Raw genomic sequence first — 57,671 nt, forward strand, 5'->3', positions numbered from 1 at the left:
CGACTATCTTGTCTGTCCGGCCTGAGCGGTCGCGTCGCTTTCTTCCGGCCGGCTGCCGTAACGCTGCGCCATGACGGCGCATACCATCAGCTGAATCTGATGGAACAGCATCAGCGGCAGCAACACCATGCCGACGGTCTGGCTGGCGAACAGCACCTTGGCCATCGGCACGCCGCTGGCGAGACTCTTCTTCGAACCGCAAAAGACGATGGTGATTTCATCTTCCTTGTTGAAGCCCATGCGACGGCTGCCGAATGTCGTCAGCGCCATGATGATTGCCAGCAGCAAGGCGCTGATCGCGATCAGGCTGATCAGCATGGTCGCCGGCACCTGGCGCCACAGGCCTTGATTGACGGCTTCGCTGAAGGCCACATACACCACCAGCAGCACCGAACTCTGATCCACCCAGCGCAACCAGGACTTGTTCCTGTCCATCCAGGCGCCGATCCACGGGCGCGCAATCTGACCCGCGACAAAAGGCAGCAGCAATTGATAAACGATCTTCAGGATGGAGTCGAGCGAGGAGTGCTGGGCGTTATGCGCCACCACAATCACGCTCACCATCAGCGGCGTCAGGAAGATGCCCAGCAAATTGGAGGCGGAGGCGCTGCAAATCGCCGCCGGCACATTGCCGCGTGCGACCGAGGTAAACGCGATGGACGACTGCACCGTCGACGGCAGCACGCACAGGAACAGGATGCCCAGGTAGAGATCGGGCGTAATCAGCAGCAGCAATGCCGGCTTCAGGATCAGGCCCAGCAACGGGAACACCGCGAACGTGCACAGCAAGACCGTTACATGCAAACGCCAGTGCACCATGCCGGCCACCACTGCCTGGCGCGACAACTTGGCGCCGTGCATGAAGAACAGCAAACCGATCATGAAGGTGGTCAGCCAGTCGAAACCGACTGCAACGTTACCTGTAGCGGGGAAAAAGCTGGCGGTGATGACGACAGCCAACAGCATGAGCGTCAGGTTGTCGGGCAAAAAGCGAGGGCGGGCCATAGAGATATCTGCTGAGTTGTTCTGATTACCGTCCGTGGCGGACGAAACCCGCTATTTTACGCCACTCGGCAGCGTTGTCTGCCGGGGCATCGGCATCGGGCAGGCAAAAGCGGTGGAATTGGCACAGAGACGCCGTCAAACGGGTATGTTGCTTTGACGGCTGCGATGTCCGAGTTACGACAAGTAAGCCGAATCCGGTTTGAAATTGCTTACCAGATCCAGAACATCAGCAGCCAGGCGTAATTGACCAGCGCCAGTGCGCCGACAATCGGCACCAGGGCCAGCACGCGCTGCGGAAGCGATGTGGAATGCTCGCCGATGACTTTCCAGGCAAGCCAGACGCTCCAGAGCGTCATGACGCTCAACAGCGATGCGCGCACATCATTGGCCCAATCCACCGGCCAGTGTTCGGCGCGCAGCAGACTGATGGTTGTCGCCGACAAACCGACGAACACGCCGCAACCCGCCAGCGGGATGGCCGATTGCACCAGGTGATTGAAACGGGAGCGATCCCATTTGCCCAGGATGCGGTTACTCAGGGCAAACAAGGTCGTCAGTGCGGTACCCAGCACTAATGCGGTGACCATGATGTAGGAAACCACCATCGCGCCGTCGAGCCAGCTGAACACGTCGCTTTGCTGCGGATAATTGGTCAACAGCCACCACGGCGCATTTGTGTCGAACGGCCACATGATGTCGCGGTCGATCAGCCAGGTGGCGATGAATTGCTTGGCTTCCACGAACCAGGGGCTGGCGCTCCAGTGGAAAGCGCCGATGGCGATACCGAACAGGCCGTACAGCACCAGCGCGCTTTCCCACAGGTTGTTGTTCTTGCGACCGACCTTGACGATCTCGACGGTCGGCGCACGCCATGTCAGTGCAATCGCCTCGCGGTGACCGCTGCAACGACCGCACATATGGCAATCGGCCGCGCCCTTCATATTGCGTAGCGGCACCAGCGGCGCGCAATTGACGGGAATGGTCTTCTTGCCGTGCGTATCGTAAGAAGCGCGCCAGGCGTCTTCGTTGACTTTGTAGTGGAACGGCGCCAGCTTGGCCAGCAGGCCGAATACGCCGTTGACCGGGCACAGATACTTGCACCAGACGCGCTTTTCGCGGCCGTAGAGATAGCCGACGATCATCGCGCCCAGCGTCGAGCCGCCGAGCACCAGCAGCACTGCCTTGGGATATTGATAGACGCTGACCATCTGGCCGTACACCGTGGTCAGCGCAAAAGCCACGAACGGCCAGCCGCCCCAACGCATCCAGTGCGGGATCGCCTTGCCGCGGCCGAACTTGCTGGCGAACTCGGTGAGTGCGCCTTCCGGACACAGCACGCCGCACCAGACGCGCCCCATGAGCACCATGCTGACCAGCACGAACGGCCACCAGATGCCCCAGAAACAGAACTGCGAAATCAGCGTCAGGTTGGACCAGATGTGCGCGGTTTCGTCGGGCAGCGGGAGAAAAATGGGAACGAGAATGAGGATGGCATACACCAGTACGACGACCCACTGGATACCGCGGATCAATGCGCCGTTGCGGCGCATCCAGTCACCCGTAAGCGCCAGGCGGGTATTGGGAAGCGTACAGGTGCTCATATCGTCTTATGCAGCTTGCTTGTTAACTTGCGGTTTCTTGACTTTGCCAAGCGCGGAGGATACCACAAGCCAATAAATGACATAGATGGCAACGCTCATCAATGCAGGATGCGCGCGGTAGCCCGTCAGCGTCGATACAAGGCTGCCGAAGGTGCTGGAATCATCCAGCAGCCAGCTGGTGTCCCACACCGGCGCGGTCAGCGAAGAAACAAAACTCAGCGACGAGAACCAGTCCGAACTTTCCAGCAGCAAATCGAGCAGTTTCTCGACGCCGGTCAGCAGCAAACCGGCAGCCAGCAACAGCAGGATGATTTCGGTGACCTGGAAGAAACGGCGCCACGAGAAAATCTTGCCGCCCAGTTGCAGCAGATAGAAGGTCAGGAAAGCCAGGGCAAAGCCGATCACGCCGGCAAAGATCAACGCGCCGCGGCTGGCATCCTGCTCGCCCATGCCGATGCCGTACAGGAAAACCGCCGTCTCGCTGCCCTCGCGCGCAATCGCCAGCGCCACCAGCAGGAACACACCCCACCAGTTGCCCGCTTCCGTGCTTTCCTTGAGGGACGATTCCATATCCTTCTTGAGCGTGCGCCCATGCTTGCGCATCCAGAACACCATTTGCACGATCAGTACTGCAGCGATCAGCACCATGCCGATCTGGAAATAGGTTTGCGCGTCGCCCGCCAGCAATTCGCTGAAGCCCAGCAAGGCAGCACCCAGCGCCACGGCGGTGACGACACCTGCCGCCACGCCGGCCCACAGATACGGCAAGCCGCGACGTGCAGCGGCGTCGCCGTTGTTCAGCCAGGCATACAAAATACCGACCACCAGCAAGGCCTCGACGCTTTCGCGCCAGACAATAAACAGGACCTGGCCCATTACTTTCCTTTCAATGACTCTTTATTTGGCGACGATCACGCCTTGCGGCATGTTCAGATGGAAGTCGTCAAAGAATTTGTATTCGCCGGGACGCAAGGGCGCAATCACGACAAAAGACTGTGCGCCGGGCGCGAGGACTTTTTCCTTGCGCAGCTCGACGCTTTCGAATTCGGCGGCGCTCTTGCCGATGTTGTGGATTTCGATCTTGATGCGCTGTCCGGCAGGGACTTCGATGCGCGCAGGAATGAACTTGCCGTCCTGCATTTCAAGCTTGAAAGTCAAAATATCCGCGGCGAAGACGCTCGCGGCAAACAAACTGCATACCAGACCGATCAGACCGGCCACGAATGGTGTTTTACGCGCTTTACGCAAAGACATCCTTTGCTCCTACGTTGCAAGGTCCTGCATCTGACCCGTCAACAAGGACTGGCAAATGCGCGGACCGGGTCAGCATGGCATGCGCAAAACGACGTCTTGCGCATGCCTCGTTCAGATCACGACTGCAGATCAGTAACCGCCCTTTTTGCCGACGCCGGCGAAGGTGAAGTCATACGACAGTTCGAAAGGCTTGAACCATGGCGCAACGCCGGTTTCCTTGTCGACGTGGCGACCGAAGTGTCCCGATGGCGGTGCAATAGTCAGTTTCAGCTTGTACTTGCCCGGACCGTCGAGCTTGACGTTGTCGCCGTAGTGAGGACCGTCGCTGGCCACCATCGGCATCATGTCGCCCTTGATGACCTTGGCCGAACCGGCCTTGGTCAGTTCGAACTTGATGTTCAGGTAAGGCATCCAGTCGCCTTCGGCAAAACCGTTGGGATTCTTGGCGACGGCGCGGATATCGGCTTCCAGGTGAACGTCGGATTCTTCGGCTTTACGCATCATGCCGTCCGGTTCCATCTTGATCGGCTGCAAGTAGACCGCGCTGACTTCCATACCGCCCTGAATCTGCGGTTTACCGATAGGATATTCGGCTGCGCCGGCAGCAGACATCGCTGCAAACATGGCGGCGGCGACTGCGATTTTTTTGATACCGATCATATGATTTCTCTCCGACTCGTTAGATGATAATGATTACCATTAAAGTATAGCATCATCTGAGGTAACGCACCTCATACCATCGTATGAGAAGTGCAAGAAATACGGAGCGAAATCGGTTCAGGCAGCTTGCTGCAAAATGCGCAGGCAATAAAAAACCCGCACCTTGCGGCGCGGGTTAAATCTAATTCAGGGGATGAATTAGAGGGGGGAGTCCGTACGATATACCCGCCCTCACCTCGCCTCCAGACCTCTTACAAACTGTTACGGGTATTAACAAGTCTTGACGTCCCGCTGGGGCGATCTCGCCAAAAGCTTGACCAGTCTGGGTTCTAAGCATCTCAATCAAATTGTCTACAATCTACAGTTTACAATAAACGGCTGGCATGCAAAAATCCCCTCTATTCAATCTCAACTGCATATCGCTTCACTGCGGAAGGCAACAAGCCTCATGGACAAACTCACTCCCCTGCAACTGGTGCAGTCGAATTCGCTGACGATGATCATTCAGGACGAAATGGAAAAACTCATCCTGCGCGGCGAAATCGACGTCGGCGGCCGCCTGAACGAGAGCGAGCTGGCGCAGCGTTTCGGCATCAGCCGTGGGCCGATTCGCGAAGCCTTCCGCGGCCTCGAGGAATCCGGGCTGGTGCGCCAGGAAAAAAACCGCGGCGCCTTCGTGCGCGAAATCTCCATCGAGGAAGCCGACGAAATCTACGACCTGCGCGAAGCCATGGAAGACCTGATCGGCCGCAAGCTGGCGCAGCACATCTCCGAAGAGCAACTGGCCGAGCTCAGACGCCAGGTCGAGCACATGGAAGAAATCGCCGCCAGCAAAGATGCCGCGCTCTACCATCCGCTCAACCTGCAATTCCACGACACGCTGGCGAGCTTCACCGGCAACGGCAAACTGCTCGCGGTATATCGCAAGCTGACCAAGGAGTTGCTGTTGTTCCGTTTGCGCGGCTTGTCGGCCGGCGGCGGCATGGCAGTCTCCAGCCAGGAACACCGCGACATCGTCGACGCCATCGCCGCACGCGATGGCGAAAAAGCCGGCGCGACCTTGCGCCGCCACGCTGAGCTGAGCCGCGCACGCATGCATCGCGCCGTCAACGGCGCCCCCAACTAAGCAAAGAAGCGACTCCCGATAAACCGACACGCGCAATCATCCGAGGATCCAGCATGAACAACACCGTGAACGTGAACCGGCGCAATTACCGCTGGCCCGATGTACCCGTCGTGGTGGTGTGCGTCGACGGTTGCGGGTTCGACTATCTGACCGCGGCAGTCGACGCCGGCGTCGTGCCCTTCATCGGCAGCATGCTCAAGGACGGCAGCCATTTCATCGCCGACAGCGTGGTGCCGACCTTCACCAATCCCAACAACCTGTCCATCGTCACCGGCGCGCCGCCGGCCGTGCACGGCATTTGCGGCAACTACTTCTTCGATCCCGCCAGCGGCGAAGAAGTGATGATGAACGATCCGAAATACCTGCGCGCCGACACCCTGCTCACCGCCTTCGCCGATGCCGGCGCCAAGGTCGCGGTGGTGACGGCAAAGGACAAGCTGCGCAAACTGCTCGGTCACAAACTCAGAGGCATCTGCTATTCGGCGGAAAAATCGGACCAGGTCAGCATGGCCGAGAACGGCATCGATGATGTGCTGGCAATGGTCGGCCTGCCGCTGCCCTCGGTGTACAGCGCCGGCTTGTCCGAGTTCGTGTTCGCTTCCGGCGTCAGGCTGATGCAGCGCTATCGTCCCGACCTGATGTACCTGTCGACCACCGACTATGTGCAACACAAGGCTGCGCCCGGCACGCCGGATGCCAATGCGTTCTATCAGATGATGGACGGCTACCTGCAACAGCTGGACGAGATGGGCGCCGTCATCGCGCTCACCGCCGATCACGGCATGAACGCCAAGCACGCACAGGATGGTTCGCCGAACGTGATCTACCTGCAAGACGTGCTTGATGATTGGCTCGGCGCAGACAAGACGCGCGTCATCCTGCCCATCACCGATCCGTATGTGGTGCATCACGGCGCGCTCGGTTCTTACGCCACGATACACTTGCCGTCCTGTCTCCATGCGCAGGAACTGATGACGCGCCTGGCTTCATTGCCCGGTGTTGAAATCGTGCTGGACCGTGCGGAGGCTGCCGCCCGTTTCGAACTGCCGCCGGACCGCATCGGCGACATCGTCATCATCTCGCAGCGCGATACCGTGCTCGGAACGGCGGCAACGCGCCACGACTTGTCCGGCCTTGACGTGCCGTTGCGTTCACACGGCGGCTTGTCGGAGCAACAGGTGCCGCTGATCCTGAATCGTCGCGTCGAAGGTGTGGCCGGCAACCGCCGCCTGCGCAATTTCGATGCCTTCGATCTGGCGCTCAACCACGTTACCGCCGTCGCCGCGAAACAAGAGAACGCAGCCTGAATGCCGTTGTGTTCACCATGTCACATTGGGCTGATACGATGACGTCTACCCTTTCGTAGGCGCTCGTCCGCACAACATTGTTCACATGAACCTGTGTTTATGAAGTTGTTAATGAGGTTATTTCCATGGCACTGAATCTGCAAGACATCGACCGCCTGTTCCGTCAACACGGCGACACCCAATACACCGGCGAACCGGTCACGCAATCGGAACACGCGCTGCAGACCGCGACACTGGCCGAACAGGAAGACGCGCCGCCCAGCCTGATCGTCGCCAGCTTCTTGCACGACCTCGGCCACATGCTGGAAGACAACGGCGACACGCCGACCATGGCCGGTATCGACGATCTGCATCAGTACCGCATCCTGCCCTTCCTGCGCGATCTGTTCGACGAAGACGTGCTGGCGCCGATCCGTTTGCACGTCGACGCCAAGCGCTATCTCTGCGCTGTTGACCCGGCGTATTTTTCCGCGCTGTCGGCCGACTCGGTGCGCAGCCTGAAACTGCAAGGCGGCATCTTCGATGAAAAGCAGGCGGAGGATTTCATCGCCATGCCTTACGCCGCCGATGCGGTGCGACTGCGACGCTGGGACGATCTGGCGAAGAAAGCCGACTACCTCACGCCGGACTATGCGCATTTTTCGCGCTACGTAGCGCAGTGTGCGCGCGCATGATGCGGCCCCGATAAATTCTTGCCACCCAACCCCATGTCTTTTTTGCCGCCCGCCCCGCTGTTCACCCTGCCCGCCGACACAGCGCAACTGCAAGAATTCCACGCTTTCATCAGTGAGCTGAGCAAGATCAGCGGCGCCATCATTCGCGGCCACTATCTCAGCGGAACGGCTGTCGAATCGAAACCGGATCAATCGCCGGTCACCGCCGCCGACCGCGACACCGAACAGGCGCTGCGTGCCGCGATCATGGCGCGCTATCCGCAGCACGGCATCATCGGCGAAGAATTCGGCCCGTATCAGCAAGACGCCGAACACTGCTGGACCCTCGATCCCATCGACGGCACCAAGGCCTTCGTCACCAACTGCTATATCTTCGGCACGCTGATTTCACTGATGCGCCATGGACGCCCGATCATCGGCGCGCTACACAGCCCGCTGATGGAGCATCTGCTGGTCGGCACCGCCGCCGGCACCACGCTCAACGGCAAGCCGGTCAGCATGCGCAGCTGCAGCGCCGTCGGCGACGCCATGCTGCTGGCCACCGATCACTGGGACATCTTCAAATATCACAATGGCCCCGCCTTCGAAGCCTTGTCGCGGCAAGCGCGCCTGTATCGCGGCTGGGGCGATTGCCACGGCTACTTTCAGCTGGCCACCGGCGGCGCCGACATCATGCTCGATCCGGTGCTGAAGATCTGGGACATCATGTCCTTCATTCCCATCATCGAAGGCGCCGGCGGACGCATCACCGACTGGCAAGGCAACACGCCGATCGGCGCGGCGTCGATTGTGGCGACGGCCGGCGCCATTCACGACGACGTGCTGCGCGCGCTTAACCCCTGAGACCGTCCATAGGACGCGGCAGCCAGATGCGGAAAGTCGATCCGGGATCGTCCGTGTCGAGCAGCGTCAAGGTGCCTTTGTGCATTTCGATCAATCGCTTGGCCAGCGCCAGTCCCAAGCCCGTTCCTGACTGACCGGACACGGCGCGGCCGCGATAGTAGCGTTCGAAGATCAGGGCGCGCTCTTCCGGCGGAATGCCGGGCCCGTTATCGGCGAAGTCAATCGTCCAGCCATCCTCCGCCGTCAATGCCGTAACGCGTATCTCCGCTTCCGGTTGGGTGTACTTCACGGCATTATCGGCGAGCGTGCGCAAGGACAGGCGCAGCAAATCACGATCACCCCAGATGAATTCGGGAACACTCTCCTGGTTCAGTACGAACACGTGCCCGTCTGCCAGGGGCTGGGCGGCGACAATGGCATCTTCCAGCAGCGGCAGAAGCAAAGTCTCTTCGGCCCGCACGCCATACGAAAAAATATCCAGCCGGTTGCTGCTCAGGTAATTATCGAACAGCGAGGAAAGACGATCGGTCGCCTGGCGGATTTTCTCCAGCCGCGCCTGCGTCTTCACCGACGCGTTGCCGTTGAGCGCCTCGCGCGACAGGTTCTGCGTGGTTGCATCGATCACAGCCAGCGGCGTGCGCAGCTCATGCGATACCGTCGCAATGAACTGACGCTGCTCCTCGTAAGCTGCACGCTCATGCGACAGCGCCGTCTCGACGGTCTTCATGGCCTGCAGCAAATCGTCGGTGCGCGCGGCGACTTCGCGTTCCAGCTCCTGCTCGGCGCGCTGCGACATGGCGAGCAACTGTTTCTGCGCCTGATCCTTGGCTGTACGCAAGGCGTAATAACGCCGACTGATCGCGTAGTAGACGATCAGGAAAAACACCATGGAACTGATGAAAACCGAATACTCCGTCAATCCGCTGCGCTCCACATAACCCAGCACTTGCAGAAAGCGCACGAACAATCCGGCAAACAACAGCACGCCCGTAATGAAGAAGGCATAGCGAATCTCGCTGGTGCTCTTGAGCGCCGGCTTGAGCAGCACGCCAAAAGTCAGCGGCGCCACCAGGAAGGTCACCACCACCAGCATGTTGGCCATCGCCGCCGCGTTATGTCCCATCAGAATCGCAATCGCCAGCACAAGCGCATACAGGCGGACGGCGCCGACATAGCGCCGCGACAGCCTGGGATAAAGCTGCGGCATGCCGAGAAAACGGAACAGGAAATCGATGCAGGCCGGCATGCTGAACGCAAACGCCAGCCCCAGCATCGGCTCTGCCCACTCGGGATGATTGGGGAAGATGTACTGATACAGCAAGCCGGTCTCGCCCAGCGTCAGCAGAATACTGCTGAACACATAGATGCCGAACGCACGGTAGACCCCGTCGCGCACCGCCAGCTCAAACCACAGGCTGGCCAGCATCAGCATGCCGTAGACACCGAGGAACAGGCCCAGCATCATCTGCTCGCGCCCCACTGCGGCGACGAATTCGGACGGCAGCCACAGGGTCAGGCGCGCGGCCACCGTGTTGTGAGTCCGTATCTTGAGATAGAAAGTCTGCGCGCCTGTGATCGGCACGCTCAGACGGAACACCGGATTCTTGTACGCCACTTCGCGCTGTGCAAATGGCACCATCATGCCCGCTTCGCGAAGACTGTAGCTGCCGTCGGGGTTGGGCATGTACAGCGTGAGATGCTCCAGCGTCGCCGGTTGCACTTCCAGCAACCAGGTCGCCTGACGGCGCGGTGCGCGGCGCGCATCGAAACGCAGCCAGACATCGGCCTTGAGCAAGCCCTCGTTGAGTTCGCCTTTCAAGGGGACGAAACGCTCGCTGCCGGCGCGCGACGAGACCTCTTCGAAACGCATCGACTTGCTGGCGTCGATCAGAATATCCAAATGCCCGGCCAGCTCTTCGCGGCTATGGTCGAGCACCACCGGCGCCGCTGCCCACGACGGCAGCCACGTCAACAACGATGCCAGCAGAACAAGCAGACGTCCAGATTTCACAGCCGGTACCAGACAAGAAGAGAGAATCGCCACGGGACGGGAATTGCCGCCCGTCCGCAAGACACATGACACATGGCGCGGACCAGGCCGCATCATAGCAAGTCCGGCGGGTTCACGTTCAGAACGTCGCCAACGCATTCACGAACCAGCCCTTGCTACGGTAAGACATGTCGGTCAGGTCGTCTGAGAAGTTGGTGAAGTTGTAACCCACGCCGATCTTCACATGATCGGCAACATGGCGATAGACACCCACCAGATAGCCGGAACGCGCATCCCCGGCCTCTTTCACGCGCAAGCGGCGTGCTTCGAGCAGGGCATCCCACTCCTTCACCAGATGCAGGTCGGCACGCAGCACCCACAGATCGGCGCGGCTGGAGAACCAGTCGCCCTCGGTCTTGGAAGCGCGCAATTGCCCCAGCCGCATGCCGTACTTGACGCCCACCGACAGCCATTTGACCAGGTCGTAAGTGGTGTCGACATTGAGCACATGGCTCTTTTGCGAATAGTCCAGCGCGCCGCCGGAGACGCTGTCGACCTGGCCCGGAGACGGCAGGTTGTAGAAGTAGGTGTACTTGAACAAGGTATTCCAGCGGTCGTTATCGACCGGACGGTAGGCTGCGCCCAGCACGGTTTCCGTGTAGTCGCCATCGTAGAACGCGCCCTGGCTATTGCTGCTGCGCGACAGGTTGAACTTGCCGAGCAGGCGCCATGCCGGCGTCCATTGATATTGCGCCGAGTTCTTCAGCAGCCAGGTGCGGCGACTATTGTCGCCTGCCGCGCCGGCGCAGTTGCCGTTGATGTCGGTAGTCAGGCAAGTGCCGGCCGCCGTGCCCAGCGTCGAGGTCTTGTCGTTGCGGAATTCGAGCGCGCTGGAATATTTCAGGCGGTCGTCCTTGTAAGCCGCACTCAGGCCGATGGCGTCGCGCTTGAGATCGCCCGACACCGGATCGGACAAAGTGCCGGTTTCGTATTTGGCGCCGAAGGTCCAGCGCTTTTCCGGCGAGAAGTCGACACCGAAAGCATGCGTCAGGCTCTTGGGTCCGGCGCCGCTGGACCAGCGTGTTTCGCCGAACATGCCGACCTGATCGCTGTAGCGGTAGTGCGTACCCGCCGCCAGCGTGCCCTGCCGTCCGGCGTAGTTGTTGTCGTTGCTCTCGGTCTCCATCGTATAAGTCAGATAGACCGTGCTGCGGTCGTCGACCTGATAGTCGCCCGACAACCGTCCGCCCACGCCGCCGCTGCCGGCCGAACCTTCGGCGCCCAGGCGCAGACGATTGGTGGCTTGCCAGCTGCCGCCGATGCCGGCGCGGTCATTCTCGCCGCGGTCGCCGGAACGCGCCACCGTTCCCTGTACGAATCCGTAGCTGTCCCAGGGCTTGTACTTCAAACCCGGCACGCGCGCCGCAGCCACGCCGGCGGCGGAAGTCGCATCGGCGGTCGCCCGTGTCTCCGTGGTGCCGATATTTCCCGAAGGCAGCAGGTTGGATGCGGGACCGGTTTGCACGCCGCCGGACAGCGGCAGCGTACCGTTGGCAGCGTTGTTGGTGTTGGCACCGACGTTACCATTGAGGTTGGCATTGCCATTGTTCGCGGCAGAGCTCGCCCGCACCGCAACCGGCGTCGCCACAAACACCGGCTGACTTGCCTGGGCGGCCAGCATCGCCGCCAACTTTTCCTGCTCGCCGTCTTCCAGCGGCCGGTAATCCACGCGCACGATCACATCGCTGCGCGTGCCGTTCTGGCTCAGCAGCGGACTTGCGTTGAAGATCACGCCGTTAGCGTTGGTGGTGGAACGCTGGTCGCGGCGTATGCCTGCAGAAATCCCCCACTCCGCGTCGATCTTGTGACGCACTGCGGCTTCCGCCGCATTCGCGCCCTGACTGGCGGCGTCGCGATTGTCGACCTTGGCGCTGAGCTCGGTCTTGTCCGTCACCGGCACCGTGCCGGAAAATCCCTGCTGCCTGGTCGCTTCGCCGCCCGGCGTCGCCAGCCCCGGGCCGGAGAATCCGGCGCCGCGCTGTTGCCAGTAGGCGGACAAGCGCCCTTGCATGTCACTGACATCGGCCAGATCGACCGCTGCATCGAGGCGCTCGGCGTTGGCGGTCTGACTGCTCATCAGACTCTGCGCAAAATCGTAGCCGCCGGTCTGCGACGTCAGCGCCGTGGTGCCGAGACCGCTGGAACGCGCCACTTCGGCTTTCAGCCAGGTGCCCGGTTTGTAACGCAGCGTGGCGTCGATGCCTTTGAGGTTCTGGTCGCGGCCGCTTTCTCCCTGGCGATACAAGCTGGTGCCCACGCGCAGGTTGTCGTTGAACCAGTGGCTGGCGCGCAGGCCGATTGCGCTGGAACTGACTTCGGTCAGGCCCGGCACGTATTCATAGGTCGCGATCAGATAGACCGGATTGCCGTTGGCAGTCGCGGTCTGGACCAGTGTGCTGCCGTCGGACACCGAGGGCAGCGGCGCGCGCAAGGTCACCCGTCCCTGCAGGTAATCGATTTCATAGTCCTGCGCCGGCGTCAGCGGCGTGCGCTGGATCGCCAGGCCGGAATCCTTGTCGCGCACTTCGATCCACAAGCGCTCGGAACCTTCGGTCGCATCCAGGTGATGCAGGTAGTACAGCGAGCCGCCGGTGCCACGGAATTCTTCGCGCGACTGCAAGGTTCCGGGATCGGCGACGAAGGCGTTGACGGTGGTGCGCTTCTCGCCGTAGGTGGTGGTTTCCTTGTCGTTCCACAACACGTTGGCGCCGTAGAGGCCGCGGCTGTATTGCGTCAGTTCGGTGCCGGTCCATGCGGTCTGGAAGTTGCCCCACATGGCGTAGGAGCTGTCCTTCTCGATCTTGACGAAAAACTTGCCCTGGGTCGGCGCATCGTCGACGATGGTGCTGTCGTCGCCATAGACGGGGTAATAACGATCAGGATCAATGCGGCGCAGCAGGTAGTTCGGATCCTTGGTCTGGAAATTGCTGAACAGGTCGCGCAAAGGCTGTTCGCGCGTATCGGCGCTGGCAGTGAGCAAATAGTCGCCCTTGACCTTGCCTTTGAGATAAAACGCGCCGCGGCCGTCGACCCAGGTCTCATTGTTGTAATGCGACGTATCGGTGGTCACCAGTTGCGCCGGCCCCGTGGTGCGATCCCGTCCCATGGTGATGTCCGCGACGGCGAAATAGAACCAGTCCTTGTCCGCAATCGACAGCTTGCGGCGGAAGCTTGCGCCCTCTCCAGCCGCGTTCTTCACGGCCACCTCGACCTGATGCGGTCCCGGCGGCAGAATCTGGCGCAGCACGAACTTGCCCTTGTCGTCGACCGGCACATGCATACCCATGGCCGTCACGGTTTCATCCGGCTTGATCTTGTCGCCGCTGATGGTGACGGCGCCGCCGCGCGCTTCGATGTTTTTCAGATGCAGGCTGGATTCGCCCCAGCCGGATAGCTTCTCGCGCACAAGATGCTGTGCGTCGAACAGCGGATCGGCGCGGTCCAGCAAGTGCAAAGGCTTGAGCAGCGTCTCGTCGAAGCGGTCGCCGGCGTCGTACACGCGCACCAGATACATGAGATCGGACGGTGCATTGTCAGGCGCCGTCCACTCGACCGGATCTCCCACGTTGAACGGCACCACGGCCAGCGGCGCCTCCTGCGCATTTTGTCCCTTGACGAACACGCGCAACTCCGCCCGCCGCAGCCACCACGCATAATTGGTGTAGCTGCCGAAATAGATCTCGCGGCCGCGCACGGCGGTGCCGGAGACAGCCCACACGTTCAGGGCCGGCGACACGTTGAGCGGATCGAACTTGATCTGGATGTCGGCTTTTTCCAGCGCGACGTCGACGCAGCGTTGACGATCGGCTTCCTGCATGCCGGCGTTCAGGTCCATCGGCTGACCGTCGACCGTGATCGAAAACGGCAAGCCGCCTGCGGCAGGTACGATTGCACAGGGGTTGTGTTTAACCAGTTCTTCGTGCATCTCCGCCGGCACAACTGCGGCTTCTTCGGTGTACCAGACGCGGATCTCCACGCGTCGATTCTTCGCCATGCCGGCGGCATCCGCATTGCTGGCAACCGGTTCCGACTCGCCCTTGCCGCTCGCCGTGAAGGCCTCGGCGGGAATCAGCAAACCTTGCTTCAGGTAAGCAGCCACTGCCAGTGCGCGCGCTTCCGACAAGGCCTGGTTGTCGCGATAGACCGGACGCAGCGCCGGTGCGATGCGCTGGCTGTCGGTATGGCCGACGATGGCGATGCGAATGTCGCGCTTGTCTTGCAGGCTTTGGATCAGGCTTCCCAATACTTCCTTCGAACGCGCCAGCAAGGCTGCCTTGCCCGATTCGAAATAGCTGAACTCAACCGCGTCTTCAATCACGATGCTGCGCTGCGCTTCGCCTTCCGGCACGGCATTGCCGAGCATCCGCTTGCGTTCGGCAACGCTGAGTGCGGACGGTTGCAGCTTGTCGAAGCCGCCGGATTGCTTTTCGCTGTTGGGCGACACGGCGGCGGCCAGCGTGCGGCTGCGGTCGACCATCTTGCCGCGGATATCGATCGCCTCGTCGCGCATACCAGCGACTTCCTGCGCCCGGATCGGCAGATAGACCATACCCAGCGCGCTCAACAGAATGGCCAGGCGCTTTGCCTTCAAATTCATGCGCAGTCCGGTGCGATGACCAGAATGACGATCGGAGTAAGGTCGGGTTTTCATTGCTCACCCTCGGTTTCGATATTGAGGGTGTATTCGCCTTTCAAGCTTTCCCATCGTTTGCGCAGTTGCTGACGAATCGCTTCGGTTCTTTTTCTGATCAGTGCGGCATCGTCGCTGCCCGGCTGATAGGCAAGCCGCACCACCGAAGGCTTGAGCTTGAGTTGCGCGGGCAAGGCGTCGAACTGTTTCTGCCACTGGGGACGCAGCGTCGTCTCGCCGGAAACGAAGGCATCGTCGCTGAGTTCCAGGCGGATCACGCGATGAATGGTTGCGCCGAAATTCAGGCGCGTGACCTTGCCGCGCGTGATGCGGACGTCGCGCGGATTCTCGGTCGTGACGCGATAGCCGGTCGGCAGAGAACGTTCATCAAGCTTCATGACGAAGTTGGAACCGCGGTCTTCATTCGGGATGTCCGGACATGGCACGTGAAAGCGCCCTTCCGAATCGGTCGTCACCAGCAAGCCGCGCGGCGTCACCACGCGCACGGCGGGAATGCCCGGCTCGCCCTGGTCCTGATAGCCGTTGGCGTTGCGGTCGTCGAACACCTTGCCGATGATGTCCGGGCAATCGAAGGTCGGATCCGGCACGATGCGCACAGTCGCCGTCGCCAGCTGCGACAGCATCAGGTTGCCCGGATTGCTGAGCGCCCAGGCCTGATTGGTGTAGGAACCTTCGCCGACGCCGGAACCGACGGTCAGGATCAGGCGATAGGTCTTCTTTTCCTTGGGCGCGAAGTTTTGCCTGGGCCAGGTCAGCAGACGGCCATTGACGACGGGTTCCGCCGCAGCGCCGTTCAGCGTCGCGCTGCCCAGGCGGTATTTGAAGCCGGGCGGAATCTGATCGCGGATGTCGACACTGGCGATTGCTCCCGACAGCATATTGGTTGCCGTCACGGTGTAAGGCACCAGATCGCCGCGTGCAACGTTGACCAGCGGCGTGGTCTTGGTCACCAGTATCGTGCTGGTGTTGCCCGGATCAAGCGGAATATGGTTGTTGAGAATCGGCGCCGATACGCCGTTGGTGATATTGAAGCTGAAGTAGTACTGCGTGGTCGCAGCACCGCCCGCCACGATGCCGACGCAGGCCGCCGGATTGGCGGTCGGCACCGACACGCCGGGTGCGGTGCCGCTGGCCTGCACGGCGGCAGGATTCGGAATCGCACCCACCACCGCAGTGCCGGTACAGGCCGGCATCGACGTCGACGGCGCAGCCAGATAGCCCGGCGGCGACGTCACCGTGAGCGTATAGACGCCGCTCGGATACGCGTTTTGCAGCAGGAACTGATAAAAGCCATCGCTTCCCACGGTCTGCGTTTGCAACGCCGTACCGCCGACCAACTGTACGCTCGGGTCAAAACCCGCCGGTCCGGTAATGCGGATGACGGCGCCCGCAACCGGCACGCGCGTCACCGAATCGTAAATCACGCCGGACGGATCCAGCGGCAGGTTTTGCTCGATCACCTGGTCTACCGCGGCGATGGTGATATTGCTGATCACCCCGCCGGTGGCCGGGATGATGCCGCGGTTGCCGCCGGAGGTCGGCACGGCCGGGAGATGGTTGCCGTCTTTGTTAAACGTGATCGTGAAATTGGCGCCGGTCGGCAAACCGCTGGTTTCGTAACCCGGACAATGCAAATTATCGAACTGATAAAAACCGTTGGCGTCGGTGGTCACGGTGCAGATCGGCACACCGCCCTGCGACAACTGCACCGTCCAGCCGAACTGTCCCGTCGCACTGCCGTCGATAGGACGATTGCGCGAATGATCGCGGTCCAGATAGACGTAGCCGTTGACGATGGGCTGCATCACCGTCGCGGCGCTCAGTTCGCCGAAGTTATAGTTCGGCAATACGTCGCCGGCAATCACGACCACGTTGCGGATGACGTCGACGTTGCTCGACAAAACCGGCTTGCCCGATGACGCGACGCCAGGATTGCCGCTCGCGATCGTCGTACGGCCGTCCTTGTACAGCGACGGTTGGGTTTCGGTAATGACATAACCGGCCGCGTTGCTCGGCTGCAGATTGGCAAAGCTGTAGCTGCCGTCAGCGGCCGTCGTCGCGGCGACATTGACTGTGGCGCCATTGCTGTCGGTACCGCTCAGCACCACCGACACGCCGGCGATGCCTGCCTCGCCTGCATCGACGACGCCGTTGTTGTTGGCATCGATATAGACCTTGCCGGAGACGACGCCGATCAGGATGGGAATTTCAGCGAAGTCGTTGTCCACCGAAATCGTATTGGCGCCGGTCAGATTGATCGCTGAAATGATCGAGGGCACGACACCCGTTGCGGTCGCCGTGCCGCCCGTCGAACCGGCTGTCGTGATGCCGTTGGTGGTGCGGGCCGGTTGCGTCGGCTCGGTGACGACATACGTGCCTTCGGCCAGGCCGGTGAAGGTGTAGCGGCCATCCACGCCGGTGACGACGCTGCGCGGTGCAATCGCCACGCCGTTGATGTCGGTCCCGATCAGGGTCAGCGTGACGTTGGCGAGACCGCTATCGGTGCCGTTGAACAAGCCGTCGTTGTTGGCGTCGCCGAACACGCGTCCGGATACCTGGCGCCCGCTCGGGACTTCCGCGAAGTTATTGCCGGTGCTGCCGGTTGCCGGCGGCAACACGATATTGGCAATCACGCTCGGCGTCACCGTCACTGCGGTCGACGTGCCGGCTGTGCCGCTGTTGGCGACCGCACCGGCAATGGTGCGTCCGTTGACGGTGCCGACCGGCTGCGTCGGCTCGCGCACTGAATACGTTCCCGGAGCCAGGTTGGTGAAGCTGTAGGCGCCGGTGGCATCGGTGGTAGTGGTCGCCACCACCGCGTTGAGATTGTTGAGCAGTTCAATAGTGACGCCGGCGATGGCGGTATCCGCGAGATCCTGCACGCCGTTGTTGTCCTGATCCAGAAACACCTTGCCGCTGATTGATGACAAGACGACTTCAGCGAAGTTGTTGCCGTTCGACGATGTGACCTTGCCGGTGCCGTCCTTGAGCAGAACGATGTTGGCGATCCGGCTTGGTGTCGTGGCAATGCCGGTGGCGATGCCCGGCGTGCCGAACGCGGCGTTGGTCAGCGTGCCGGTGGTCGTGATGCCGTTGGTGGTGCCGGCCGGTTGCGCGGTTTCCGTCACGGTATAACTGCCGGCGGCAAGCCCGCTGAACACATAGTTGCCCAGCGCATCGGTAGTTGTCGTGACCGGCGTGATGGCGGCATCGTCGCCGCCTCCCGCCACGCCGTTGGCGCCGTAGCTGGTGCCGGTAAGCGTGATCGATACCGACGGTAACGCGGTATCGGTGCCGAGTTCGAAGCTGCCGTTGGGAACGACGTTGTTGTCCTTGAACACCTTGCCTGTAATCGAGCCCAGCGGCGTGACGTCGAGGTTGGCCGACGCCGGTTGCACGTTGTTGCCGATGCTGGTGGTCAGTGCGCCGCTGGCGATGAAATTGTTGTACGAACCCAGCACGCTGCCGGTCACGTCGACATTGATCGTGCAACCGCCTGCCGGAATGCTGGCGCCGTTGGCGTAAGTCACCGTACCGCTGCCGGCTGCCGCAGTCACGCTGGCCATGGTGCAGGTGCCGCCGAGATTGTTGGGCGTCGCCACGACCAGGTTGCCGGGCGAGGTCGGCAGCGTATCGACCAGCGCCGAGCTCAGTGTGACGGCGGAGGCGTTGGTGTTGCCGAGGACGATGGTCAGCGTCGATTTGTCGTTGGCGGCAATCGCCACCGGGTTGAATTGCTTGTTGACCGTCGGCGGATCGAGCAGGCTCAGCGTGGCGCTGGCCGGCGCGGTGTTGGTCACGCCTTGTGCAGTCGTCATGGCGCCGGCGGGAATGGTGTTGACATAGACGCCGCTGATATTGCTGACGACATCGAATTTGAGCGTACACGCAGCGCCGCCGGTGGCCGGCAAGGTAGCGCCGGTCAGCGTCACCGATGTGGCGGAGACCGGCGCCGACACCAGCGCCGCGCCGCAGTTGGTCGCCGAGGCGTTGGGCGTTTGCGCGACCACGACATTGGCCGGCAGGACATCGGCCAGCACGGCGCCGGTCAACGCGACGTTGTTGCCGTTGCCAAGCGTGATCGTGACGGTGGACGGTATGCCCGGTCTGACCGACGCAGGTGAAAACGTTTTGGCGACGGTGACGGGCTGGCGTACTTCCAGCGTTGCCGAACTGGCCACCGGATTCGAGACCGGGCTGCCGCCGACGACGCCGGTGAAGTCGCCGACCTGGATCGTGTTGACGAAGCTGCCCGCCGCTGCCGCGACGACGTCGATTTCCACATCGCAGGTCGTCGACGTGCCGGTGGCCGCAGCCGCCAGCGTGCCGCCGCTGATGCTCAAGGTGGTCGCTGTCGGCGCGGTGACGACTGCGCCGGTACAGGTCGTGGATGGATTGGCGCTCGCCGGCACCGTGATGCCGGAGGGGAAGTTGTCGACTGCGCTCAGGTTGGTCAGTGCGATGGAGCCAGGATTGATGAAGGTCAGGCGCAGGCGCGTGCGGTCGCCCGGCTTGGTGACCGCCGGATTGAAGCTCTTGATGACGCCGATGTTGCCGCCGGCGGCAAGACTGGAAACCGTGGCAGTCGTGTTGCTGATGCCCTGGCTGGTCGTCACGGCGCCGATGGGAATCGTATCTTGCACCGTGCCGGACGTATTGAGCGTGACGTTGGCGGTGATGACGCATGAGCCGCTGGCCGGGATCGATGCGTTCGACAGATTCACCGTCGTGCCGCCGGCCACGCCGGTGACGATGCCGCCGGCGCAGGTGGTCGCCAGATTCGGCGCAGCCGCCAGCCGCATTCCGGTCAAAGCGCCGCCAGAGGTGCCGTCGACGGTGAAATAATTGGGCAGCGTGAGATTGCTTACCGCCAGCGTGCCGTTGTTGATGGTGACCGTCAGGACACTGGCAGCGCCCGGCGCAGGGAGATTGTTCGGCGTGATGTTGTTGGTGACGATGACCGAACCGCCGGTCGTATTGTTCAAGGTTGCCGTCACCGGCAACACGTTGCGCACACCGCCGGTGGCCGTCACATCGCCCACGGCGAGCGTGTTGGTCCAGTTGCCGCCGCCGGTCGCCACGATATCGAACAGGAAATCGCAAGCGCCATGCGCCTGCAGCACCACGCCGCTGATCGAAGCGGAGTTCGCACCCGCCGTCGCCGTAATGACCGGCGTCCCGCCGCAGGTGTTGTAGGCATTGGACGGCGTCGCCACCACCATGCCAGCAGGGAAAGTGTCGACCGCACTGACGTTGTTGAGCGTGCCGATGTCGACGTTGCTCAGGTTGATGCGCACCGTGGACTTGCCGCCGGAACGGATCGTGTTCGGTGAAAACACCTTGCTGCTGCTGAGCGCCGAGGTGTAGGTCAGACTGGCATTCACGGGTCCCGGGCTGCTGATGGCGGCAGACGTGCCGTCGGCGTAGCTTTGCGTGCCGCTCAGCGCGCCGGCCGGCAAGGTGTTGACGTAACTACCGGCCGGACCGATCACCTTGACCTGTACCTGGCAGGTGCCGAAAGCGCCGGTGCCGTTGGTGGCCCGCGCGGGAATGGTCGCGCCGCTCATCGTGATGCTGGTGCCGCCCGGCGTCGCCGTCAGGGTGGCGCCGGCGCAGGTGGTCGACGCGCTGGCAGGATTGGCGATCACCACTTGCTGCGCGCCGGTGCCGGGAAGATTGTCGGTGAAGCCGGCGTTGGTGATGGCCTGCGCGGTGATGTTGGTCAGCGTCAGCGTGAGCAGCGACACGGTGCCCTCGCCTGCCGTCGCCGGATTGAAATTCTTGGCGATGGTGATGCCGGAATTGGTGGTCGAGACAGCGGCGTTGGAAGCGCCAGTGTTTTTAATCGTGCCGGTGCCGACGCTATTGGCGGGAATCGTATTGTTGAGCGTCACGTTGATGCCGGAGCCCTTCGGCGCCATGGCCCAGAACGTGACGGTACAGACCGCAGCATCGGCGCCGGTGCCGGCAGGCACTGTCGTGATCGTAAATTGCGGATTGGTCTGCGACGCAGGCAAAGCAGGAATGTTGCTCGACAGGCCGACGCATCCGGCGCCCGACAAGGCCGGCGGCGCCGGCAAGGTCGGCAAGGCAAACACGCCCGCCGGCAAGGGGTCGCTCAGCACCACATTGCTCAGGCTTTGCGCCGAATAATTGCTGATGCGGACGGTGTACTGAATCGGATTGCCCGGCGCGACAATGGTCGGGCTGACATCCTTGTTGACTAGCAGTTGATCCACCACGGTCACACTGGCCGCGGTCTGCTGGCTGATGATGGTGTTGTCGGTGGCGGTGACGGCGCCCTCCGCGATGGTGTTGGTGAACGTCTGCGGTTGTCCCGGTGTTTGCAAGCTTCCGGTAAAGGGCACGCTGATCTGGCAGTTTCCGCCTGCGACCATGGTCCCGCCGCTCATGGTGAAACCGGTGGCGGTGCCGTTGACCACGATCGTGCCGCCGCAGGTGTTGGTGGGCGTACCGGTAATTTTCAGGCCGTAGCCGGCGTTGCCGATGCCGTCGATCAAGCTGTCCGGCAGGCTGGTCAGCGTGAGCGGCGAGAGACCGTCGTTGTCCAGCGTGATTTCCATCGTCGACGGCTGACCGGCGCTGACGGTGCCGAGGACGAAGCGCTTGAACACGCGCAGTACGGAATTGATGTTGAGGTTGGCGGTCGCGTCGCCGCCGGGGACGAGTCCACGCTTGTTGCCGAAATCGCTGTTGCGGTCGATACGGTTTTGCACCGTGTTGCTGTAGACGCCATTGGTGCTGGTGCCGACCACATCCACCGACAGCGTGCACGATCCGCCGGCGGCCACCGTGCCGCCCGATGCCGTCAGGGTGGTCGTCCCTGCCGCCGGTGCGAACGCCGGCGCGACGCCGGCGCCGGTACAGCTTGCCGCCGCATTCGGCGTGGCCGCGACTTCGAGGCCTGCCGGCAAGGCATCGCGCAAGGCATAGGCCGGCGTATCGCCGGCACCGTTGAGCGGCAGGTTGACGGTGCCGCTGCCGTTGGCGATGACCATGCTCAGCCGCACGGTCTTGCCGCGCACCACCGTCCCTGCGGAGAAGCTCTTGCTGATCGTCGGCAACGCCATATCGTTGACGGTGATCGATTGCTGGGCCGCGCTGATGTTATCGACAGCACCGGTGTTGTCGGCGCCGCTCACCGTATGGGCGGCGATGGTATTGACGAACGCGCTGTTGCGCACCAGCGAAGTCACTTCCACATCGATGTCGCACTCGCCGCTGTTGCCGCCCGACAGCGCCGCCGGCACCGTCCCGCCGGCAAAGCTGATTGTGTTGCCGCCCAAAGGCGCAGTCACCAGGCTTAACGGGAGCGTGCTTGTCACGCCGCTGCCATCGACACAGGTGATCGCCTTGACGCCGACGCCTGCAACTTTGATCTGCGACGGCATGGTATCGGTGAAACTGACGCCTGTCACAGCCGCCAAAGGATTGCTATTGGTCAGCGTAATCCGGAATGCCGTCACGTCGCCCGGATTGATCGGGTTGGAATAGGTCGGCGTGATGTTCATCGATACATCCAGCGCGGCCTGCGCCTGTCCCGCGGCAGTCAGCGAGACGCAGGCGAAAATAAGCGACGCTGCGGCGCAGAGGGGACGGTCGACAACAGACGCGACGAAACCGACGAATCGGCCGAAGAAGGACAAACGGCGCATGACAAACTTGATCTTTTATTATTGATTAAATAGACTGCAAACATCCCCCCGGTGAATCAGCTCACCGGTCCCTGGCAGCAGCCCGCAAGGTTTCCGCATTACCTGCAAACATTTCCGAACGCCGGGATTCTGATAGAAATTCCGCAGATTTTTCTGACAAGTTCCGACCGCTCCTGACAACTTCTGACAAATCCTGACGCGCCTTCACGTACTTTCTTGCACAGTGGTAATATCCATCCCCAAATAAAGAGAAAACGCCGGAGACATTTAGGAGCTCAGGGGTAGGGATATGGCGAGGGTATTGCTGCTGGAAGACGAGGCCGATCTGCGTGCGGAAGTGGCCGACTTTCTCCATAGCGAAGGACATCAGGTACTGGAAGCCGGCAACGTGGCGGAATTTTGCCCTCAGATCGACATGGCGGACATCGCCATCATCGATGTCGGCCTGCCCGACGGCGACGGCTTCGATGTCGCAGAAGTCCTGCGCAAATCCCACCCGCAAATCGGCACCATCATGCTGACTGCGCGCGGCAGCATCGACGACAAGATCAAGGGTTTAAAAAGAGGCGCCGATCAATATCTGATCAAGCCGGTACGCCTGAGCGAACTGTCGGCTTACGTCGCCGCCATCGGACGCCGCGTCGCGCGCACGACCTGGCAACTGAATCTGATCGAACGCTGCCTGCACGCCCCCGGCGGCCACTCGGAAAACATGAGCGCCCTGGAGATGACGCTGCTGGAACTGCTGGCGCGCAATGCCGGCCAGGTGGTGCATCGCCCCGCTATCGCCAAGGCTTTCGGCACCAATTGGATCGATTACGACGAACGCCATCTCGATCAGTTGGTCAGCCGGCTGCGCCGCCGCTGGCAAAACCACACCGGCGAAAAACTCCCGCTGCGCACCGAACACGGCCAGGGCTACAGCTTTTGCGTCGACATCGAGGTGCTCTGACGACAACCGGCGCGTTGCACCGCCATCGCTTCCCCTCGCACGCTCCCGATATCCTCGCTCTCCCACACGCCATGGTCGCACTGTCCGACGCCATGTCGCGGCGGCTTCCGACTGCCGCGGCGATGAGATGGGAATAGGCTCTGAAGACGTCGCCCACTTCGGTGTCGACCCTACGTCCAGGAGCAGACAATGAAACAAAAATTGATCGCCATCATCGCAGTGGCCACATTCAGCACCGGCGCTTATGCGCAAACCACAAACCAATCGGGTAGCGGCGTGAACAGCGGCCTCAGCGGAAGCGGCAGCGCAAACGTCACAGGCAATGCAAACAGTACTGGCGCCACCAACGGCGCCATGAACCAGTCCGGCAGCAAGGGCAAGTCGAAATCGAATACCAGCGGCCAGCGTTCCAATCAAAGCACCGGCACAGGCGGCGCCAACGGCATGACTGCGCCGGGCGGTTCCAACAGCGGATCGGCGGGCGCGAATGCCGGGCTTGGCGGCAACGTCGGCGCAGGCGTGGGCGTGGGTGGCGCCGGTGTGGGCCTAGGCGTCGGCGGAAACGCGGGTGCAGGCGCTGGCGCTGGCGGAAGCCGCTGATAGCGCCTGTCGTCCCGCCTGATTCCCGTTCAGGCTCCTTACGCTCTGCAGCATCGGTGATGCAGATGCTGCAGAGATAATTGATAGCGCTTCCTGAATCTGCCTTGCCATAGAAAGGGCCTGTTTCCGAACAGGCCCTTTTGCATGAGGCTCTCAAAAAATGCGCTCCACGAACCGCTTCGCAATATTGGCAAAGTAGAAATTCTTTCGCCGGTTTTGATATTGGCCTTCAGTTTTTTTTCATTATTCCGGATCCCTCGCCGGTGCTAGCATCCCCTCCAGTCCAATAGCCGCGATCCCGGCGCGCCAAATGATTTGCCGCGCCGCGCAGGCACAAGAACGAAAAAACAGGAACGAGAGACGCATGAAAAACTGGAAAGTCGGGACACGCTTTGCCGCAGGCTTTGGCGTGGTGCTGGTATTGATGGTGGTTGTCGCTGCGATGGGGATCTGGCGCTTGCAATCGGTTGCCGACGCCACCAACGCCATGATGCAAATGCCGCTGGCCAAGGAGCGCCTGATCAGCGACTGGTATTCCAACATTGCCACCTCCATCACCCGCACGACGGCAATTGCACGCAGCACCGACCTGAGTCTGGCGACCTATTTCGAAGCGGCGGTCAACGATTCCGCCAAACGCGCCGGCGATTTGCAGGGCAAGGTGCAAGGTTTGCTGCGCACGCCTGAAGAACAAAAACTGTTCGCTGATATCGATGCCGGCCGCAAAGCCTATCAGGCTGCCGGCAGCAATATCCTGGCGCTGCGCGCGGAAGGAAAACTGTTTCAGGCGAAGAACGCCTTCGAGAAGGAGTACCTGCCCAGCGCGACACGCTATCAGGCATCCATCGACAAATTGCTGCGCCTGCAGCGGCAAGGCATCAATGACGTTGCCGTCGGCATCGATGCAACCTATCGCTCCAGCCGCCTGATCTTGCTGGCGCTGACCGGCGTTGCCCTGCTGTGCGGGTTGCTTGCCGCGATGCTGCTGACGCGCAGCCTGCTCCGGCAACTGGGCGGCGAACCGGCTCACGCCGTGCACGTAGCCGACCGCATTGCTGCGGGCGATCTCACTGAACATATTCCACTTCGCGCCAATGACGATTTCAGCCTGATGCATGCGATGAAAACCATGCAGGCCAATCTGGCGCGCTCGGTCGATCACATCAAGCAATCTGCCGAAACCATCGGCACGGCGTCGAAGGAAATTTCCGTCGGCAACCTCAACCTGTCGTCGCGCACGGAGCGTCAGGCCGGCTCCTTGCAGGAGACGGCCTCCGTCATGCAGCAACTCACTTCGGTCGTGAAAAAGAATGCCGAAAACGCGCAGCACGCCAATCAGTTGGCGACATCTGCTTCACAGGTCGCAATCGCCGGCGGCAACGCGGTGAATCAGATGGTCGGCACGATGGCGACCATCAATGAATCGTCGCGCAAGATCGTGGACATCATTTCGGTGATCAACGGCATCGCGTTCCAGACCAACATCCTGGCGCTCAATGCAGCAGTGGAAGCGGCGCGCGCCGGTGAGCAGGGCCGCGGTTTTGCGGTGGTCGCCACCGAGGTGCGCGCCCTCGCCCAACGCTCGGCAAGCGCGGCAAAGGAAATCAAGGGATTGATCGACGACTCGGTCGGCAAGATCGTGTCAGGCAGGACGCTGGTGGAAGAAGCCGGCGCCACTATCGGCCAGGTAGTAGAAAGCATCCAGACCCTGAGCCGGTTCGTCGCCGACATCAGCAACGCCAGCGCCGAGCAAAGCACCGGCATTGAACAGGTCAATCAGGCCATCATGCAGATGGACGACGTCACGCAGCACAATGCGGCGCTGGTGGAAGAAGCTACCGCCGCCGCGCAGTCGCTGCTGGACCAGGCGGGGTCGCTGGTGAAGGTGGTCAACACGTTCAAGCTTGCGTCATCGCGGGAAGTGATCCTGCTGGACTGATGCACGACGCTGGCGTCTCGACTCAGATCAGATTCTGATCGATCCAGTCTGCGGAAAAATCGAGGATGTAGGCAAGCGCATCGTCTTCATTGGCAAACTCGGTGGACGGCAATTCACGTACATAGCGGACTTCGCCGCTGCCGTCGTAGCCGGCCTTGATCGTGAAGCAGGCGGCGTATTGGCCGTTCTCCTGAAGCACAACTTGCGGAAAGATGGCATGCCCTTTGTAAGGCAGTTTGTGTTCTGAAGTCATGTGATTCTCCACTGTGGGCGCTGCACGTCAATTACGGCGGTGAAAAACAAAAGGGCCCGTCTTTCGACGGACCCTTCATGTTTTGGTGCGGCTGGCAGGAATCGAACCCACGACCCCTTGGTTCGTAGCCAAGTACTCTATCCAGCTGAGCTACAGCCGCGTAAGAGGCGAGATTATATAGGGATTTTCGATTGCTGCAAGTGTTTTTTCATCCGTCCCCCATCATGCCATTAAAACGGCTTGAGCACGACCATGCAGGCAATCACCGCAACACCGGCAATCGTCAGCAATCCCGAATGTTTCAGCAGCACGGACGCTTCCAGATCCGGCGTGTCGGCGAGACGCCGTATATAGCCCGACTGCATGCCGTGCAATGCCGACAACATCAGCACGACCACCAGTTTGACGACCAGCCATCCCGCTGCGTGCCATTGCCCGAAATACACCAGCGCCACACCGAGGATCCAGGCCAGGCCCATGGCCGGCGATGTCACGCGTTGATCCCACTGGCGGATGGCTTGCAGCAGACGCATTTCCACACGAGAGCGGTCAGGCGCGGAACGCTGCGTAATGTTCAACGCCAGCGCCATGATCAGCATGCCGCCGATCCAGGTCATGACGGATGCGATATGAAATGCCTTGATCCATGAATACATCATCTGGTTTGCCCCCTTCCGTTTGTGTAAGACAGACAAGCTTGTTGTCCCTGGCAATACGCCTGTCTCTGCGCAAAGCATTTTAAGTCACATCGGGACCTGCTTGAACCTGCTTACCCGCTCGCCGTGAGAACGCAAACGAACGCATCGCTGCGATTAAAAGAAGAGAATGAAAAGACCGGACGGTCGCGGAAAGGACACGAAAAGCGCGCGGAAAAGAAAAAAGGGCCCATCTTGCGATGGACCCTTTATATCTGGTGCGGCTGGCAGGAATCGAACCCACGACCCCTTGGTTCGTAGCCAAGTACTCTATCCAGCTGAGCTACAGCCGCGAAAAATGAAATTATAGCACCACTTTAGATCAAAAAGGAAGAGCTGCGCCCAAAAACTTCTGAAAACGGCCTCCGCAATGAACTTTTCGGCATTTAACGGGGCCTTGAAGCCCTGCTCCGGCGTATCTATCTTATGATTTCAGCTTGATTCATCGCCACCGTGGAATTTACCGATATGAGCGACAGTACCGTACCCGGGCGCCAGACCGATTCTACCGGGGAACGCATAAAAGAAACCGAACGCGAACGTATCGCCAGGGATTTGCACGACGAACTGGGCAGTCGCCTCACCGCCATCAAGATGGCCGTGGCGCAGTTGGGGCAGCAAGGGCAAGATGCAGCGGATGCCGCCTCGCGCGATGCCTCAGCACAAGAACAGCGGCAATTCGCCGATCAGCTCATCGACGACGCCATCGGCGCCATGCACGACATCATCGACGACCTGCGCCCCGCCGTGCTGGATCTTGGCCTGGCGGCTGCGCTCGAATGGCTGGCCCGGACATATTCCAGACAGACCGGCGTTCCCTATCGCATGCTTACCGACAATGACCTGCCCGAAACGCTGCTCGACTCGTTTCAACTGATCAGCCTGTATCGCATCGCCCGCGAAGCCCTGCACAATGCCAGCCGGCACGCGCAGGCCCGCAAGGTAGACATCAGCCTGACGCATACGCCCGGCCTGGTTGCCATGGAAATCACCGACGACGGCGTCGGTCTCGACAATGCCGCACATGCATCAACGCAGGCCGAATCCTCCGGCATCCGCGGCATGCAGCATCGTGCCGCCGCCATCGGCGCATCGCTGACACTGCTGCCTGGCGAGCAAGGGGGCCTGAAACTCCGCGTAACGCTTCCTGTCCTATCGGCCGCTAACCTTATAAAATAGCGCTCACATTCAGTCCGACGAGAGACGCTTCTTACATGACGAAAAAAAACAGTGCCGCCATTAAAGTCGCCATCGCCGACGATCACGCGATCGTGCGGGAAGGACTGAAACAGATCTGCAGCAGCACCAAGGACATCGTCGTCGTCGGCAGCGCCGAAAACGGTCTGGAAACCATCAAACTCTGCCGCCTTGGCAATTGCGACGTGCTGTTGCTCGACATCGTGCTGCCGGACCGGACCGGTATCGACGTGCTCAAGCAAATCAAGAAGGAAATGCCGAAGCTGCCCGTATTGATTCTCTCCATCCACCGCGAAGACCAGTATGCAATCCGCGCACTGAAAGCAGGTGCTGCCGGGTTTCTGAGCAAGCAGGCGGCGCCGTCCGATCTGATCAACGCCATCCGCCAGGCGGCTGCCGGCCGCAAATACATCAGTCCTTCGCTGGCCCAGGAACTTGCCAACCAGATCGGCTTCGACCACGAAACGCCGCTGCATGAAACCTTGTCGGACCGCGAATACCAGACCATGGTCATGATCGCCTCGGGCAAGACCGTGAGCGATATCGCCTCGGAATTATTGCTGTCCGTCAAAACCATCAGCATGTACCGCTCGCGCGTGCTGGCAAAGATGAAGCTGCGCCACAACGCCGAGCTGACGCACTATGCGTTGAAAAACAACTTAGTTGAATAAAACCGGATAAAGCCCCGCCCCGAGTACACCGCCTGACGGTAAAATGCGTTAAAGGAAGACGTCCGGCCCCAGCCTCAAGCCCTGCCCTGTCCCGCACCACCTCTCATTCTTGATGGATGTAAAGAATGACAAGAAACAGGATAGGGCGACACGGCGCCGCCAGACCCATTCTCAATCCGTTTGAATAAGAAGCCGCACATCAGGCATGTCCAAAAAGCCAGCTCAAAGTCCCGTCGATATCGCGCGTGAAGCGTTCCAGCAGCTTGCTACGCGACGCGTTGCCCCCACTCCCGAAGCTTACCGCGAAGCCTACGAAGAAATCGCCGGCACCAATAGCGGCATCAAGCCCGAAAGCGTGCTCGCCGCCTTTGCCGTCCATCTGACGCAGCAACCCGGCGATATCGGCAAGTTGGGGCAGCGCCTGTCCACCTCCATCGACAGCAGCGACTGGAAAGAGTACGGCGACGAACTGGATCACTTTGTCGAACAGTACTTTCCTTCGCGCAATCTGGTGCCTCACGGCGAACTGGTGCCGATCGACATGGAGCGCCAGTTCATCCGCGACAGCAAGAAGGAAAAAATGCTGCGCGAAGCATTGGCGCGCGTGCTGATCTTCAACCTGGCGTCCTTGCTGCAGGATGCGCCCGACCTGGTGCTGGAATCCAAGACCATCGGCAACGACCTGAAAACGGCCTTCTCCGAACAGGCCATGAACGACGTCATCGGCCGCATCAAGCAGATGAGTTTCCAGATCGAGCTGAAAACCGAAGACATCGCCCAGCAGCAGGAGCTGCTGATGCGCCTGTTCCAGCTGCTGCTGGAAAACATCCACGGCCTGCTGGAAAAGGGTTCGTGGCTGAGCAGCCAGATTACCGCCGTGCAGGAACTGATTACCGGCCCGATCAGCAAAACCTCGCTGGCCGACGCCACCAAGACGCTCAAGGAAGTCATCTACAAGCAAGGCTTGCTGAAGAACACCCTGTCCGAAGAAAAGGTCACGGCCAAGAATCTGATGCTGACCTTCGTCGACCGCCTGAGTGCGATGGTGTCGACGACGGACAACTATCACAAGACGATTACCGGCTTTTCTCAGCAAATCAGCCAGGCATCCGACATCAGCGACCTGAACTCGGTGCTGACCGGCATCATGAACGCCACCAAGGATGCACAGGACGAAGCCCTGCGCTCGCGCGACGAGATGATCAACGCGCGCCAGGAAATGCAAAAAGCCGAAGCACGCATCCAGGCGCTGGAATCGCAGCTGGTGCACATGGGCGAGCTGGTGCGCGAAGACCAGTTGACCGGCAGCCTGAACCGGCGCGGCATGGACGAATCGCTGGAGCGCGAAGTGATCAACGCCGAGCGCCGCAATACGCCGCTGTGCATCGCCCTGCTCGATCTCGACGACTTCAAGCGCATCAACGACACGCACGGTCATGCCACCGGCGACGAAGTGCTGGTGCATCTGGTCAATGTGGTCAAGGATACGCTGCGCAAACTGGACGTGATTGCGCGTTTCGGCGGCGAAGAATTTTTAGTGCTGTTGCCGGAGACGGAACCGGCCGAAGCCATGCAGATCATTACGCGCGTGCAGCGCGAGCTGACCAAGCGCATCTTCATGCACAACACGCAGCGCTTGCTGATCACCTTCAGCGCCGGCATCGCCTATCGCGCGGCGGGCGAAGGCCAGGCCGATCTGATCAAGCGCGCCGACGTGGCGCTGTACAAGGCAAAGAACGCCGGCAAGAACCGCGTGATTCTGGCCGACTGATTCAGGCCAACGCTCCCTTAAGCCGCTTGCCCTGACTGAGGCCGGCGCCACGCGCGCCAGCCGGCAATCGCCAGCAGTACGAACAAGCCGTACAGCACTGCCGTCAGCGTCAGATGCTTGTAGAGATACAGGCCGACATAGAGCACGTCGACGGCGATCCAGACCAGCCAGTTTTCGATCTTCTTGCGCGACAGCAGAAATTGCCCGACCAGACTGCCGGCGGTCAGGAAACCGTCCATGTGCGGCACGTCCGTATCCGTAAATCGATGCAGGAAAACCGACAGGACGGCGAATCCCAGCAGCCACGCCAGCACCGACCACAGCACGCCGCGCGCAGACAGGCGCGACACCTGCAAGGGCTGATGCGCAGTACCGCCGCGCAGCCATTGATACCAGCCCCAGACCGATACGGCGACAAACACGCATTGCAGGCCGGCGTCGCCATACAGGCGCGAGTTGACGAACACCACCCCATACAGCGCCGACGACAAGATCGAGAACAGCCAGGCCCAATGGTTCTGGCGGATGTTGAGCGCGACGGTGATGATCGCCAGTAAAAAGGAAATGAGTTCCAACGGCGTTGTAACCAAGCCGGCGAAGCCGAGCAACGGCAGACTATCGTTGAGAGACATGAAGACGATCCCTCCTAGCGGGAGGGCGAGGAGGAAGATGCAGAGGATGAGGACGAAGATGGCGGCTTCACGGCGCCGGCCGAACCTGAGGCCGCCGCTGCAGCAGTCGCAGCGGAATCCGACGAAACAGGAGCAACCGGAGAAGCCGGCGGCGTTCTGGCGCCGCCAGGATTGCCGTCCAGCACCTGAATGAACACTTCATTCTGCTTGATCATGCCCAGCTCATAACGCGCGCGCTCTTCCACCGAACCGGTGCCCTGCTTCAGGTCTTCCACTTCGGATTCAAGCTTGGCGTTGCGCGCCTTGAGTTCGTTATTTTTCTTTTGCGCCTGCTGGACTTGCTTGTCCAGGTCCCATACCCGCAACCATCCGCCTTTGCCCAACCAAAGCGGATATTGGATCAGCACCAGGAGCGCTGTGAGGCAGAGGATGATCAGGCGCATCGGAAGAATGCCGGGTGATTGTCCGGCAGGCGAATGCTGCCGGACATCTTGCTTACTTCAGATTGTAGAAAGCCGAACGGCCAGGATAGCTGGCGATATCGCCGAGGTCTTCCTCGATACGCAGCAACTGGTTGTACTTGGCCATGCGGTCCGAACGCGACATCGAACCGGTCTTGATTTGCAGCGCGTTGGTGCCGACAGCGATGTCGGCGATGGTCGAGTCTTCGGTTTCGCCCGAACGGTGCGAGATCACGGCAGTGTAACCGGCGCGCTTGGCCATTTCGATGGCGGCGAAGGTTTCGGTCAGGGTGCCGATCTGGTTGATCTTGATCAGGATCGAGTTGGCGATGTTCTTGTCGATGCCTTCTTTCAGGATCTTGGTGTTGGTGACGAACAGGTCGTCGCCGACCAGCTGGACCTTCTTGCCCAGGGTTTCAGTCAGCAGCTTCCAGCCGGCCCAGTCATTTTCAGCCATGCCGTCTTCGATGCTGATGATCGGGTACTTGTCGCACCACGACGCCAGCAGGCCGGTCTTTTGCGCCGATGTCAGCACCATGTTCTCGCCTGCCAGATGGTAGTTGCCGTCCTTGTAGTATTCGCTGGCGGCGCAGTCCAGGCCCAGGGCGATCTGCGTGCCTGCTTCGTAGCCGGCTTCTTCGATCGCTTGCAGGATCAGCTGGATGGCTGCTTCGTGGCTGGCCACGTTAGGCGCAAAGCCGCCTTCGTCACCGACCGAAGTCGCCAAGCCCTTGGCGTGCAGGATCTTCTTCAGGGTGTGGAACACTTCGGCGCCGTAGCGAATCGCTTCGCGGAAGCTCGGTGCGCCGACCGGGATGATCATGAATTCTTGCAGATCGAGATTGTTGTCTGCGTGCGCGCCGCCGTTGATGACGTTCATCATCGGCACCGGCATTTGCATCGAACCGCTGCCGCCGAAATAGCGGTACAGCGGCAGGCCGGCTTCTTCAGCAGCAGCCTTGGCTACAGCCATCGACACGGCCAGCGTGGCGTTGGCGCCCAGGCGCGCCTTGTTTTCGGTGCCGTCGAGGTCGATCAGCGTGCGGTCCAGGAAAGCCTGTTCGTTGGCGTCCAGGCCCATGATCGCTTCGGAGATCTCGGTGTTGATATTTTCGCAGGCTTGCAGCACGCCCTTGCCGAAGTAACGGCTCTTGTCGCCGTCGCGCAGTTCGATCGCTTCACGCGAACCGGTCGAGGCGCCGGACGGCACAGCGGCGCGGCCCAGCACGCCGGATTCCAGCAGGACGTCGCATTCGACAGTAGGATTGCCGCGCGAGTCGATTATTTCACGGCCGATAATATCAACGATTGCACTCATTCAAACATCTCCATCAAGCAAGGTTTTAGCAAATTTTTATAGAGAGAAGTCCGGCTTGTGCGCCCCGACAGTCGCAACGTCGGGGCACGCAGGCCGTTCAGCTTCAGGAAAAATCGTTTTCCAGGAAAACCGACTTCTTCACGATGCGATCCAGTTCGATCATCGTGCCCAGCAGCTCCTTGATACGAGCCAGTGGAACAGCGTTGGGGCCATCGGATTTGGCCTCGGCCGGGTTCGGATGTGTTTCCATAAACACGCCGGCAATACCTGCCGCAATCGCCGCGCGGGCGAGTACGGGTACGAATTCGCGCTGGCCGCCGGACGACGTGCCCTGCCCGCCCGGCAACTGCACCGAGTGAGTGGCGTCGAACACGACCGGAGCGCCGGTTTCGCGCATGATCGCAAGGCTGCGCATGTCCGAAACCAGATTGTTGTAGCCAAAGGACACGCCGCGTTCGCATGCCATGAAGTTGTCTTCCGGCAGGCCGGCTTCCTTGGCCGCCGCGCGCGCCTTGGCGATCACGTTGACCATGTCGTGCGGCGCCAGGAACTGGCCTTTCTTGATATTGACCGGACGCCCCGACTGCGCGCAGGCGCGGATGAAGTCGGTCTGGCGGCACAAAAAGGCCGGCGTTTGCAGCACGTCGACAACTTCCGATACCGGCTTGATCTCGTCGATTTCGTGGATGTCGGTCAACACCGGCACGCCGATCTGCTTCTTGACCTTGGCCAGGATTTCCAGGCCTTTTTCCATGCCCAGACCGCGGAACGAGGTGCCGGACGAGCGGTTGGCCTTGTCGAAGGACGACTTGTAGATGAACGGGATGCCCAGTTCAGTCGTGATCTCTTTCAAGGTGCCGGCGGTATCCAGCGCCATCTGTTCCGATTCGATCACGCAAGTGCCGGCGATCAGGAAGAAAGGCTGATCGAGGCCGATGTCAAAACCGCACAGTTTCATGCTTTTCCTTTTGCTGCCGTCGCGTCATGGTGCGCCAGCGCAGCCTTGATGTACGAGATGAACAATGGGTGGCCGTCGCGCGGAGTGGACTTGAACTCCGGGTGATACTGCACGCCCAGGTACCACGGGTGCGCATTCTCGCCGCCGGTGCGTGGCAATTCCATGATTTCGCACAGGTCTTCGCTCGGCGTACGCGCCGACACCACCAGACCGGCCTCTTCCACGCGCGGCAGGTAGAAATTGTTCGCTTCGTAACGGTGGCGGTGACGCTCCGTTACCTTGTTGCCGTAAATCTCTGCCGCCAGCGTACCCGGCTTGACGTCGCAGGTTTGCGCGCCCAGGCGCATGGTGCCGCCCAGATCCGAATTGGCGTCGCGCTTTTCGACCTGGCCGTCGTGGTTTTGCCACTCGTCGATCAGGGCCACCACCGGTTGTTCCGTTTCCGGATCGAACTCGGTGGAGTTGGCCTTGGTCAGGCCGGCCTTGTTGCGCGCATATTCCAGCAGCGCCACTTGCATGCCCAGGCAGATGCCGAGGTAAGGCACCTTGTTTTCACGCGCGAATTTCGCCGCAGCGATCTTGCCTTCCACGCCGCGCTTGCCGAAGCCGCCCGGCACCAGGATCGCGTCGTACTTCGCCAGCTCGGCAGTGCCGGTGGTTTCGATCTCTTCCGAATCCAGGTATTCGATATTGACGCGGCTGCCGGTATGGATGCCGGCGTGGCGTAATGCTTCGGTCAGCGACTTGTACGACTCGGTCAGATCGACGTATTTGCCGACCATGCCGATGGTCACTTCGTGCGAAGGATTTTCTTGCGCGTGGATCAGCTTGTCCCACACCGTCAGATCTGCCGGCTGCGGCGACAATGCCAGTTTTTCGCAGATGATGTTATCCAATCCCTGATCGTGCAACATCTGCGGAATCTTATAGATGCTATCTGCATCCCACACCGAAATCACGGCGTCGGCAACCACGTTGGAGAACAGCGAAATCTTGTCGCGCTCGTCGTCGGGAATGCGGCGGTCCGCGCGGCACAGCAAGGCGTCCGGCGAAATACCGATTTCACGCAGCTTTTGCACGCTGTGCTGGGTCGGCTTGGTCTTGAGTTCGCCGGCCGAGGCCAGGTAAGGCACCAGCGTCAGATGCACGAAGGCGGCGGCGTTGCGGCCGGCGCGCAGGCTCAGCTGACGCGCTGCTTCGAGGAACGGCAGGGATTCGATATCGCCGACGGTGCCGCCGATTTCAACCAGCGCCACGTCGAAACCTTCGGCGCCGCGATGGATGAAGTCCTGGATTTCGTTGGTGATATGCGGGATGACCTGCACGGTCTTGCCCAGATATTCGCCGCGACGCTCCTTGCGGATCACCGATTCATAAATCTGGCCGGTGGTGAAATTGTTCACCTTCTTCATCTTGGCGGTGATGAAACGCTCGTAGTGGCCGAGATCCAGATCGGTTTCGGCGCCGTCGTCGGTAACGAAGACTTCGCCGTGCTGGAATGGGCTCATCGTTCCCGGATCAACGTTGATGTAGGGATCGAGCTTCAGAAGGGTGACTCGGAGACCGCGCGATTCGAGGATCGCAGCGAGAGACGCGGCGGCAATTCCCTTACCCAGGGAAGACACGACGCCGCCAGTGACAAATACAAACTTGGTCATTACAAAGAAGTGCCGAACGGCACGTGCGGGAAATTCAAATTATACCCCAAACCGTCCGCTTTTGATCCCCCTGTTTTCAGGGGCCGTCAGATTTCCCGCCGGAAAACCCGCAATTTCATTTCCCCCAAAGCAAGGCCTGAATCATTTCATGCGTGGCGCCCGCGGCTGCGCCGGGCGACTCCATGGGGAACAGATGCCCGCCCGGAATCTGCCTGAAATGCGGCCCGACCAGCTTTTTGGTAGCCGCCAGTCCGGCCAGGCGGCATTCCACCGAGTCCGTGCCGCCGACAAAGCCGACCGGCACCGGATATTGACGGCGCGTCAGGGCGCCGAGGTGATGCGGAATTGTCCGATAGACAGCAGTTTCGGTCTCGCGGGTAAAACGCAGCTTGACGCCGCCGGACGGCTCCGGCTCCACGCCGGCAGTGACGTAGTCGCGCAACACGCGCTCCGGCCAGGCGGCGAACATGGCCTTGGCGGCATAGTGCTGATACGCCGCCTCCATGTCCGGCCAGGCGTTGCGGCGCTTGATGGAGGCCACCGCCGGCGAACGCTTGCTCTCGATCTTGAGCAGCTTGAACAGATGCAGCGCCGAAGCGCGCCACCCCGCCACGATCGGCGAATCCAGCAACACCACGCAACGCACCAGGTCAGGCCGCTTGCGCCCCGCCAGCAGGCTCAGGATGCCGCCCATGGAATGGCCGACCAGGATCACCGGTTCGTTATAGCGCTGCGCCAGTTCTTCGCCCAGTTCCTTGCCCAGCTTGCGCCAGCCGTCGTCAACCGGATACTTGGGATTGTGCGCATGCATGGGCAAGGCGCGCACGTCGTAGTGCTCCCGCAACTGGTCGAAAAACATGCCGTAGGTTCCCGCCGGATAGCTGTTGGCGTGGGCAAAGTGCAAAATCGGTTTGTTCATGATGGAAATGCAATATCTGTTTATTCGTTACGACACGCTGCCGGCGCCTCAACTGTTACAAACCTTGTCATGTCGCGGCGGGCAAGTTCATTCGCACCATGGAGATGATCCACGCCGGCTCAATGAAAGGAATGATTGCCTGCACAGCATCGTTGCCGTCGTCCAGATGACCGACGTCAAACATGCTCCGGCAAGCCTCGCCGGCCGGAACGTCCCCATTCCCGATCAAACCATAAAGCAAATCGTTCCATGCGCTGTAAGAGGATAGCAGAACCATAGATGGCGGCACATCGAGTTCCAGCATGAGGATCCCGGCCTGCCGATCTGCCTCGCTGAACAGCTCAAGCGCGCAATCGGCAACGCTCACGTCGCCCGCAAGCCTCTGCCAGCACCATACCGGGGCCGAATTGACGGCCTCACCGCTCCGCCCTTCCCATACCGCAACCAGCCAACGATAAGCTGGCAACCAGGCCTGTTCGACACACGTCCAAGGGACGACATAACGTTCGCCGCTTGTCAACGCGGCCTCCCGTTGCGCCAATTGAAACGTCAGCAATTTCATCTGTTCATCTGCTCTCAGCGTCCATACCAGTAACGCGCATGTTCGCGCCGGTATTCCTGGACGCTGACGCCCTTGTCGAACAAGACGGTAACCGCGCCGGATTCGTCGTTGCGCATGCGGCGAATTCCCATCTGGGCATAGCGTTCGAAAACCGCCGGCTTGGGATGATTGAAGCGGTTGCGATAACCGACCTGGAACAGCGCCACCTCCGGACTGACGGCGCGCAGGAAGGCTTCCGTGGATGAGGTGCCGCTGCCGTGATGCGGCGCCAGCAGGACGGTAGCGCGTAAATTGGCGACGGCGGCGCTGTTGACGAGTTCGTCTTCCTGCGTCGCTTCGATATCTCCGGGCAACAGGATGGAATTTTTACCCAAAGTCACCTTCAGCACGCAACTGCGCGCGTTCGGCTTCCATTTGTCGCTATCGTAGATGGATTGCACCGGGTACAGCATGCTGAACTCGGCGCCGTCCCAGCGCCAGCGCTGCCCCGCCAGGCAACGCCGGTGATCGGGCGCGGCCTGCACGACAGGACTGGCCGGCGACAAGGATGAATACACGCGGTCGACCGCGATATCCTTCAGCACCGACAAGGCGCCGCCGGCGTGGTCGCTGTCGCTATGGGAAATCACGACCACGTCCAGATGGTTGATGCCGCGCGACTTGAGATACGGAACGATGACCCGGTTGCCGCCGTCGGACTCCGGCGAGTAAGCCGGGCCGGTGTCGTACAACAGACGGTGCTCCGCGGTTTCGACCAGCAGCGCCATGCCCTGCCCGACGTCGAAGGCGGTGACCTGCATCTTGCCTTCTTCCGGCCAGGTCGGGGTATTCAACAGCAGCGGCAGCCAGCCGAACAGACCCAGCCAGCACGCCGACCAGCCGCGCGGCGCCAGCAGCAGCATGGTTCCCGCCAGCGCCAGCAAGAACATCCACAGCGTCGGCAGCGGCGTTTGCCAGACGGCATAGGGCTGGCTGCTCAACCAGCCCAGCACGCCCACCAGCCACTCCACCATGGCGTGCGCCGACCACAATATCCAGTCCGACAAGGGCGGCGGCAAAACGCTGCCCAGCAGCGACAACGGCGCCACCACCAGCGTAATCAGCGGAATCGCCAGCGCGTTGGCCAGCGGGCTCACCAGCGAATACTGGCCGAACAGCAGCAAAGTCAGCGGCAGCAAACCCAGCGTCACCACATATTGCGTGTATGCACCTGCGCGTATCGCCCGCCACAGCAGCACCGCGCGCGATGGTTTGCGGTGGCGCTCGACTGCTGTCATCACTACCGGTTCGGTCGCGGCATCGCTGCCGACGCGCCCCGACGAGGCAAACAGGATGATCGCCACCGCGCCGAACGACAGCCAGAAACCCGGCCACAGCAAAGCCCAGGGATCGGCCAGCAACACCACGCCGAGCGCCAGACACATGACATAGGAGATATGCGTCAGCCGCCCCGTCCAGAACGCCGCGCCGACCACCGCCAGCATGTACAGCGTGCGCTGTGCGGGAATGCCGAAGCCGGCCAGCAAGACATAAATCAGGGCGGCCGCCAGGCCGGACAGCACCGCGACCTTGGGCGCGGGCAGGATCAGCGGCAACTGCGCCCGGGTGAAGAAAGAACGACGCCACAAGAAACTGAAGAATGCTGCAAACAGCCCCGCAATCATCGTGATGTGCAGCCCGGAAATGGCCACCAGATGACCGATGCCGGTACGATTGAAAATCTCCCAGTCGGCCCGGTCGATGGCGCGCTGATCGCCGATCACCAGCGCCACGATGACGCTGGCGTATTTCTGTTTGGGCAAAGCGGCCAGAATGCGGTCGCGCAGCCAGCCGCGGCAATACTGGACGATATTGCCCGGCGTCTGGACAAACGGCTGCAGACGCTGGTTCTTATACGCCAGCTGGGTATCGGAACGCACGGTGCCGGTCGCGCGCAAGCCCTGCTCCAGCAGCCAGACTTCGTAATCGAATCCATTCGGATTGGCAGCGCCGTGCGGACGCTTCAGCCGGACGGTAAGTTGCCAGCGTTCGCCCGGCCGCACCTGGGGAACGGCCGTCAGCGAGATCGCGCCGGCGTCGCTGAACGGCCCGGCCGCATACCAGGACAACGACAAACGGGACGGAACCGGCGGCACCCCGTTGGCTTGCGGCGCGATGGTTTCGACCAGGAAGTTGAAGCGCACGCCACGATCGAAACGGTACGGCAGGCTATCGACCGTACCGACGATCGTGACATCCTGCCCTTCCCACGCCGACGGCAGCTCCTGATCCAGATAATATTGGGCGTACAAGCCGCCCCAGGCGAAGCCGATGCATATCCCGGCGATGTTGAAAACGGCAATCCGCAGCACGGCGCCGAAGCCGGTCTTGCCCAGCCGCCAGCCCATCAGCAGCAACACCGCCGCCAGCACCAGCAAGCCCATGAGCCACTGGAAAACCGGCAACTCGGCCTGCATCTGCAACAACGCTATTCCTGCGGCAAAACCGAGAATCGCGCTGCGCATGGCTTAGCAGACCGCTGCCAGACGCGGCATCGCCGCACGCGCATTGGCAGCCGTCGCCAAGGCGATATCTTCGGTGCTCATCCCGCGCAATTCAGCCAGCACCTCGCCGATACGCGGAATCTGGTCCGGCGTATTGCGCGCCGGATGCAGCCAGGCCGGGGAAATATCGGGCGCATCGGTTTCCAGCACGATGGACTCCAGCGGCATGTCGGCCGCCAGGCGGCGAATCTGCAGCGAGCGCGGGAAGGTCATGGCGCCGCCGAATCCGAGCTTGAAACCCAGTTCAATGAACGCCTGCGCCTGCTGATGACTGCCGTTGAAAGCATGCGCGATGCCGCCGGGCACCGTGATGCGACGCAGGTATTTGAGGATGATGTCTTGCGAGCGCCGCACGTGCAGCAGCACCGGCAGAGCATATTCGCGCGCCAGCTTAAGCTGTTCGCTGTAGAAGTGTTCCTGCTTGTCGCGCAGGGCGCCTTCCTTCAACTCCGGGACGAAGAAATCGAGGCCGATCTCGCCGATGGCGACGAAGCGTTTGTCTTCCAGCGCTGCTTCGACCGTCTGGCGCAAGGCGTCGAGATCGCTCTGCTCCGCCTTGGGCACATACAGCGGATGAATCCCCAATGCATAGACGCAATTGCTGCGCCGGGCCGCCAGTTGCGCCACCGCCTGAAAATTGAAGGTCGCCACCGCCGGCACCACGATCATGCCGACGCCCTGCCCGGCCGCCTGGTCGGCGACGGCAAGTTCTTCGCCGGCAAATTCGCCGGCATCAAGATGGCAGTGGGTATCGATCCACATAAGCGACAGGACGGAAATAATGAAAATGACGGCCGTATTCGGGACGCTTAACGACGACGGGCCGGAAAAACCGACCCGCCATTCTTATATCATGTTCAGGCCTGTATTCAGGCCTCAGGCCGCCTGCATCGAACGTCCCAGCTTGCGCAGGAACTCTTCGCAACGCTCCAGTTGGGCGATCGCAACGAACTCATTCGGCTTGTGCGCCTGGATGATGTCGCCGGGGCCGCACACGATGGTCGGGATGCCGATGCGCTGGAACAAGCCTGCTTCGGTCGCATAGGCCACCTTGCGCTTCTCGTTGTCCTGCGTCAGGGCGCGCACCAGCGCAGTGATGGCTTCCTGCTCTGCCGTTTCCAGCGCCGGGCTGCCGGCAATCACGCCGATGTCGATTCGGGCGTCCGGATATTCCGCCTGCATTTTCGGCAGCAAGTGGTCGCGCACGTAATGCGTGATCTGTTCCTGGATCTTGTCCGGCGACATGCCTGGCAGATTACGGAATTCATAGGTGAATTCACACAGATTCGGAATCGTGTTGATCGCGATGCCGCCGCGGATCTGGTTCGTCGTCATGGTCGAAAACGGCACGTCGTACAGCGTGTCGTAAGGGCCGTTGACCTTGTAGGCATCGGCGAAATCGCGGATGGCGCAGATCAGGCGCGCGGCGTATTCGATGGCGTTGCATCCTTGCGGCGTCAGCGACGAGTGCGCCGACTTGCCGTGCACGCTGCACGAGAAAACATTGATGCCCTTGTGCGCCACGACGACTTGCATATTGGTCGGCTCGCCGACCACGCAGCCTTCCGGATGAATGCCGCGCTCCTGCAACTCGGCCAGCATCGACGGCGCGCCGGCGCAGCCGATTTCCTCATCGTAGGAAAACGCCAGATGCAGCGGCTTGGTGCGCGGCATCGCGAGGAATTCCGGCACCAGCGCCAGCGAAGCGGCGATATAGCCCTTCATGTCGCAGCTGCCGCGTCCGTACAGCAGGCCGTCGCGCTCGGTCAGCTTGAACGGATCGCTGTCCCAGTTCTGGCCGTCGACCGGCACCACGTCGGTATGTCCCGACAGCACGATGCCGCCCTGCGTGTTGCCGGCTTCCGGGCCTTGCGTGGCCGGCAGCGTGGCGAACAGATTGGCCTTGGTGCGCTCCTTGTTGTGCGCAAACCAGGGCGTGATGCCCTGCTGCTGCAGGCTGTCGCGCACGGTGGTGATCAGTTCCAGATTGGAGTTGCGGCTGGTGGTGTCAAAGGCGACCAGCTTTTCCAGCCATTGTCGGGTGTTCATCATGATGTCAAAACTCAGGTAAATGGATTGGATGGCAAAACAGGTTTGCCACGATAAAAATCATGGTTCAGGCTGGTCATTGATTTGCTCCGTCAGTTGCGACAGGGCAGTTGACTGCGCCGCCGGCGCTGCGGAGGCTTCACTGTCTACCTTCGCCAGCCACGTTGCAAAGTGCTGCCCCAACGCTTCTCCGACGTCCTGCAAAATGGCGCACGTGCCGAGCACGGGTCCCAAAAGACCGCCGCGCGAGCGTTCTTTTCTCTGTGTCGACTGGACGAGGCGGCCATCCTGCATGAGATCAGCGCGCACCGTGATGCCTTTGGAGCCTGTCCATCCACCACCGCCAATGCCCTGAACGCTGATGATGGTCAGCTTCAACACTTTTCCCGTAGCCATTTTGGCAGGATCTTGCACTTGTTGCGCGTCGGGACGCTTTTCAGCGATTTTTTGAAAAACATTGTCGCCGACGATAGACTCAACGGCACAGTCATTCTTGACGCGCGGCACCACGTAAGCATCTGAATCATAGGCAGCGGGAACCTGCACCTGCAAAGGCTCGTTCGCCTGCACTATCGGACTGACGAGCCATAAGCCTGCCAGAACGATTCCCCCGATATTTTTCTTGTTCACTGCGCCCCTTATTCCCAGAGTTGCAAGCCGTTTTCAGACAAGCGCAGCACGCGGCCGCAGCGGCGCGCCAGCTCGATGTCATGGGTGACGATGACAAAAGCCGTGCCCAGGGTTTGCGACAATTCAATCATCAGTTCGAACGTCTTGTCCGCCGTCGAGCGGTCCAGATTGCCGGTCGGCTCGTCGGCCAGCACGCAAGCCGGTTTGGTGACCAGTGCGCGCGCCAGGGCGACACGCTGGCGTTCGCCGCCGGACAGTTCGCCCGGCACGTGGCGCACGCGATTTTCCAGGCCGACGCGCGTCAGGATTTCGCGCGCCTGTTCCTGCGCCTGATCGCGCTTGACGCGGCGGATCATCAGCGGCATGGCGACGTTGTCCAGCGCGGAAAACTCCGGCAGCAAATGGTGGAACTGATAGACGAAGCCCAGCGCCGCATTGCGCAGGTCGCCGCGGGCTGTTTCTCCCAGGTTGGCGAAGTCCTTGCCTTGCAGGCTGACGGTGCCGCCGGTCGGCGTGTCGAGGCCGCCCAGCAAATGCAGCAGCGTCGATTTGCCGGAGCCGGACGCGCCGACGATGGCAACCTGCTCGCCGGACTTGACGTCGATATCCACGCCGTTGAGCACCTTGACCGAATATTTGCCTTGGGTAAACGTCTTGCCCAGTCCGCGACAAGACAGGACGATTTGATTGCTGGTGATGGGATTACTCATAACGCAGGGCCTCCGCCGGTTTGACGCGCGCTGCCGCCCAGCTTGGGTACAGCGTCGCCAGGAAGGCCAGCACTACCGCCACGCCACCTATGGTCCAGACATCCGACCAGATCAGGTCGGACGGCAATTCGGAAATCACGTAAATGCTCTTGGGCAAGAACTGCACGTGCAACAAGCGTTCGATGAACGGCACGATGACGTCGATGTTCAACGCCACCAGCACGCCGAAGCCGACGCCGAGACCGGTGCCGATCAGCCCGACCAGTGCCCCCTGGATCACGAAGATCTTCATGATCGATCCCGGCGACGCGCCCAGCGTGCGCAGGATGGCGATGTCGGCCTGCTTGTCGGTCACGGTCATGACCAGCGTCGACACCAGATTGAACGCCGCCACCGCGATGATCAGAGTCAGGATGATGAACATCATGCGCTTCTCGGTCTTCACCGCAGCGAACCAGTTGCTGTTTTGCTGCGACCAGTCGCGCAGGTAGAGATTGCCGTTGAGCGTCTTCGACAGCTCATACGTCACCTGCGGCGCCTGCAGCATGTCCTTGATGCGCAAGCGCACGCCGGAAGGCGCATCGAGACGGAACAGCCGCTCCGCATCTTCGATCTGAATAAAGGCCAGCGACGAGTCGAATTCGTAGTGCCCCGCTTCAAAGATGCCGACCACGGTGAACTGCTTGAGCCGCGGCAGCACGCCGGCCGGCGTCACCTGCCCCTGCGGCGCGATCAGCGTGACCTTGTCGCCCAGGCCGACGTGCAGGCTGCGGGCCAGCTCGCCGCCCAGCACGATATTGAATTCACCCGGCTTGAGATCGGAGAACTTGCCCTGCTTGACCTGGCCGGCGACATCCGACACCTTGGGCTCTTCCGACGGCAGCACGCCGCGAATCACCACGCCGCGCACATTGTCGTCGCGCGTCATCATGGCCTGCGCCGCCACATACGGCGCGGCGCCGATGACTTCCTTGTTCTGGAAGGTCTGCTTGGCCACGGCCTGCCAATCCTGCATGGCGCCGGAAGCGTCGAACACTTCGATATGCGACAGCACCGACAGCATGCGGTCGCGCACCTCTTTCTGGAAGCCGTTCATCACCGACAGCACGACGATCAGCGCGGCAACGCCGAGTGCGATGCCGGCCATGGAAATCAGGGAGATAAAGGAGATGAAACTATTGCGGCCGCTGCGCTTGCCGGCGCGCGTGTAACGAATGCCGACCAGCCATTCGAAGGGTAAATTTTTAATCAGACTCAAACCTGGACTCACTTTTCACGAAGGAGGATTGCCGGAACGGCTGCAACAACGATGCAAAACGGGAAGTTCGCAAGAAAACCGGAGGAAAGACGGCAAATCCACACGGTAAAAACGATGCCGAACGACAATGCGCCAGTTTGCCACACTCTCCGGCATCTTTCACTGTTGTCGTTCAGCGCCGCCTCACGGATCGCCAGGTCAGATCGCAAAAGTGCGACTTAGTTTTGCCGCGAGCGTTTATTTACCTTTCGCTGCTGCTTCCTCATAGAGGCTTTTGGAACGAACCCAGGGTTTTCGCCTACAATCGCGGCATGAATCATCTCGATATCCTCATCCCTTTCGGCCTGCCGCAAGCCGAGTTGGCGCGCGATCTGACGCGCCAATGCAAAGCCCCCGCACTGGCCATGTTGTTGGCGCGCAGCAAGAATACCCATCCCCTGCAGAGCCTCGATCCGTTTTCCCGCGCCTTGCCGCATGAGCACTGGATCAGCCGCCGGTTCGGCCTGACTGCGGCCGACGGCAAGGACGAGCGCAGCAACAGCCCGCCGGCTTCGGCTGCGATCCTGTGGGCGCACGGCCGCCAGGCGATGGAAGGCCACTGGTTTGTACTGCAGCCGGCGCACATCCACGTTGCCCGCGATCATCTGGTGCTGACCGACATCGGCCAGCTGGAACTGGACGAGGCGCACTCGCGCCGCTTGTTTGAATCCGCGTTGCCGCTGTTTGAAGAAATCGGCCGCACGCTGATCTACATCGACGCTGCTACCTGGATGATGCGCGCCGACGATTGGGCCGGCCTGCGCACCTCGTCCCCGCAAGCCGCCAGCGGCCGCAACATCGACATCTGGATGCCGGAAGGCCCGGGCGAGCTGGCCTGGCGCAAGCTGCAAAATGAAGTGCAGATGCAATGGTTCTCCGAATCCATCAACGAAGAGCGCGAAATGCGCGGCAAGAAGGCCGTCAACTCTATCTGGATCTGGGGCGGCAGCGACGCCGCGACCGCCTCATCAGTCTCCACGGCATCCGCTTATCAAGCCGCTTTCGGGCTGAACGGCTGGCCGCAGGCATTGGCGCCAGGCGCATCCCCACAAGCAGACATCACTCCCGACACCATTTTGGCCGCAGCGGGCGAACGCGGCCTGCTGATGCTGGACGACTTGCTGGAAGCAGGCCTGGCCAACGAATGGGGCGTCTGGCTGCAGCGCGTGGAAGCGCTCGACGCCGCCTGGTTCGCGCCGCTGCTGCAGGCGCTGCGGGAAAAACGCCTGGATAGCCTGTCGCTGATCCTGACCGGGCAGGACAAGCTGCTGCACCTGACTGCCACAGCCTCGTCGCTGCGCCGGTTCTGGCTCAAGCCCTCGCTGGGCAAACTCGCTGCGCAAGGTTAAACAGATGATCCGCATTACCACCCGCTCCTACGACCCGCGCCATGTCGACGACCTGATCCACAGCGGCATCCATCCCGTGCTGGCGCGCGTCTATGCCGCCCGCGGCCTGCTCAGCACCAAAGACCTGTCGAGCGAACTGAGCGCGTTGATTGCACCGTCCGGCTTGTTGCACATCGATGCCGCCGCCGTCTACCTGGCCGACGCCATCGCCGCCAACAAGAAGATGGTGATCGTCGCCGACTATGACTGCGACGGCGCCACCGCCTGCGCGGTCGGCCTGCGTGGCTTGCGCAGCCTGGGCGCACAGGTCGACTACATCGTGCCGAACCGCTTTGAATACGGCTACGGCCTGACGCCGGAAATCGTCGAACTGACCATCCGCGAAAAATCGCCCGACATCATCGTCACCGTCGACAACGGCATCGCCAGCATCGAGGGCGTCGCCGCCGCCAAGGCGCGCGGCATCGACGTCGTCGTCACCGACCACCACTTGCCCGGCGACAGCCTGCCGGACGCGCGCGTGATCGTGAATCCGAACCAGCCTTCGTGCGGCTTCCCCAGCAAGAACCTGGCCGGCGTGGGCGTGATGTTTTATGTATTGCTGGCCCTGCGCGCCGAGATGCGCAAGCGCGGCATCTTCGATGCGCAAACCCAGCCCAAACTTGACACCCTGCTCGATCTGGTCGCGCTGGGCACGGTCGCCGACGTCGTCAAGCTCGACGCCAACAACCGCATCCTGGTCGCGCAAGGATTGAAGCGCATGCGCGCCGGCCGCATGCACGCCGGCATTGCCGCACTATTCCGCGCCGCCGGACGGGAAGCGCGCCGTGCCACGCCGTTCGACCTCGGCTTTGCCGTCGGTCCGCGCCTGAATGCCGCCGGCCGCCTGGCCGACATGGCGCTCGGCATCGAATGCCTGACCACCGACGATGAAGGCCGCGCCTGGGAAATCGCCCAGCAGCTTGACGCCATCAACCGCGAACGCCGCGACATCGAAGCGGGCATGCAAGACACCGCCCTGCTGCTGCTGGACGACTTCAACCCGCAGGACCGGCGCACCATCAGCGTGTTCGACGCCTCCTGGCACCAGGGCGTGATCGGCATCGTGGCCTCGCGCCTGAAGGACAAGTTTTACCGCCCGACCATCACCTTTGCGCCCGGCGACGAAGGCCTGATCAAGGGATCCGGCCGCTCGATCGCCGGCTTCCACCTGCGCGACGCGCTCGATCTGGTGTCCAAGCACGCGCCGTCGGTGATCACCAAATTCGGCGGCCACGCCATGGCGGCCGGCTTGACGATCCGCGCCGAAGCCTTCGATGCATTTGCCGATGCGTTTGAAGAAGTAGGTAAGGATTGGTTAAGCCAGAACCAGCTGGAACGCGTCGTCGAAACCGACGGCACGCTGGAAGATGCCTACTACTCCGTCAATTTCATCAGCCTGATGGATGAGCAGGTCTGGGGCCAGGGTTTTGCACCGCCGGTGTTCTGCGATCGTTTCCGCGTGGTGAACCAACGCATACTCAAGGAAAAACACCTTAAATTGCTGCTGGAAAAAGACGGACAGAAATACGATGCGATCTGGTTCGGCCACGCCGATGCGTTGCCGGATTACGCCACAGTTGCTTTTAGATTGGATGCCAACGAATATAACGGTACAACCAAGGTACAGTTGATGGTGGAACACGCGGAACCCGCTTAGCCCGCACCGTCAGCAAACTGACAGGGAGCTGGTGTGAAATGGGCAGACTGGCGGCAACGATAGAGTGCCCGAACGGATGGGCATAAACAGGCAGCGCAAGCATAGGCAAAAACCAGCAGCGACTTTATGTCCAAGACACCTCTTCCGCTCCATCGCATTCAAAAGCCCCCCATGACGCCGCAACGCCTGCGTCGCCTGATGCTGATCGGGTCGCTCGTGCTGCTGGCAATATGCTGGACGGTGCTAGCCATGCTCAAGCCCGCGACGCAAGGCAAGATCGTCGTCACCGCCGGCGCACCGGGAGGCATCTACTACAACTACGCCGAGCGCTATGCGCAAATCCTCAAGCGCGACGGCATCACGCTCAATATCCGGCCGTCTTCCGGTTCGGTGGAAAACTTCCAGCGCCTGCGCGAAGAAGACAACGAATTCCAGGTCGGCTTCATCCAGTCCGGCACCGGCAACAGCGAGCAGGCGCCCGGCATCCAGACCATCGCCGCCATCTCTTACGAACCGATCTGGGTGTTCTATCAGGGCTCGGCGACTTATGACCGCCTGTCGCAACTGCGCGGCAAACGCATCTCGCTGGGCCTGCCCGGCAGCGGCCTGCGCATCGTCGCCAACGATCTGCTGACGGAAAACGGCATCACTACCAACAATTCCACGCTGGTGGAATTGAACGGCACCACCGCCTACGAACAACTGCTCAACAACAAGATCGACGCCGCTTTTTTCATCGGCCGCGCCGACAGCGAACTGATCCATACCCTGCTCAACAGCGGCATCAAGCTGATGAGCTTTTCGCAAGCCGACGCGATGGTGCAAAAATTTCCGTCGCTGTCGAAGATCACCTATCCGCGCGGCGCCACCAGCCTGATCAATGACAACCCCTCGCGCGACGTCACGCTGCTGGCCGCCACCGCCATGCTGGTGTCCAAGGAAAGCCTGCATCCGGCGCTGGCCTATCTGCTGCTGGACGCCGCCAACGTGATCCACAACGCGCCGGATTTTTTCACGCCGCGCAATTACTTCCCGAACCAGAATATCGAAGACTTCACCATCTCCGACGAGACGCGCCGTTATTTCAAATCCGGCCGCCCTTTCCTGCAGCGTTACCTGCCGTTCTGGCTGGCCAATTTCATCGAGCGCCGCTTCACCATCCTGCTGCCGTTCATTGCGGTGCTGTTCGGTCTGATTCAGGCGGTGCCGCGCATCTATGAAGCCAGCATGAAAAAACGGCTGGTGGTGTGGTACAAGGAAATCCATTTGCTGGAAGAAGAGATCTGGAACACCAAATCGCCGTCGGAAGAGAAACTGGCGGAATGGCATCAGGAGATCGAAGAGATCGACGCCAACGCCAACCAGATCGATATTCCTCAACGCTATTACGGCGACGTCTACGCGCTCAAGCAAGCCATACGCGTGGTCCGCGACCGCATCAGTGAAGCCGCGCATCAACGCGAAATAACAACAACATCTCTGTCACCGCAATGAACTTCAAACGCTTCACCAACAGTCTCGTCACCCGCCTCGTGCTGTTCGGCACCCTGGTCATCTTCGCCAGCGGCATCGCGCGCTATTACGTGCTGACCAACTTCCTGCACGAAGATCTCACCGAAGTCGCCGCCGAACAGCAAAGCACCATCGCCAGCTACCTGGCGCAAGACATCAACCACCGCATCATGGAGCGCCGCCACTATCTGGAGCAACTGGCCGCTTCGCTGCCGCCGGAACTGATCACCCAACCGGAAAAACTGGCCGGCTGGCTGCGCGAGCGGCAAGACTTGCAGCCGCTGTTTTCGCAAGGATTGTTCGTCGCCAACACGGACGGCGTCATCCTCTGCGACTACCCCGCCGCGGCCGGACGCTCCGGCTTGTCGATCAGCGGCTTTCCCGACTTTCATCTGGCCAAGGGCGGCAAGTTCATCATCGGCGAGCCGCTGCTGAGTCCGGCATCGCAGCAAGCCATCATCCCCATGCTGGCGCCGCTGAGGGACCACAGCGGCAAGCTTGTCGGCATCCTGGGCGGCACCACCGGGCTGACCGCCGCCGGCTTCCTCGACCATCTGCAGCAGGCCCGTCTGGGCAAGTCCGGCAGCTTCATCCTGGTGTCTCCGGCCAAGCGCCTCATCATCGCGGCGAATGATCCGGGCACGGTACTCAAGCCGTTGCCGCAAGTCGGCGTTGACCCGATCCTCGACAAAGCCGTGGCCGGTTACCGCGGCACCGGCATCGGCAGCAATGGCACGGTCGAAGAAATCAAGGCCATCGCGCCCGTGCCGAGCACCGGCTGGTTCGTCGCCGTGCGTCTGCCGGTCTCTGCCGCCCTGCCGACTGTCGAACATGTGCAGGCCTTCATCTTGCGCGGCGGGCTGGCGCAGGCGCTGGTGATTTTTCTGCTGATCATCCTGGTCGTCGTCTGGTTCTTTCAACCACTGCGGCGCGCGGCGGACCAGGCCGAACGCATGACGCGCGGCGACTTGCCGCTGACGCCGTTGCCGGTGGCGCGCGCCGATGAAGTGGGCCATCTGACCATGGCCTTCAATCGCCTGCTGTCCCGGCTCAAAGTCCATCAGGCCGAACTCCAGCACCAGGCGCACCACGACATCCTCACCGGGTTGCCCAATCGCGTCATGCTGGCCGATCGCATGCAGCAAGCCATTGCGCACGCCAATCGCGATCGCACCGGCGTGGCCTTGCTGTTTTTGGATCTGGACGGTTTCAAACCGATCAACGACACGCTGGGCCACAAGGCCGGCGACCAGGTGCTGCAGGAAATCACGCAACGGCTGTTGCGCGTGGCGCGCCACAGCGACACGCTGGCACGCGTCGGCGGCGACGAGTTCGTACTGCTGGCAACCGACCTAGGCAGCCCGCTTGACCATGGCGCCCGCGCCCTCGCCGAAAAATGCATCAACGTCGTCGCCGAACCGCTGAAGCTGCCCCAGGGCGACTATCAATTGGGCGTCTCGATCGGCATCGCCGTCTGCGACAACGACTGCGATCCCGACATGCTGCTGCAAGCCGCCGACAAGGCCATGTACGACGCCAAGAACCAGGGACGCGGCTGCTACGTGATCGCTCCGGGCAACGCTTGCGTCTGAGCCGCCGGGGAAAACGCCATGAATAAAGCTGTCATACACAGTATCGAAGACGATTCCGGCATGCATTGCGTCGACATTGCGCAGCATGCCGACGATGTATTCACGTTCAAGGTCTTCCGCAAGGATCCGGAAGATGAAGGAAAATGGACGCTGGTAAGCGACTATTCAAAGACGGCTTACGAAAGCGAGCAAGACGCCCTGCAAGCCGTCTGCGACAAACTGCCGTGGGTGAAAGAACAGCTGTCGAGACACACCAATAGCCGATAGCAAACTGCCCCGGCATATCGCAATGACATGCAGGGGCAGCGTAAAAAATGCGGTATTACAATGCCGTCATCAGAAATCAACCGACATCGTTGTGACGAAAGTGCGAGGCGTGCTCAGCACCAGATAGCCAGAGTTCGATGCGCCGCCGGCGGATTCCCAGTAGTTCTTGTTGGTCAGGTTTTCTACGGAACCGCGGAAAGTCACGACACGGCCCGCAATCTGCGCGGTGTAGCGCGCGCCGAGATCGTAGCGCACCCATGACGGCACTTGCTGCTTGTTGGCGGCGTCCAGATATTGCGTCGATGTGTAAGTCGTGCGGCCGTTGATGGCCAGGCCCTTCACCCCGGGAATATCCCACTCCGCACCGACGTTGGCTTGCGTCTTCGGAACGCCGATGGCGTAGTTGCCGTTATTGGCGCTGACGGAAGTCTGTTCCTGCTTGGCGCGCAACAATGTCAGACCGGCCAGCAGGCGAACACTCTTGAGCGGTTCGCCGACTGCGGTGAATTCGACGCCGCGATTGCGCTGCTCGCCGTTGGTGCTTTCAATATTGCTTGCGGTGTCCTTGTAGGCCAGCGGTTTCGTTGTTGTAAAGAAGGCCACGCCCAATGCCACCTTGCCCGCATCATATTTGGCGCCGATTTCCTTTTGCCTGGACTTGTAAGGCGACAGAATCTGTCCGAAGTTGGCGGCGGTGGTGTCGGTGATCTGCTTGCCCTGCTGCAGGCCCTCGATGTAATTGGCGTACAGCGACAGATTCTTGAGCGGCTTCACGACCAGACCGGCTACCGGCGTCACGGCGCTTTGGTTGTAGCTCGTTGTCGACAGCCTGGTGACATAGGAATAAGAATTGGCCTTCAGGTTCTGATTGCGCGCACCCAGCGTCACCGAAATCATGTCGTCGTAAAAGGACATCGTGTCGGCGATCGCCACACTCCACAATTGCGTCTTGCTGGTGGTTTGCGGGCTGGACAGATTGCCGCCGGTGGTCGAGGTCAATACCGGTATCGCGCTATAAGTCGGCGAATAGATGTTGGTGCTCAGACCTCCGGTGGTGCTGGTGGCAAAGGCGTTGCGGGAATCCTGCCAGTAACTCGACGCCGTCGAACTGATCGTATGGGCGACAGGACCGGTGTTGAATTTGGTGCGCAGGCCGATTTCGCCGGTACGCACAGTATCTTCGCGGGCATTATCGAAACGGCGCGCGGTGGCCGCGCCGTTCATGTTGGCGACGGTCGGGCCGGACAGCGAATTGTTTTCCGTGCCGTAACGCGTGCCCAGCGCCGCCCACGCCATGGTCTTGTCGTTCAGATCCCATTCGCCGCGCACGGTGCCGAACTTGTCGCGCTCATTCGAGAACACCCACGGCTGGCCGAAATTGGTGGAACCGCTCGGCGCCGTCGGCACGGAGGTGAATGTGGTCGGAACCGAAACGCTCGGGCGTGGGTTCGTCAGGTTGTTTTCCTGATAGCCCATGTCTGCGGACAGACGGAAACTGTTGCCGCGATAGTCGAGACCGATCGTCATCAGATTGACTTCGCGGTTTTCGCCGTTGACCGCGGTGCCGCCTTCGCGGCGCACACCGTTGATACGGATCCCGATCCGGTCGTCCGGACCGAAACGGCGGGCGATATCCGCCGCCACATAGGTCTGGCCGCCGGTTTCGTAACCGGTGGTGAATTGCGTGACCGGTTCCGAACCGGCACGCTTGGGCAACAGGTTGATGGTGCCGCCGAGGCCGCCGTCGCCGGGAGCAGCGCCGTTCAGGAAGGCGCTGGCGCCCAGGAAAACTTCGACGCGCTCGATCATCTCGGCAGCCACATACTGGCGCGGCAGGATGCCGTATAGACCGTTATAGGACAGGTCATCCGAATTGGCGATGAAGCCGCGGATCATGTACGACTCCTGATAGTTGCCGAAGCCGCGCGTAACGCGCACCGCCGGGTCGTTCTTGAGCACATCGCCGACGCCGCGAGCCTGCTGATCCTTGATCAGCTCTTGCGTGTAGATGGTGCTTTTGAAGGGCGTGTCCAGAAAGTCCTGGGTTCCCAGAAATCCGACCCGCCCGCCACGGGCGACCTGGCCGCCGGCATACGCTTCCGACAGACCTGCCGCTGAAGCATCGGCAGAAGCGTTCACCGTCACCGAAGGCAAGCTCCCCTCCGCTTTGGCCGGCTCGGCTGCGGTGGCCGTCTGTGCCGATGCAAATTGGGGAAGCGATGCAGGAACGATGAAAGCTAACGCCATGGCCATAGCCATGGGGGAAAGACGTGGGTACATAAAATCCTTTGAGAAGCCTCTGGAACCGGTTGTCTCGCGATGGGCGAAGAGCGGCCGAGGACGGGAATTGGCAAGTTTTCATGAATTATAAGTGATAACAATTACCATTTGCATTCTCAATTATTAAATTCTACGCGTTATGTTGCATGACTCATACACCAGAAGGCGACAGGACTTGCGATCAATGTGCCGGTATTAATTTGCGCAAAAAAGAAGGAAATGGCGCAGTTGAAGTTCGCGTTGTCTGCCAACGCGACACCTGCCGGCATGCATCGAAATATCGCCATATCTCTGTCATCCGGCCGCGCCTGAAAATGATGCAGAGCAATCGCACGCCCCTCCTGAAGTGCACTGAGATGGGACGAAAAAATGCATGGCCACAGCTTAAAAAGGTGCAGGCATGATTTCTATTTTCCCAGTATTGACAAGGGTTTCCGGGCAATCTGACTTATACTTTTGACGGCAGAGTTCGATATCCTATCCGTGCACGTCGGTACGAACGCGTCCTGCTGCATACGCTGCACACGCAATACAAGTCCAACACATTTAATTGGGAGAAAAAATGAAATTTGCGAAATTCCTGGCGCGCTGTTCTGTTACTACGCTGATGTTCGCTGCATTCGCTGCATCCGACGCCAACGCCGATGCGTTGGCAGACATCGCCAAATCCGGCACCCTTCGTATCGCCGTCCCCCAGGATTTCCAGCCTTACGGTTCCGTCAATTCCGAAATGCAGCTGCAGGGGTTGGACATTGATGTCGCCAAGCTGATTGCCAAGAGCATGGGCGTCAAAGTGGAACTGGTGCCGGTCGCCAGCGCCAATCGCATCCCTTATCTGCAAACGCACAAGGTCGACCTGGTGATCTCGACGCTGGGACGCAATGCGGAACGCGACAAGGTCCTGGATTTTTCGCAACCGTATGCGCCGTTCAACAACAGCGTGTTCGGCGCCGCCGACATCAAGGTCAGCGGCCCTGCCGACCTGGCGTCGCAGGTCGTGGGCGTGGCGCGCGGCACGTTTGAAGATATCCAGCTGACCGCTTCCGTGCCGCCCAGCGCCACCATCAAGCGCTATGAAGACAACAACACGCTGATCTCGGCCTATGTGTCCGGCCAGGTCAAGCTGATCGGCACCGGCGACTTCGTGGCGATCACCTTGGGCGAAAAAGATCCGGCGCACAAACCGGTCTTCAAGTACGTCATCCAGGAATCGCGCTGCGTGGTCGGGCTGAACAAGGGCGAACCGGCTTTGCAAGCCAAGGTCAACGACATCCTGACCAAGGCGAAGAAGTCCGGCGAACTCAATACGCTGGTCAAGAAGTGGCTCAACGTGCCGCTGCCGGACAAACTGGCCAACGCTTACGAATAAGACGCCCGTCCCTCCCTGCACTCGCAATCATGTCCGGCAATCCTCATGCGAGGATTGCCGGAGTCAACTCCATCCCCTGGCAGTCCTGCTCCGCCAGCCGCCCTCCCGTAAAGTACGCCGTTAGCTGGCGAACGCTCCCGCCGACTCCCGGTGCGCAGACGGCGAATTCGCTTCGAACTTCTTCCACACGCGCCGCAACTGGCGGCCGGAATGGAAACCCGATTTCTCCGCGACGCGCTCGATGTCCAACGGCGATTGCGCCAGCAGGTCACGCGCCAGCGCGATGCGAATGCGGTGGATGTAATCGATCAGGCTGTCGCCGGTATGCTCGCGAAACAGGCGCGTCAGATGCCGTTCGCTGGTGCAGGCGATGTCGGCCAGTTGCGCCACGCTCCAGTCTTGCGCGGGGTCCTTGATCACGGCGTTCTGTACGCGATGCACCGCCGGATGCAAATGATTGCGCGCCGTCAGCCAGGGCGACAATTGCGGATCGCTGCCGGTACGGCGCAGGTACACCACCAGCGAACGCGCCACCGATGCACTGCAGGCGTGGCCGGCGATTTGCGCGACGAGATGCAGCGCGAGATCGATGCCGGTGGTCACGCCGGCGCTGGTGCAGATGGCGCCGTCTTCGACGAAGATGCGATTTTCCAGCACATCCGCCTGCGGCGCAAAGCCGCGTAATTCGTTGATGTGGCTATGGTGAGTGGTGCATTTGCGCTTGCCCAGCAAACCCGCGTACGCCGCCAGCAAAGCGCCGGTGCAGATGCAGACCAGCCGGTGATGCGGTCGGTAGTGCTGCTGCAGCCAGCGCACTGCGGCCTGGTCGGCGGGATTGCTGAAGTCGTCGTCCTTGTCGATGCAGCCGCTCAGGACCAGCATGGCATTCTCGGGCAAGCCGTCAGGCAGAGCTTCGATGCCGGTCAGCGTCAGCCCGACCGAGGTCGCTACTTCACGATGGGCGCTGATGAAACGCAGGTCGAAGTATGGCGGGCAGCCGGATTTTTCGGCGAAACGGTTGGCGTAGCGCAATACCTCGGCCGGACCGATCAGGTCAAGCGTGAGCGCCGATTCCCGCAGCAAGAAATAAACCGGGATGGTGGCGCCCCGTGTCGTTGCCTGTTCCATGTTTCCCTCTGCTGGTGAGACGTGAGGAAACCATGGTAACGCATGCACACCTCCCTGACCATGCCTGCCGGGGACATGGACCGGACAAATTCCGCCACGCGATAAAGCCGAGTTTTCTGTGAATCAGGAATACAGCGTCGGCTCCGGCAACAGATGTTCCAGCGCATAACGGCCGACGTCGCGCAGCTTGTAGTCGATGGGATCATGCAAAGTATGGGTGCGCGCATTGCGCCAGAAGCGATCCAGCCCCAGGGTCGCCTTGGTGGCGCGCGCGCCGCAGACGTCGAATACGTCTTGCCCTACCGCCAACGCCGTGCGATGCGCCAGCACCTTGGCCTCGGCAACCGCCAGCGCCGCCCTGCCGCGCTGCTCGGCGACCAGTGCCGGACCGATGCGCCAGACCTTGTCCAGCTCGGCGCCGGCTTCATCCGCCAGCGCGCGCGCGGCGCGAATCTGCAAATGCATCTCGGCGTAGCGATGGATCACGTAGGGGTCGTCGGCGGCGCGCTGCACACCGGCGGCAAACCACGGCCGCCCCTGATTGAGCGTGTAATCGCGCGCCTGCTCGAATGCGCCTTCGGCCATGCCGAGGTAAAGATTGACCAGAATCAGTTGCGCCACCACGCCGCGCAGCGAGAGAAAAGGCGTTGATACGCCGTCGGGCCGGAACAGCACCTCGCTCCACTCCAGACGCACCTGCTCGTAACTGACTGACGTGCTGTCGGTCTGGCGCTGGCCGATGGGATCCCAGTCGTCATGGATGGTGATGCCTTCGCGTGCCGTCGGCAGCACGGCGATGAGGATCTTGCCGCTGGGCTGATGCAAGGCAGTAGTGAGCAGGCGATGCGAACCGAGCGTGCCGGAGCAGAATCCCTTGATGCCTTGCAAGATCAAGCCGCCGTCCTGTTCAGTAGCGATCAGGCGCGGATCGGCGGGATTGGCGGAATTGCCCCACCAGTGATTCAGGGCGACCGTTTCGCGCAGATAGAGCGCCCGCTGTTCATCGGAACCGTAAGACAGCACACCCGACAATTGCAAGGTCTGGAACGCCAGCAGATGCGCCATCGCGCTGTCGACGCGGGCAATGCGGCGCACGATGGCGAGCGTATCGCTCCACGATGCGCCGATGCCGCCGTATTCTTGCGGCACGACCAGCAGCAGCAAGCCGTTCTGGCGCAGCAATTCCTTTTGTTCCGCCGCATGGCCGCCGGCCCTGTCGCGCTCGGCGGCGGTGCGCGCCAGTTCTTGTTCGATGGCCGGCAAGGCGGCGTGGATGGTGTCCAGGGTCCAACGGGTCATGGCGAAGCTTTCGGCGAATTTCAGTGAGCGGAAGTGTCGAGGCTGGGCGTCAAATACGAAACAAATTTTTTCGCATATCGATATGCGCCGGACGGTCGCCGGCGGCAAACCGGTCAAGCTGCATCAGGCTGCATCAACGCACCGGCAGGAATTGCAGGAAAGAGCCGCCCAGCAGGTTTTGTACGTAGCTGATGCCGGCGCGACGGTATTTTTCGGTAACGAATTCCGCCAGCAGATCCAGGCGGCCGACGATCTTGCCGAATTCGCGCTCAAAGCTGAGATTGCGCTCTGTCGCGCTGATTTCGTCGGACAGCAGCAAAGGCTGGCCGGCGGTGTTGCGGCGATTGGCGAGCATCCAGACCGCGATTTCGATATTGCGCGCGGCGTTGTAGAGATATTGGGCGTCGAGGCCGTCGATGAGGAAGAACTCGATCTTGCCGCCATGGGCCGTGATGATCATGTCGGCGGTGGCGTAGATGAATGCGGCGACGCGGTCCGCCTTGAAGTCGGGCGA

Annotated in this window: 44 protein-coding genes and 2 tRNA genes (1 of these 46 running past the window's edge); 17 read left to right on the top strand and 29 right to left on the bottom strand. The window is 61.1% G+C overall.

The window, feature by feature from the left end; all coding sequences use genetic code 11:
- Positions 1–3: 3 nt before the first annotated feature.
- The 5 genes from AKL25_RS08100 to AKL25_RS08120 all read right to left on the bottom strand — a co-directional run bounded on the left by AKL25_RS08100 (position 4) and on the right by AKL25_RS08120 (position 4,520).
- On the bottom strand, positions 4–1,005 hold the full coding sequence (locus AKL25_RS08100) for a bile acid:sodium symporter family protein (protein ID WP_050477138.1): 1,002 nt from the start codon (positions 1,003–1,005) through the stop codon (positions 4–6).
- 209 nt (positions 1,006–1,214) lie between these two features.
- Positions 1,215–2,606 carry a 4Fe-4S binding protein gene (locus AKL25_RS08105; protein WP_420840707.1) on the bottom strand — a complete coding sequence of 464 codons (1,392 nt, stop codon included), beginning with the start codon at positions 2,604–2,606 and terminating at the stop codon, positions 1,215–1,217.
- Positions 2,607–2,612: 6 nt separating this feature from the next.
- Positions 2,613–3,482, bottom strand: a complete 870-nt coding sequence (locus AKL25_RS08110; protein ID WP_050477140.1) for an FTR1 family iron permease — start codon at positions 3,480–3,482, stop codon at positions 2,613–2,615.
- Between the two features lie 21 nt (positions 3,483–3,503).
- Positions 3,504–3,860 carry a cupredoxin domain-containing protein gene (locus AKL25_RS08115; RefSeq protein ID WP_083444616.1) on the bottom strand — a complete coding sequence of 119 codons (357 nt, stop codon included), beginning with the start codon at positions 3,858–3,860 and terminating at the stop codon, positions 3,504–3,506.
- Between the two features lie 129 nt (positions 3,861–3,989).
- Positions 3,990–4,520 carry an iron transporter gene (locus tag AKL25_RS08120; RefSeq protein WP_050477141.1) on the bottom strand — a complete coding sequence of 177 codons (531 nt, stop codon included), beginning with the start codon at positions 4,518–4,520 and terminating at the stop codon, positions 3,990–3,992.
- A 448-nt stretch (positions 4,521–4,968) separates the two neighbouring features.
- On the opposite strand from AKL25_RS08120, the gene AKL25_RS08125 reads away from it, so the two are divergent.
- From AKL25_RS08125 to AKL25_RS08140, 4 genes are all read left to right on the top strand, one after another.
- Entirely contained in the window at positions 4,969–5,646 is a 678-nt protein-coding gene (locus AKL25_RS08125) for a phosphonate utilization associated transcriptional regulator (RefSeq protein ID WP_050477142.1), read from the top strand.
- A gap of 53 nt (positions 5,647–5,699) precedes the next feature.
- Positions 5,700–6,953, top strand: coding sequence for a phosphonoacetate hydrolase (gene phnA / locus AKL25_RS08130; RefSeq protein WP_050477143.1), 1,254 nt, complete (start codon positions 5,700–5,702; stop codon positions 6,951–6,953).
- Between the two features lie 125 nt (positions 6,954–7,078).
- Positions 7,079–7,627, top strand: coding sequence for a phosphonate degradation HD-domain oxygenase (locus AKL25_RS08135; protein ID WP_050477144.1), 549 nt, complete (start codon positions 7,079–7,081; stop codon positions 7,625–7,627).
- 33 nt (positions 7,628–7,660) lie between these two features.
- Positions 7,661–8,470, top strand: coding sequence for an inositol monophosphatase family protein (locus tag AKL25_RS08140; protein WP_050477145.1), 810 nt, complete (start codon positions 7,661–7,663; stop codon positions 8,468–8,470).
- Here the strand turns inward: AKL25_RS08140 and AKL25_RS08145 are convergent.
- The 3 genes from AKL25_RS08145 to AKL25_RS08155 form a co-directional block, all read right to left on the bottom strand.
- Positions 8,460–10,481, bottom strand: a complete 2,022-nt coding sequence (locus AKL25_RS08145) for a sensor histidine kinase (protein WP_167541866.1) — start codon at positions 10,479–10,481, stop codon at positions 8,460–8,462. The genes AKL25_RS08140 and AKL25_RS08145 overlap by 11 nt on opposite strands.
- A 118-nt stretch (positions 10,482–10,599) precedes the next feature.
- Complete coding sequence (locus AKL25_RS08150; protein WP_050477147.1) at positions 10,600–15,117, bottom strand: OmpA family protein; 4,518 nt, start codon at positions 15,115–15,117, stop codon at positions 10,600–10,602.
- Positions 15,118–15,167: 50 nt separating this feature from the next.
- A complete protein-coding gene (locus AKL25_RS08155) occupies positions 15,168–22,847 on the bottom strand; it encodes a DUF7933 domain-containing protein (RefSeq protein ID WP_083444619.1) in 7,680 nt (2,559 codons plus the stop codon).
- A gap of 289 nt (positions 22,848–23,136) precedes the next feature.
- On the opposite strand from AKL25_RS08155, the gene AKL25_RS08160 reads away from it, so the two are divergent.
- From AKL25_RS08160 to AKL25_RS08170, 3 genes are all read left to right on the top strand, one after another.
- The gene (locus tag AKL25_RS08160) at positions 23,137–23,799 is read left to right on the top strand and encodes a response regulator transcription factor (RefSeq protein ID WP_050477148.1); all 663 of its coding nucleotides are present in this window, start codon (positions 23,137–23,139) and stop codon (positions 23,797–23,799) included.
- A 189-nt stretch (positions 23,800–23,988) separates the two neighbouring features.
- Positions 23,989–24,399 (top strand): hypothetical protein, encoded by a 411-nt coding sequence (locus tag AKL25_RS08165; protein WP_050477149.1) that lies wholly within the window; start codon positions 23,989–23,991, stop codon positions 24,397–24,399.
- A gap of 364 nt (positions 24,400–24,763) precedes the next feature.
- A complete protein-coding gene (locus AKL25_RS08170; protein WP_050477150.1) occupies positions 24,764–26,338 on the top strand; it encodes a methyl-accepting chemotaxis protein in 1,575 nt (524 codons plus the stop codon).
- A gap of 22 nt (positions 26,339–26,360) precedes the next feature.
- Here AKL25_RS08170 and AKL25_RS08175 read toward each other — a convergent pair whose 3' ends face one another.
- From AKL25_RS08175 to AKL25_RS08190, 4 genes are all read right to left on the bottom strand, one after another.
- Entirely contained in the window at positions 26,361–26,591 is a 231-nt protein-coding gene (locus AKL25_RS08175) for a hypothetical protein (RefSeq protein ID WP_050477151.1), read from the bottom strand.
- A gap of 83 nt (positions 26,592–26,674) precedes the next feature.
- Positions 26,675–26,751, bottom strand: a tRNA-Arg gene (locus AKL25_RS08180).
- Between the two features lie 70 nt (positions 26,752–26,821).
- Positions 26,822–27,250 carry a CopD family protein gene (locus AKL25_RS08185; protein ID WP_050477152.1) on the bottom strand — a complete coding sequence of 143 codons (429 nt, stop codon included), beginning with the start codon at positions 27,248–27,250 and terminating at the stop codon, positions 26,822–26,824.
- A 252-nt stretch (positions 27,251–27,502) separates the two neighbouring features.
- A tRNA-Arg gene (locus AKL25_RS08190) sits at positions 27,503–27,579 on the bottom strand.
- A gap of 175 nt (positions 27,580–27,754) precedes the next feature.
- Here AKL25_RS08190 and AKL25_RS08195 point away from each other — a divergent pair.
- The 3 genes from AKL25_RS08195 to AKL25_RS08205 all read left to right on the top strand — a co-directional run bounded on the left by AKL25_RS08195 (position 27,755) and on the right by AKL25_RS08205 (position 30,925).
- Positions 27,755–28,465, top strand: a complete 711-nt coding sequence (locus AKL25_RS08195; protein WP_050477153.1) for a sensor histidine kinase — start codon at positions 27,755–27,757, stop codon at positions 28,463–28,465.
- Positions 28,466–28,500: 35 nt separating this feature from the next.
- On the top strand, positions 28,501–29,154 hold the full coding sequence (locus AKL25_RS08200) for a response regulator (RefSeq protein WP_050477154.1): 654 nt from the start codon (positions 28,501–28,503) through the stop codon (positions 29,152–29,154).
- A gap of 205 nt (positions 29,155–29,359) precedes the next feature.
- The gene (locus tag AKL25_RS08205) at positions 29,360–30,925 is read left to right on the top strand and encodes a GGDEF domain-containing protein (RefSeq protein ID WP_050477155.1); all 1,566 of its coding nucleotides are present in this window, start codon (positions 29,360–29,362) and stop codon (positions 30,923–30,925) included.
- Between the two features lie 17 nt (positions 30,926–30,942).
- Here AKL25_RS08205 and pnuC read toward each other — a convergent pair whose 3' ends face one another.
- The 13 genes from pnuC to AKL25_RS08270 all read right to left on the bottom strand — a co-directional run bounded on the left by pnuC (position 30,943) and on the right by AKL25_RS08270 (position 44,623).
- Positions 30,943–31,557, bottom strand: coding sequence for a nicotinamide riboside transporter PnuC (gene pnuC / locus AKL25_RS08210; protein ID WP_050477156.1), 615 nt, complete (start codon positions 31,555–31,557; stop codon positions 30,943–30,945).
- A 14-nt stretch (positions 31,558–31,571) separates the two neighbouring features.
- Positions 31,572–32,000 (bottom strand): cell division protein FtsB, encoded by a 429-nt coding sequence (gene ftsB / locus AKL25_RS08215; protein WP_050477157.1) that lies wholly within the window; start codon positions 31,998–32,000, stop codon positions 31,572–31,574.
- A gap of 52 nt (positions 32,001–32,052) precedes the next feature.
- The gene (eno, locus tag AKL25_RS08220; RefSeq protein ID WP_050477158.1) at positions 32,053–33,336 is read right to left on the bottom strand and encodes a phosphopyruvate hydratase; all 1,284 of its coding nucleotides are present in this window, start codon (positions 33,334–33,336) and stop codon (positions 32,053–32,055) included.
- 103 nt (positions 33,337–33,439) lie between these two features.
- Entirely contained in the window at positions 33,440–34,294 is an 855-nt protein-coding gene (gene kdsA, locus AKL25_RS08225; protein WP_007879117.1) for a 3-deoxy-8-phosphooctulonate synthase, read from the bottom strand.
- Positions 34,291–35,952, bottom strand: coding sequence for a CTP synthase (locus AKL25_RS08230; protein WP_050477159.1), 1,662 nt, complete (start codon positions 35,950–35,952; stop codon positions 34,291–34,293). The genes kdsA and AKL25_RS08230 overlap by 4 nt, the downstream gene beginning before the upstream one ends.
- Positions 35,953–36,067: 115 nt before the next feature.
- Entirely contained in the window at positions 36,068–36,871 is an 804-nt protein-coding gene (locus AKL25_RS08235) for an alpha/beta fold hydrolase (RefSeq protein ID WP_050477160.1), read from the bottom strand.
- Positions 36,872–36,938: 67 nt separating this feature from the next.
- Positions 36,939–37,433 carry a DUF3841 domain-containing protein gene (locus AKL25_RS08240; RefSeq protein ID WP_050477161.1) on the bottom strand — a complete coding sequence of 165 codons (495 nt, stop codon included), beginning with the start codon at positions 37,431–37,433 and terminating at the stop codon, positions 36,939–36,941.
- 14 nt (positions 37,434–37,447) lie between these two features.
- Complete coding sequence (locus AKL25_RS08245) at positions 37,448–39,937, bottom strand: DNA internalization-related competence protein ComEC/Rec2 (RefSeq protein ID WP_050477162.1); 2,490 nt, start codon at positions 39,935–39,937, stop codon at positions 37,448–37,450.
- A 3-nt stretch (positions 39,938–39,940) separates the two neighbouring features.
- Positions 39,941–40,738 carry a TatD family hydrolase gene (locus AKL25_RS08250; RefSeq protein WP_050477163.1) on the bottom strand — a complete coding sequence of 266 codons (798 nt, stop codon included), beginning with the start codon at positions 40,736–40,738 and terminating at the stop codon, positions 39,941–39,943.
- Positions 40,739–40,852: 114 nt separating this feature from the next.
- On the bottom strand, positions 40,853–42,025 hold the full coding sequence (argE, locus tag AKL25_RS08255) for an acetylornithine deacetylase (protein ID WP_050477301.1): 1,173 nt from the start codon (positions 42,023–42,025) through the stop codon (positions 40,853–40,855).
- A gap of 60 nt (positions 42,026–42,085) precedes the next feature.
- A complete protein-coding gene (locus tag AKL25_RS08260) occupies positions 42,086–42,655 on the bottom strand; it encodes a hypothetical protein (RefSeq protein WP_050477164.1) in 570 nt (189 codons plus the stop codon).
- 8 nt (positions 42,656–42,663) lie between these two features.
- Positions 42,664–43,365, bottom strand: a complete 702-nt coding sequence (lolD, locus tag AKL25_RS08265) for a lipoprotein-releasing ABC transporter ATP-binding protein LolD (protein ID WP_050477165.1) — start codon at positions 43,363–43,365, stop codon at positions 42,664–42,666.
- The gene (locus AKL25_RS08270) at positions 43,358–44,623 is read right to left on the bottom strand and encodes a lipoprotein-releasing ABC transporter permease subunit (RefSeq protein WP_050477166.1); all 1,266 of its coding nucleotides are present in this window, start codon (positions 44,621–44,623) and stop codon (positions 43,358–43,360) included. The genes lolD and AKL25_RS08270 overlap by 8 nt, the downstream gene beginning before the upstream one ends.
- A gap of 311 nt (positions 44,624–44,934) precedes the next feature.
- Between AKL25_RS08270 and AKL25_RS08275 the strand changes: the two genes are divergently transcribed.
- The 5 genes from AKL25_RS08275 (at position 44,935) to AKL25_RS08295 (ending at position 51,081) form a co-directional block, all read left to right on the top strand.
- Entirely contained in the window at positions 44,935–46,011 is a 1,077-nt protein-coding gene (locus tag AKL25_RS08275) for a hypothetical protein (protein ID WP_050477167.1), read from the top strand.
- A gap of 4 nt (positions 46,012–46,015) precedes the next feature.
- Positions 46,016–47,710: a single-stranded-DNA-specific exonuclease RecJ gene (gene recJ / locus AKL25_RS08280; RefSeq protein ID WP_050477168.1), complete on the top strand. Its 1,695-nt coding sequence runs from the start codon at positions 46,016–46,018 to the stop codon at positions 47,708–47,710.
- Positions 47,711–47,836: 126 nt separating this feature from the next.
- Positions 47,837–49,204: a TAXI family TRAP transporter solute-binding subunit gene (locus AKL25_RS08285; RefSeq protein ID WP_050477169.1), complete on the top strand. Its 1,368-nt coding sequence runs from the start codon at positions 47,837–47,839 to the stop codon at positions 49,202–49,204.
- Complete coding sequence (locus tag AKL25_RS08290) at positions 49,201–50,814, top strand: diguanylate cyclase domain-containing protein (protein ID WP_050477170.1); 1,614 nt, start codon at positions 49,201–49,203, stop codon at positions 50,812–50,814. The genes AKL25_RS08285 and AKL25_RS08290 overlap by 4 nt, the downstream gene beginning before the upstream one ends.
- Positions 50,815–50,832: 18 nt before the next feature.
- Positions 50,833–51,081 (top strand): hypothetical protein, encoded by a 249-nt coding sequence (locus AKL25_RS08295; protein ID WP_050477171.1) that lies wholly within the window; start codon positions 50,833–50,835, stop codon positions 51,079–51,081.
- Positions 51,082–51,150: 69 nt separating this feature from the next.
- On the opposite strand, the gene AKL25_RS08300 is transcribed toward AKL25_RS08295, so the two are convergent.
- Positions 51,151–53,328 (bottom strand): TonB-dependent receptor, encoded by a 2,178-nt coding sequence (locus AKL25_RS08300; protein ID WP_240475684.1) that lies wholly within the window; start codon positions 53,326–53,328, stop codon positions 51,151–51,153.
- Between the two features lie 179 nt (positions 53,329–53,507).
- Here AKL25_RS08300 and AKL25_RS24145 point away from each other — a divergent pair, with 179 nt between their 5' ends.
- Together AKL25_RS24145 and AKL25_RS08305 are read left to right on the top strand one after the other, a co-directional pair.
- Positions 53,508–53,765: a hypothetical protein gene (locus AKL25_RS24145; RefSeq protein ID WP_157050543.1), complete on the top strand. Its 258-nt coding sequence runs from the start codon at positions 53,508–53,510 to the stop codon at positions 53,763–53,765.
- A gap of 158 nt (positions 53,766–53,923) precedes the next feature.
- A complete protein-coding gene (locus AKL25_RS08305; protein ID WP_050477173.1) occupies positions 53,924–54,730 on the top strand; it encodes a transporter substrate-binding domain-containing protein in 807 nt (268 codons plus the stop codon).
- 120 nt (positions 54,731–54,850) lie between these two features.
- On the opposite strand, the gene AKL25_RS08310 is transcribed toward AKL25_RS08305, so the two are convergent.
- From AKL25_RS08310 to AKL25_RS08320, 3 genes are all read right to left on the bottom strand, one after another.
- Entirely contained in the window at positions 54,851–55,858 is a 1,008-nt protein-coding gene (locus AKL25_RS08310) for a GlxA family transcriptional regulator (protein ID WP_050477174.1), read from the bottom strand.
- A gap of 123 nt (positions 55,859–55,981) precedes the next feature.
- Entirely contained in the window at positions 55,982–57,157 is a 1,176-nt protein-coding gene (locus AKL25_RS08315; RefSeq protein WP_050477175.1) for an acyl-CoA dehydrogenase family protein, read from the bottom strand.
- 133 nt (positions 57,158–57,290) lie between these two features.
- Positions 57,291–57,671, bottom strand: the 3' portion of a protein-coding gene (locus AKL25_RS08320) for a hypothetical protein (RefSeq protein WP_050477176.1). It continues 357 nt past the right edge of the window; only the last 381 of its 738 coding nucleotides appear in the window; the start codon falls outside the window, past its right edge — the gene reads right to left on this strand; its stop codon occupies positions 57,291–57,293.

This window comes from Herbaspirillum rhizosphaerae (genome assembly GCF_001189965.1).
Lineage (GTDB): Bacteria > Pseudomonadota > Gammaproteobacteria > Burkholderiales > Burkholderiaceae_D > Herbaspirillum > Herbaspirillum rhizosphaerae.

Coding starts and splice junctions, on each gene's coding strand:
- AKL25_RS08100 (WP_050477138.1), bottom strand. CDS start 1,005: ATGGCCCGCCCTCGCTTTTTGCCCGACAACCTGACGCTCATGCTGTTG.
- AKL25_RS08105 (WP_420840707.1), bottom strand. CDS start 2,606: ATGAGCACCTGTACGCTTCCCAATACCCGCCTGGCGCTTACGGGTGAC.
- AKL25_RS08110 (WP_050477140.1), bottom strand. CDS start 3,482: ATGGGCCAGGTCCTGTTTATTGTCTGGCGCGAAAGCGTCGAGGCCTTG.
- AKL25_RS08115 (WP_083444616.1), bottom strand. CDS start 3,860: ATGTCTTTGCGTAAAGCGCGTAAAACACCATTCGTGGCCGGTCTGATC.
- AKL25_RS08120 (WP_050477141.1), bottom strand. CDS start 4,520: ATGATCGGTATCAAAAAAATCGCAGTCGCCGCCGCCATGTTTGCAGCG.
- AKL25_RS08125 (WP_050477142.1), top strand. CDS start 4,969: ATGGACAAACTCACTCCCCTGCAACTGGTGCAGTCGAATTCGCTGACG.
- phnA (WP_050477143.1), top strand. CDS start 5,700: ATGAACAACACCGTGAACGTGAACCGGCGCAATTACCGCTGGCCCGAT.
- AKL25_RS08135 (WP_050477144.1), top strand. CDS start 7,079: ATGGCACTGAATCTGCAAGACATCGACCGCCTGTTCCGTCAACACGGC.
- AKL25_RS08140 (WP_050477145.1), top strand. CDS start 7,661: ATGTCTTTTTTGCCGCCCGCCCCGCTGTTCACCCTGCCCGCCGACACA.
- AKL25_RS08150 (WP_050477147.1), bottom strand. CDS start 15,117: ATGAATTTGAAGGCAAAGCGCCTGGCCATTCTGTTGAGCGCGCTGGGT.
- AKL25_RS08155 (WP_083444619.1), bottom strand. CDS start 22,847: ATGCGCCGTTTGTCCTTCTTCGGCCGATTCGTCGGTTTCGTCGCGTCT.
- AKL25_RS08160 (WP_050477148.1), top strand. CDS start 23,137: ATGGCGAGGGTATTGCTGCTGGAAGACGAGGCCGATCTGCGTGCGGAA.
- AKL25_RS08165 (WP_050477149.1), top strand. CDS start 23,989: ATGAAACAAAAATTGATCGCCATCATCGCAGTGGCCACATTCAGCACC.
- AKL25_RS08170 (WP_050477150.1), top strand. CDS start 24,764: ATGAAAAACTGGAAAGTCGGGACACGCTTTGCCGCAGGCTTTGGCGTG.
- AKL25_RS08175 (WP_050477151.1), bottom strand. CDS start 26,591: ATGACTTCAGAACACAAACTGCCTTACAAAGGGCATGCCATCTTTCCG.
- AKL25_RS08185 (WP_050477152.1), bottom strand. CDS start 27,250: ATGATGTATTCATGGATCAAGGCATTTCATATCGCATCCGTCATGACC.
- AKL25_RS08195 (WP_050477153.1), top strand. CDS start 27,755: ATGAGCGACAGTACCGTACCCGGGCGCCAGACCGATTCTACCGGGGAA.
- AKL25_RS08200 (WP_050477154.1), top strand. CDS start 28,501: ATGACGAAAAAAAACAGTGCCGCCATTAAAGTCGCCATCGCCGACGAT.
- AKL25_RS08205 (WP_050477155.1), top strand. CDS start 29,360: ATGTCCAAAAAGCCAGCTCAAAGTCCCGTCGATATCGCGCGTGAAGCG.
- pnuC (WP_050477156.1), bottom strand. CDS start 31,557: ATGTCTCTCAACGATAGTCTGCCGTTGCTCGGCTTCGCCGGCTTGGTT.
- ftsB (WP_050477157.1), bottom strand. CDS start 32,000: ATGCGCCTGATCATCCTCTGCCTCACAGCGCTCCTGGTGCTGATCCAA.
- eno (WP_050477158.1), bottom strand. CDS start 33,336: ATGAGTGCAATCGTTGATATTATCGGCCGTGAAATAATCGACTCGCGC.
- kdsA (WP_007879117.1), bottom strand. CDS start 34,294: ATGAAACTGTGCGGTTTTGACATCGGCCTCGATCAGCCTTTCTTCCTG.
- AKL25_RS08230 (WP_050477159.1), bottom strand. CDS start 35,952: ATGACCAAGTTTGTATTTGTCACTGGCGGCGTCGTGTCTTCCCTGGGT.
- AKL25_RS08235 (WP_050477160.1), bottom strand. CDS start 36,871: ATGAACAAACCGATTTTGCACTTTGCCCACGCCAACAGCTATCCGGCG.
- AKL25_RS08240 (WP_050477161.1), bottom strand. CDS start 37,433: ATGAAATTGCTGACGTTTCAATTGGCGCAACGGGAGGCCGCGTTGACA.
- AKL25_RS08245 (WP_050477162.1), bottom strand. CDS start 39,937: ATGCGCAGCGCGATTCTCGGTTTTGCCGCAGGAATAGCGTTGTTGCAG.
- AKL25_RS08250 (WP_050477163.1), bottom strand. CDS start 40,738: ATGTGGATCGATACCCACTGCCATCTTGATGCCGGCGAATTTGCCGGC.
- argE (WP_050477301.1), bottom strand. CDS start 42,025: ATGAACACCCGACAATGGCTGGAAAAGCTGGTCGCCTTTGACACCACC.
- lolD (WP_050477165.1), bottom strand. CDS start 43,365: ATGAGTAATCCCATCACCAGCAATCAAATCGTCCTGTCTTGTCGCGGA.
- AKL25_RS08275 (WP_050477167.1), top strand. CDS start 44,935: ATGAATCATCTCGATATCCTCATCCCTTTCGGCCTGCCGCAAGCCGAG.
- recJ (WP_050477168.1), top strand. CDS start 46,016: ATGATCCGCATTACCACCCGCTCCTACGACCCGCGCCATGTCGACGAC.
- AKL25_RS08285 (WP_050477169.1), top strand. CDS start 47,837: ATGTCCAAGACACCTCTTCCGCTCCATCGCATTCAAAAGCCCCCCATG.
- AKL25_RS08290 (WP_050477170.1), top strand. CDS start 49,201: ATGAACTTCAAACGCTTCACCAACAGTCTCGTCACCCGCCTCGTGCTG.
- AKL25_RS08295 (WP_050477171.1), top strand. CDS start 50,833: ATGAATAAAGCTGTCATACACAGTATCGAAGACGATTCCGGCATGCAT.
- AKL25_RS08300 (WP_240475684.1), bottom strand. CDS start 53,328: ATGGCGTTAGCTTTCATCGTTCCTGCATCGCTTCCCCAATTTGCATCG.
- AKL25_RS24145 (WP_157050543.1), top strand. CDS start 53,508: ATGACTCATACACCAGAAGGCGACAGGACTTGCGATCAATGTGCCGGT.
- AKL25_RS08305 (WP_050477173.1), top strand. CDS start 53,924: ATGAAATTTGCGAAATTCCTGGCGCGCTGTTCTGTTACTACGCTGATG.
- AKL25_RS08310 (WP_050477174.1), bottom strand. CDS start 55,858: ATGGAACAGGCAACGACACGGGGCGCCACCATCCCGGTTTATTTCTTG.
- AKL25_RS08315 (WP_050477175.1), bottom strand. CDS start 57,157: ATGACCCGTTGGACCCTGGACACCATCCACGCCGCCTTGCCGGCCATC.